At 67.9% G+C, this 52,028-nt stretch carries 44 protein-coding genes; 24 read left to right on the top strand and 20 right to left on the bottom strand.

The window, feature by feature from the left end:
* Both AB5T46_RS18665 and AB5T46_RS18660 read left to right on the top strand, forming a co-directional pair.
* Window positions 1-1,082: hypothetical protein (locus tag AB5T46_RS18665; RefSeq protein WP_370565597.1), on the top strand; the 1,082-nt coding region annotated here is incomplete at its 5' end.
* 2 nt (window positions 1,083-1,084) lie between these two features.
* On the top strand, window positions 1,085-2,047 hold the full coding sequence (locus AB5T46_RS18660) for a hypothetical protein (RefSeq protein ID WP_370565596.1): 963 nt from the start codon (window positions 1,085-1,087) through the stop codon (window positions 2,045-2,047).
* 70 nt (window positions 2,048-2,117) lie between these two features.
* Here the strand turns inward: AB5T46_RS18660 and AB5T46_RS18655 are convergent, their stop codons facing one another.
* From AB5T46_RS18655 to AB5T46_RS18645, 3 genes are all read right to left on the bottom strand, one after another.
* Window positions 2,118-2,657, bottom strand: coding sequence for an SMI1/KNR4 family protein (locus AB5T46_RS18655; protein WP_370565594.1), 540 nt, complete (start codon window positions 2,655-2,657; stop codon window positions 2,118-2,120).
* An 82-nt stretch (window positions 2,658-2,739) separates the two neighbouring features.
* Entirely contained in the window at window positions 2,740-3,015 is a 276-nt protein-coding gene (locus AB5T46_RS18650) for a hypothetical protein (RefSeq protein ID WP_370565593.1), read from the bottom strand.
* A gap of 38 nt (window positions 3,016-3,053) precedes the next feature.
* On the bottom strand, window positions 3,054-8,657 hold the full coding sequence (locus tag AB5T46_RS18645) for a DUF3320 domain-containing protein (protein WP_370565591.1): 5,604 nt from the start codon (window positions 8,655-8,657) through the stop codon (window positions 3,054-3,056).
* Window positions 8,658-8,784: 127 nt separating this feature from the next.
* Here AB5T46_RS18645 and AB5T46_RS18640 point away from each other — a divergent pair, with 127 nt between their 5' ends.
* Window positions 8,785-9,558, top strand: a complete 774-nt coding sequence (locus AB5T46_RS18640; protein ID WP_370565589.1) for an abortive infection family protein — start codon at window positions 8,785-8,787, stop codon at window positions 9,556-9,558.
* Window positions 9,559-9,714: 156 nt separating this feature from the next.
* Here the strand turns inward: AB5T46_RS18640 and AB5T46_RS18635 are convergent, their stop codons facing one another.
* Entirely contained in the window at window positions 9,715-9,957 is a 243-nt protein-coding gene (locus AB5T46_RS18635) for a hypothetical protein (RefSeq protein WP_370565588.1), read from the bottom strand.
* A 269-nt stretch (window positions 9,958-10,226) separates the two neighbouring features.
* On the opposite strand from AB5T46_RS18635, the gene AB5T46_RS18630 reads away from it, so the two are divergent.
* Complete coding sequence (locus AB5T46_RS18630; protein ID WP_370565599.1) at window positions 10,227-10,778, top strand: SH3 domain-containing protein; 552 nt, start codon at window positions 10,227-10,229, stop codon at window positions 10,776-10,778.
* Window positions 10,779-10,965: 187 nt separating this feature from the next.
* On the opposite strand, the gene AB5T46_RS18625 is transcribed toward AB5T46_RS18630, so the two are convergent.
* From AB5T46_RS18625 to AB5T46_RS18600, 6 genes are all read right to left on the bottom strand, one after another.
* Window positions 10,966-11,688 carry a hypothetical protein gene (locus tag AB5T46_RS18625; RefSeq protein WP_370565587.1) on the bottom strand — a complete coding sequence of 241 codons (723 nt, stop codon included), beginning with the start codon at window positions 11,686-11,688 and terminating at the stop codon, window positions 10,966-10,968.
* Window positions 11,689-11,703: 15 nt separating this feature from the next.
* Window positions 11,704-12,195, bottom strand: a complete 492-nt coding sequence (locus tag AB5T46_RS18620) for a Panacea domain-containing protein (RefSeq protein WP_370565586.1) — start codon at window positions 12,193-12,195, stop codon at window positions 11,704-11,706.
* A 139-nt stretch (window positions 12,196-12,334) separates the two neighbouring features.
* Window positions 12,335-13,357, bottom strand: a complete 1,023-nt coding sequence (locus AB5T46_RS18615) for a ParA family protein (protein ID WP_370565585.1) — start codon at window positions 13,355-13,357, stop codon at window positions 12,335-12,337.
* 231 nt (window positions 13,358-13,588) lie between these two features.
* Window positions 13,589-14,431 carry a TSCPD domain-containing protein gene (locus AB5T46_RS18610; protein ID WP_370565584.1) on the bottom strand — a complete coding sequence of 281 codons (843 nt, stop codon included), beginning with the start codon at window positions 14,429-14,431 and terminating at the stop codon, window positions 13,589-13,591.
* Window positions 14,432-14,552: 121 nt separating this feature from the next.
* Entirely contained in the window at window positions 14,553-15,107 is a 555-nt protein-coding gene (locus tag AB5T46_RS18605) for a hypothetical protein (protein WP_370565583.1), read from the bottom strand.
* A 251-nt stretch (window positions 15,108-15,358) separates the two neighbouring features.
* The gene (locus tag AB5T46_RS18600) at window positions 15,359-18,829 is read right to left on the bottom strand and encodes an adenosylcobalamin-dependent ribonucleoside-diphosphate reductase (RefSeq protein WP_370565582.1); all 3,471 of its coding nucleotides are present in this window, start codon (window positions 18,827-18,829) and stop codon (window positions 15,359-15,361) included.
* Between the two features lie 453 nt (window positions 18,830-19,282).
* Here AB5T46_RS18600 and AB5T46_RS18595 point away from each other — a divergent pair, with 453 nt between their 5' ends.
* The 5 genes from AB5T46_RS18595 to AB5T46_RS18575 all read left to right on the top strand — a co-directional run bounded on the left by AB5T46_RS18595 (window position 19,283) and on the right by AB5T46_RS18575 (window position 23,416).
* On the top strand, window positions 19,283-20,758 hold the full coding sequence (locus AB5T46_RS18595; RefSeq protein ID WP_370565581.1) for a Do family serine endopeptidase: 1,476 nt from the start codon (window positions 19,283-19,285) through the stop codon (window positions 20,756-20,758).
* A gap of 49 nt (window positions 20,759-20,807) precedes the next feature.
* A complete protein-coding gene (locus tag AB5T46_RS18590; protein WP_370565580.1) occupies window positions 20,808-21,170 on the top strand; it encodes an ElaB/YgaM/YqjD family protein in 363 nt (120 codons plus the stop codon).
* Between the two features lie 30 nt (window positions 21,171-21,200).
* Window positions 21,201-21,695 (top strand): phage holin family protein, encoded by a 495-nt coding sequence (locus AB5T46_RS18585; RefSeq protein ID WP_370565579.1) that lies wholly within the window; start codon window positions 21,201-21,203, stop codon window positions 21,693-21,695.
* The gene (locus AB5T46_RS18580; protein WP_370565578.1) at window positions 21,692-22,246 is read left to right on the top strand and encodes a protein sip-5; all 555 of its coding nucleotides are present in this window, start codon (window positions 21,692-21,694) and stop codon (window positions 22,244-22,246) included. The genes AB5T46_RS18585 and AB5T46_RS18580 overlap by 4 nt, the downstream gene beginning before the upstream one ends.
* Window positions 22,247-22,324: 78 nt before the next feature.
* Complete coding sequence (locus AB5T46_RS18575) at window positions 22,325-23,416, top strand: AI-2E family transporter (RefSeq protein ID WP_370565577.1); 1,092 nt, start codon at window positions 22,325-22,327, stop codon at window positions 23,414-23,416.
* A gap of 10 nt (window positions 23,417-23,426) precedes the next feature.
* Here AB5T46_RS18575 and AB5T46_RS18570 read toward each other — a convergent pair whose 3' ends face one another.
* Window positions 23,427-24,635: a hypothetical protein gene (locus AB5T46_RS18570; RefSeq protein ID WP_370565576.1), complete on the bottom strand. Its 1,209-nt coding sequence runs from the start codon at window positions 24,633-24,635 to the stop codon at window positions 23,427-23,429.
* 180 nt (window positions 24,636-24,815) lie between these two features.
* Between AB5T46_RS18570 and AB5T46_RS18565 the strand changes: the two genes are divergently transcribed.
* Both AB5T46_RS18565 and AB5T46_RS18560 read left to right on the top strand, forming a co-directional pair.
* On the top strand, window positions 24,816-25,541 hold the full coding sequence (locus AB5T46_RS18565; protein ID WP_370565575.1) for an HAD family hydrolase: 726 nt from the start codon (window positions 24,816-24,818) through the stop codon (window positions 25,539-25,541).
* On the top strand, window positions 25,538-26,914 hold the full coding sequence (locus tag AB5T46_RS18560) for a leucyl aminopeptidase family protein (protein ID WP_370565574.1): 1,377 nt from the start codon (window positions 25,538-25,540) through the stop codon (window positions 26,912-26,914). The genes AB5T46_RS18565 and AB5T46_RS18560 overlap by 4 nt, the downstream gene beginning before the upstream one ends.
* 308 nt (window positions 26,915-27,222) lie before the next feature.
* Here AB5T46_RS18560 and AB5T46_RS18555 read toward each other — a convergent pair whose 3' ends face one another.
* The 3 genes from AB5T46_RS18555 to AB5T46_RS18545 all read right to left on the bottom strand — a co-directional run bounded on the left by AB5T46_RS18555 (window position 27,223) and on the right by AB5T46_RS18545 (window position 29,450).
* Window positions 27,223-27,936 carry a pirin family protein gene (locus AB5T46_RS18555; protein ID WP_370565573.1) on the bottom strand — a complete coding sequence of 238 codons (714 nt, stop codon included), beginning with the start codon at window positions 27,934-27,936 and terminating at the stop codon, window positions 27,223-27,225.
* A 233-nt stretch (window positions 27,937-28,169) separates the two neighbouring features.
* A complete protein-coding gene (locus AB5T46_RS18550) occupies window positions 28,170-28,772 on the bottom strand; it encodes a YceI family protein (RefSeq protein ID WP_370565572.1) in 603 nt (200 codons plus the stop codon).
* 90 nt (window positions 28,773-28,862) lie between these two features.
* Window positions 28,863-29,450, bottom strand: coding sequence for a malonic semialdehyde reductase (locus AB5T46_RS18545; RefSeq protein ID WP_370565571.1), 588 nt, complete (start codon window positions 29,448-29,450; stop codon window positions 28,863-28,865).
* Window positions 29,451-29,599: 149 nt separating this feature from the next.
* Here AB5T46_RS18545 and AB5T46_RS18540 point away from each other — a divergent pair, with 149 nt between their 5' ends.
* Window positions 29,600-30,544, top strand: a complete 945-nt coding sequence (locus AB5T46_RS18540; protein ID WP_370565598.1) for a mitochondrial fission ELM1 family protein — start codon at window positions 29,600-29,602, stop codon at window positions 30,542-30,544.
* Between the two features lie 418 nt (window positions 30,545-30,962).
* On the opposite strand, the gene AB5T46_RS18535 is transcribed toward AB5T46_RS18540, so the two are convergent.
* A complete protein-coding gene (locus AB5T46_RS18535) occupies window positions 30,963-32,426 on the bottom strand; it encodes an amidohydrolase family protein (protein WP_370565569.1) in 1,464 nt (487 codons plus the stop codon).
* A gap of 233 nt (window positions 32,427-32,659) precedes the next feature.
* Here AB5T46_RS18535 and AB5T46_RS18530 point away from each other — a divergent pair, with 233 nt between their 5' ends.
* Window positions 32,660-33,037, top strand: coding sequence for a hypothetical protein (locus AB5T46_RS18530; RefSeq protein ID WP_370565568.1), 378 nt, complete (start codon window positions 32,660-32,662; stop codon window positions 33,035-33,037).
* 122 nt (window positions 33,038-33,159) lie between these two features.
* Here the strand turns inward: AB5T46_RS18530 and glnE are convergent, their stop codons facing one another.
* The 5 genes from glnE to AB5T46_RS18505 all read right to left on the bottom strand — a co-directional run bounded on the left by glnE (window position 33,160) and on the right by AB5T46_RS18505 (window position 41,749).
* A complete protein-coding gene (gene glnE, locus AB5T46_RS18525) occupies window positions 33,160-35,979 on the bottom strand; it encodes a bifunctional [glutamate--ammonia ligase]-adenylyl-L-tyrosine phosphorylase/[glutamate--ammonia-ligase] adenylyltransferase (RefSeq protein WP_370565567.1) in 2,820 nt (939 codons plus the stop codon).
* A 421-nt stretch (window positions 35,980-36,400) separates the two neighbouring features.
* Window positions 36,401-38,032: a phytoene desaturase family protein gene (locus AB5T46_RS18520; protein ID WP_370565566.1), complete on the bottom strand. Its 1,632-nt coding sequence runs from the start codon at window positions 38,030-38,032 to the stop codon at window positions 36,401-36,403.
* A 347-nt stretch (window positions 38,033-38,379) separates the two neighbouring features.
* Window positions 38,380-39,486, bottom strand: a complete 1,107-nt coding sequence (locus AB5T46_RS18515; RefSeq protein ID WP_370565565.1) for a UDP-N-acetylglucosamine--N-acetylmuramyl-(pentapeptide) pyrophosphoryl-undecaprenol N-acetylglucosamine transferase — start codon at window positions 39,484-39,486, stop codon at window positions 38,380-38,382.
* 89 nt (window positions 39,487-39,575) lie between these two features.
* Window positions 39,576-41,033, bottom strand: a complete 1,458-nt coding sequence (locus AB5T46_RS18510; RefSeq protein WP_370565564.1) for an ATP-binding protein — start codon at window positions 41,031-41,033, stop codon at window positions 39,576-39,578.
* The gene (locus tag AB5T46_RS18505; protein ID WP_370565563.1) at window positions 41,030-41,749 is read right to left on the bottom strand and encodes a response regulator; all 720 of its coding nucleotides are present in this window, start codon (window positions 41,747-41,749) and stop codon (window positions 41,030-41,032) included. Before AB5T46_RS18505 ends, AB5T46_RS18510 begins: the two co-directional genes overlap by 4 nt.
* A gap of 289 nt (window positions 41,750-42,038) precedes the next feature.
* On the opposite strand from AB5T46_RS18505, the gene AB5T46_RS18500 reads away from it, so the two are divergent.
* From AB5T46_RS18500 to AB5T46_RS18450, 11 genes are all read left to right on the top strand, one after another.
* Window positions 42,039-42,422 carry a c-type cytochrome gene (locus AB5T46_RS18500; protein WP_370565562.1) on the top strand — a complete coding sequence of 128 codons (384 nt, stop codon included), beginning with the start codon at window positions 42,039-42,041 and terminating at the stop codon, window positions 42,420-42,422.
* Between the two features lie 193 nt (window positions 42,423-42,615).
* Window positions 42,616-43,086, top strand: coding sequence for a (2Fe-2S)-binding protein (locus tag AB5T46_RS18495; RefSeq protein ID WP_370565561.1), 471 nt, complete (start codon window positions 42,616-42,618; stop codon window positions 43,084-43,086).
* A gap of 10 nt (window positions 43,087-43,096) precedes the next feature.
* Window positions 43,097-45,322, top strand: a complete 2,226-nt coding sequence (locus AB5T46_RS18490) for a xanthine dehydrogenase family protein molybdopterin-binding subunit (RefSeq protein WP_370565560.1) — start codon at window positions 43,097-43,099, stop codon at window positions 45,320-45,322.
* 192 nt (window positions 45,323-45,514) lie between these two features.
* Window positions 45,515-45,856, top strand: coding sequence for a c-type cytochrome (locus AB5T46_RS18485; RefSeq protein WP_370565559.1), 342 nt, complete (start codon window positions 45,515-45,517; stop codon window positions 45,854-45,856).
* Window positions 45,843-47,114 carry an FAD-dependent oxidoreductase gene (locus AB5T46_RS18480; protein WP_370565558.1) on the top strand — a complete coding sequence of 424 codons (1,272 nt, stop codon included), beginning with the start codon at window positions 45,843-45,845 and terminating at the stop codon, window positions 47,112-47,114. Before AB5T46_RS18485 ends, AB5T46_RS18480 begins: the two co-directional genes overlap by 14 nt.
* Window positions 47,111-47,722 (top strand): sulfur oxidation c-type cytochrome SoxX, encoded by a 612-nt coding sequence (soxX, locus tag AB5T46_RS18475; RefSeq protein WP_370565557.1) that lies wholly within the window; start codon window positions 47,111-47,113, stop codon window positions 47,720-47,722. Before AB5T46_RS18480 ends, soxX begins: the two co-directional genes overlap by 4 nt.
* Window positions 47,723-47,724: 2 nt before the next feature.
* A complete protein-coding gene (locus tag AB5T46_RS18470) occupies window positions 47,725-48,357 on the top strand; it encodes a SoxY-related AACIE arm protein (protein WP_370565556.1) in 633 nt (210 codons plus the stop codon).
* Entirely contained in the window at window positions 48,354-48,674 is a 321-nt protein-coding gene (soxZ, locus tag AB5T46_RS18465; RefSeq protein WP_370565555.1) for a thiosulfate oxidation carrier complex protein SoxZ, read from the top strand. Before AB5T46_RS18470 ends, soxZ begins: the two co-directional genes overlap by 4 nt.
* Window positions 48,674-49,456, top strand: a complete 783-nt coding sequence (soxA, locus tag AB5T46_RS18460; RefSeq protein WP_370565554.1) for a sulfur oxidation c-type cytochrome SoxA — start codon at window positions 48,674-48,676, stop codon at window positions 49,454-49,456. Before soxZ ends, soxA begins: the two co-directional genes overlap by 1 nt.
* A gap of 375 nt (window positions 49,457-49,831) precedes the next feature.
* On the top strand, window positions 49,832-50,827 hold the full coding sequence (locus tag AB5T46_RS18455; RefSeq protein ID WP_370565553.1) for a M15 family metallopeptidase: 996 nt from the start codon (window positions 49,832-49,834) through the stop codon (window positions 50,825-50,827).
* Between the two features lie 172 nt (window positions 50,828-50,999).
* Complete coding sequence (locus tag AB5T46_RS18450) at window positions 51,000-51,797, top strand: hypothetical protein (protein WP_370565552.1); 798 nt, start codon at window positions 51,000-51,002, stop codon at window positions 51,795-51,797.
* Window positions 51,798-52,028: the final 231 nt, after the last annotated feature.

Raw genomic sequence — 52,028 nt, 5'->3', positions numbered from 1 at the left:
AACCTGACCCCGTTCCTTGCTTCTGCTCATCGCGTCAGAGATTCCCGCCCTGCCCTTTTGCCCGACGTACGCCCCTGCGGACTCTTAGAAAAATCGTCCTGACATCCCTGACACCATTTCCCGGTCCTGAACGTTATATTCTCGACGGGTCGACCCATCTGGAGACCGGCACCGGTGACACCATGCGCATGAAGCGCTTGCTGGCGGCCATTGCAGGCATCGCGATCATCGGCGGGATCTGGCTGCTCACCCGCGACACGGAGCTGCCGGGCCGGCGCGCGGAGAGCAACGCCAAGCCGAACGAGGCGGCCGGGACTGCGCCCGGCCAGGACGGGCACCGACGACCGCGTGCGCCGCTTCCTGAGGGCCCGTTCCATGCCGTGCGCGCCGAGCTCGACTCCCGCGCCCGCGCGGGCGATGCCGAAGCCGCCTATCGGCTGGGAAACGTGATCGGGCAGTGCCTGACGTACGAACGCATGCCGATGGGCGCATTCATTGCGATCATCGCGCAGGCCGCCGCCTACTTCGGAGACACCTTCCAGCTCGCCGGGCGCCCGATCGACAGCGACATCAATGTCGATGCGCTGCTCGAACGCAAGCAGGAACTGGACGAGCTCTGCAAAGGCACCGAAGACCTGACGGAGACGGCAGACGCGGCGGACGCGCACGCCTGGATACTGCGTGCCGTCGCCCTGGGCCACACCACTGCGATGGCCCGCTACCCGGACCATGCATTCGCCGAGTTCAAGACCCATGCCGACCTGCTCGACAACGCCGACGAGGTCGCGCGCCGACGCGACCGCGCCAGGGTGCTGATCGAACGCGCGTTCAGGGCCGGCGACCCCGAAGCGCTGTACGCCTACGCGACAGCGCACGGTCCCGACGGGATGCTGGAGGAAGATCCGGTGCGCGTACTCGCCTACTGGAACGCCTACCGGCAGGTCACCACCACCTCCGACGCCATGGGCAGACTCGGCGACGCGGCGATACGCGAGCGGTTGAGCCCCACGCAAATTCAGGAGGCCGAACGCATGTCACCGCGCATCCTCGGTACGTTCCACCGCTCGGGCGAAGGACGATGAGAATGGCGTCGTGGACAAGCCGGGTATCACCGGGTCTGGCGCTGGTCACCGTCCTGCTGGCGGCGATGGGCGGCGGCTGTTTCAGGGTATCGGCACCCCCACCGGAATTGCCGGAGGACGCCGGCGCGGATACGGACACGCCCGCCCCGCCCCCCGCGCCGCCAGCCCATGCCCCGGAGCAACCGACGCACGGCCGCCAACCAGCGCCCGCGGGCGAGGCGCCGTCGCAACGTCTGCGCTGGTGGCGGAACCCGCTCCCGGAAGTCTTCGACGCGCTGCAGGAAGCGGCCGCCGCAGGCGACATGGACGGCGCCTACATCCTCGGCGTGCGCTCGGCCCAGTGCAGGACGGTACTGCGCCGCGACAGCCCGGAGTCGTTGATCCATGAGTACCGGGATCGCAAGATCCTATACAGCGGTCCCGGCGATAGCCGGCCGCACCGCGAAAACCGGGAAAAGGAGCTGCAGGAGAAATTGAGCCAGTACGAGGACTGCGCCGTGCTCGGCCAGGAGCGGGCTTCAGCCGGAGCCGACTGGCTCGAACGGGCGGGCCGTTCCGGCGAGGCATCGGCGCGGCTGGCCTTTGTCACGCATGCACTGGAAGAGTACGCAACGCGTGGCGCGCTGATCGCCGACATCGAGGAAGCGGGCCGACGCCAGAAGCTCGCGCGCGAATGGCTGGAGCAGTTGGTCCAGGACGGCAACGAACAAGCGCTGCACTACTATGTGGACGCACTGGACGGCCGCTACGCGCTATACGCAAGGGACGAGCCGGCTTCCATGGCCCATGCCTACGCGCTCGATCTGGTGCGAAGCCGACGGGTCGGGGATTTCGACCAGTTATGGCGGCAAGGACCGGAAAGGTACGGCAACCGCACTCCCGCCGAATGGGACGAGATCACCTCCCACGGGCGCGAGATCTACCGCGAGCATTTCGAGCACACGCCGTTATGGCCTGGGCGCTGATCATCGAGAAAATGAACCTGACCCTGAGGTTCGTCAGGAGTTGCGCGACAGCTCGTCGAGAATTCCTAAGCTAAACATTGAGCCGGCGCTTCAAACTCTCTCGGCGGGGCGTGTGCCAATAATCATAGCCATTTTGCTCGTCGTCATCGAAAAGCGAGGCGACAAACGCACCGAAGGACGACGCCTGAGGGCAAAGATAGTTGTTTTCGTCGCTCCCCCACATCGACCAGCTTCGCACCCAGCTATAGATCGCCCCAAAGTCCTCTGTGCGTAACGAGAGAACGATTTCGAGCAGACCCGGATCAGCCCCGATTGCGAGACACCCGGTGGGCAGCCGGTTGCCCAGTTCATGGTTCCAGGCCACGACCCGATCCCAAGCATAGAAAGGGTCGACAAAATGCTCGGTCGGATTCTCGCACCATTCCTCGGGGGCCAGCGCGGTATGTCTGAACATGTTGGGATATGGTCGGCCACCGTTATAGCTGATCAAGAAGGCGCGATAGTCGCCCGGCAACGCATAGCCGGCCCTCTGTTCCCAACCAGAGATCGCCGAGGCCAAGGCTTCTCCTGTCTCCCATTTCTCGCCGACAGGGCTGATCAATCTATCCATGGAAATATCCCAAGTTCTGCATCAGCTTATACGCTGACTTATGCGACGTATCAAAATCAGCAATCTCGCGACGAAAGCGCAGCTAGCTAATTTCTTCAAGAATAAAGCCGCCTGTCTGACGTTTCCACAGGCGGGCAAACAAGGCATCCTGTTCGACCAGCTCGTCCGGCCTGCCTTCTTCCGTAGTAACGGGGTCAGATGCACTTTCCATGCTCAAGCGGTGAACTGCACGACCGCGCTTTCTCGTTCCCCACCAGCGCTTGGAGGAGGTGGCGCTCGCCTGGCGTTGCTCGACAATTTCGGAGTGGCAGAGGACAGACACTGCCCAATCTTGCCGCCCCCGGCTCAGCAACAGCATTGGGAAGTGAACCTGACCCCGTTCCTGCTCCGCACTGCCTATGCCCCGCTTCTTGCGCCGCTACCATCCGCCAAGGTGACGAAGTCTTTGCTGGCGGCCAGGGATCCGTCCTCCAGAAGCCCGCCCACTCGGTCCTCGATAAGCGCACGAAGCTGCCCGCTCGTGCTGCGGTAGCCAAGCTGTCGCGAGACGTGGAGCACTAACTCTTCAACCGTGGCGCCAAGGTTCTTCTGAACTATGGTTACGATTGCCCTGTCGATCTCCTGTGGCGGCAGATAGTCGGGGCGCCTGAGAGTGAGCGATGCCACCTCCGTACGATCGCGCACCTTGACCTCCTGATTGAGAAGGGACAAGAAGAACGAGTGCGACCGCTCGATGAGGCGCCGTCCAAGTGCCGTTGCGATGCCAGCATCGACTGCTGCCTGGATCCGGCCTCCAGCGCGTTGCAGGCCCCACAAGGTCCTAACGCGAGCCACCACCTCGTCGCGGTGGACTGGCCCTTCCACCTCGACAATGTCGCGGACGATGTCGGCCATGGCGTCGGCGGGCACCATATGAAGCTCATACCTGCTTCTGGGCACCTTGATCAATGCTTCTTCATAGAAGACGGCGTCAGGCTCATCACCGGCCTCCGTCAAGCCGACCTCGACAAACTCGCCGCGTTCAACCGCATAGATGTCGATAGGGACCGCGCGCCGCGCCGGAGAGGAGATGCCATCATCCTCCGAATGCTCGATCGCGTTCTCGATCGCTTCCAGCAGCTTCTCCAACTCGGCTTGAGGGCGCTGGAACCAATCGGCGCTCCAGATTCGATACATCGTCCAGCCCTTGTCGCGTAATGCAGCTTCACGCAGCCGGTCACGATCGCGCGCGCTACGGGCGTCTCGATACCACTCGCCATCGCACTCGACGCCAAGCACATAGCGCCCAGGCCGCTTTGAGTCTGCAATGGCGATGTCGACGAACAGACCTGCGATACCGACATCGGTATGCACATCTATTCCCCGGGACCGAAGAGCTGCTGCGACCTCTTCCTTGAATACTCCTTGACGCTGCGAGCTCGTCTCCCGCGCGATCATCAAGTTCCCTGTTCTTGCGTAGTGAAGAAACAGCTTGAACGCAGCTGTGCCGCGACCCTTGGCCCGCTCGACGTCGATGTCGTCGTCGGTGATTGATGAGAAGATCTCGCACCGGCTCTTGGCGCGGCTGATCAGCACGTTCAAACGCCGCTCGCCGCCATCCTTATTGAGCGGCCCGAAATTCATCGTCATATGGCGATGGATGTCGCGCCCGTATCCAACCGAGATGAAGATGACGTCGCGCTCGTCACCTTGGATGTTCTCCAAACTCTTGACGAAGAACGGTTCCTCGGCAGGCCCACTGAAGAACCCTTCCGTCTCCGGGTGTTGGCGCCTCAGAAGTTCCAGCTGATCGATGATCGCGCGCCGCTGCTGCGCTGAGAACGTCGCAACGCCAAGAGACAGTTTCGGGGTCTGGCTAGCGTGTTCGATGACCGCCAGAGCCACCACCCTCGCTTCCTCGGGATTTGTTCTAGTGTTGCCGCGGTCGTAGACCGCATTCGGAAGATGGTTGAAACGCAACCCAATCCCCGCTTCGCTCGTGTAGGGGCTGGGCACGATAACCAGCTTGTTCTCGTAGAACTGGCTGTTCGATACAGCGATTAGAGACTCGTGGCGACTGCGATAGTGCCAGCGCAGCATCCGTTCAGGCAGGCCACGGGCACGGCAAAGACCCAACACACTCTCGATGTCGGCAGCACTGGCACCATCTTCTTCCTTGCCCTCGTCGTCGCCTAGGACCTTCGCGAAGAAGCGGGTCGGGGGAAGCTGCTTCTCGTCACCGACAATGACAAGCTGCTTGGCCCGAGCAACCGAGCCCAGAGCATCAACGGGCTGCACCTGGCTCGCCTCATCGACCACGAGCATGTCGAAATCCAATGCCCCTGGTGGTAGGAACTGGGCGACTGAAAGCGGGCTCATCATGAACACCGGCTTGAGCGCTTGGATCACCGGGGCACACCGCCCCATCAGTTCGCGGATAGGCATGTGCTTGCGGCGCTTGACCATCTCGCCCATTAGAACCGCTGTTGGTCCGGTCGCGCCTCCACGCTGCGGGATCTTGGCATGATGAGCTGCCAGCACTTGGTGGCGCGCGAGCTGCATGCGCTTCCAATCAAACTGAGCGAAGCGCTCTACGGTCTGAGAGTGCTGGTCGCCATCGAACCTCGACAGCTCTGGATCGCGCTCTGTCATCGCCGCTAGCACGGCTTCATAGTAGGCAAGCTGGAACGTGCCGATGGCTTCTGCAGCAGGAACTTCCCCTGTGGCCAGCCGACTGACCAGGTCCGGCAGGCTCTTTTCTTCCGCTTGCTTGGCTCTGCCAACGTAGGCTACCCACTGTGGCAAGCCCTCCGGATTTGCCCTCCACCGCTCGAAGAGCGTGGCCAGTCCGGCCAGGCTCGCATCCGCCGGGCGCGCAGGGACTTCACGGTTACCCTCAAAATGCAAGCTATCGAAGACGCCAGCCAGGCTGCGCGCCAATTGCTTACCTGCCTCCTCAAGCCCCTTAGCTTCATCACGCCAGTTTTCCGGGTTCTCGACGGTGGCTGCCAAGACCCTGAGATCGTCGTTCTCACGCATCCAGGCTGCGGTGGCGTTGACCGTCTTGATATCCGTGTCGATGCCGCGCCACAGGGGTCCAAAAGCGCCTAAGCCCTGCGATTGGCTCAACTCAAACTGGCGCAACGCCTTTTGCGCCCGAGTGATACGAGAGACGTGGTCCAGGGCCCCCTGCACGTCCAGTTCAGCGCGACCCAGCAGGAGCGCACATTGACCAGATGCGGCACCCCAAGTTGCTGCCTTCGTCTGCACCTCGGTCAGGGGCACCCGCTTGGCAATAGTCTCCTCGCCCCAAGGCCGATGACCCGCCGTGATCAGGAGTTCGCTGAGAGGGAGCAGATCCGCCTTGAGCTCATCAATCAACGGACGAACTCGCTTTGCCAGCTCAGTGGCGAGGGATCGATCGGCAACATCCGCCAGGCGCTCCCGCACGCCAGTTCCCAACGGGCGGAGAGAACGCATCCAGGAGGCCACCGCCATGAGGAAGGTAGTCTCAGACCGTTCGCGCTGCCATCCGCTGCCAAAGGCCTCCGCACCTTCGCGGTCACGGAAAGCGATCTTGCGCTGGGCGGCCTGGGCGCTCGTGAGTTCGTCTAGCCGGGAGAGCACCTCATCAGCCGGCATCTTGGGAGAAACAAGCTGTGCGCGCACCTGTCGATTTGCTTGGCGCCACTTGCCATTGAAGAACCGCAGCCAACTTCCACTTAGCGCTGCTAGGTGCGCCCGCGCATCGTCGAGCTCCTGATCCCAAGCGGCATCACGGAAGACCCCAAAAAGGCTGGCTTTCGCTCGCTGGACCTGCTCGACAGACTCAATTAGCTCTTCGATTGTGTCGACGCCTCGGTCCCAGATGCTCGCGATCAACGCATCCCGCCCAATCTCCGGAACGGTTGACGCCCGCTCGCCGAGAGCAGTCAGGCGGATGACGCTATCGAGTGTGAGCTTCTCTCGTTCGCCCAGCAACTGGGCTAGACGCGTCGCGTCGGGCAACAGACGATCCAGGATGGGTTGTAGGGCCGCCAGCCTGGCGACCTCGTCCGCAAGCTTGAAGCTCGGGGCCAGCCCTTCTAGCGTGTCGCGGTTTTCCTTCCAGTCACCGTCAAGCGCCGATGGGTCTGCTACTTCGAGCGCTTGCGAGCGCTGATCCTGAGCAACGCCGAGGTGCTCAATCAGCTCATCTACTGCGCCTAGCTGACCCCAGATAGGGGCGACGAGCACTTCACGCCCGATTGGAGGAGTGCCCATCAGCGCTTCGGCGCGCGAGATGGCACGACCAATATCGTCGAAGTGCTCGGGCGCCGGAAGATCGAGCTCCGCCATCACGTGTTCTGCGCTATCCCGCCACGCGCCCAGTTCTTCGGACAGAGCGGCCACCGATTGCAGCACGCGAGTCCGATCATTGGGCGTCATCCCTCGAACGCCGACGCCAGTCCACGGATGCTGCGACGGGAGCCCCATTCCTTCGATGCGCGCCGTAAGATCACGAAGCAAATCTTCTCTGCTAGTGACCTCATGCGGCGCCCACTTGGTGGGGCGGTCCAATTTCACCTGGCGCGTCGTATGACCTTCTCGTCGCAATCGAACTAGATGCCCAAACACCTGGTAGGGGGTCAGTCCGGTATTGCCGAGCTCTCGATGCAGGCGCTCGGCATGTGCGTTGAGCTCGTCTCGAGCGTCGGTTAGCTGCTCAACGACTGGATGCCCATCCTGCACAGCAGGTCGACCCAGCTCCCAGGTCCTGCGCAGTTCCTCCAGGAGGATGCGCTTATTCGCCTTGTTGCTATGGAGCTCCAGACACGCGTCACCGATACCGATGTTGTCCAGCCGCCGCTTGACGACTTCCAGGGCAGCCATCTTCTCGGCGACGAACAGCACTCGCTTCTTGTCTGCAATCGCGGTTGCGATGATGTTGGCGATCGTCTGTGATTTACCTGTCCCCGGCGGACCTTGAACAAGGATGCTGTTGCCAGCCTGCACGTCATAGACAACGAGCGATTGAGAACTGTCGCAATCGACAACATGCATCATCTGCTTGGGAGAGATGATGCTGTCAATGTTCACTTCATCATTGGACAGTGAGGCTCCCGGGAAGCCGTCGGAAACCACCCCTCGCAGCGTGGGAATAGATTCGAACCCGCCGAATGCTTGCCACTGCTCGGGATCCAAGTCGCGATACATCATGAACTTTGCGAACGAGAACAACCCCAGCACCGCATGATCCGCCACGACACCCCAGTTGGGGCGCTCGCGGACAAGCTCGCCTACTTGCGCAAAGTAGCTGTCGACATCGAGTGCTTCGAAGTCACCAATTTCGGGGAGCTTCATCCCGAACTGACGATGTAGGTAGAGCTGAAGCGACAGGTTCGACTCGATATCGTCGCCCGACCATCGCAGGTGAAACTTCTCTCCAGCGTTGCTACGCTCCAAACGGACGGGCACGAGCACTAGCGGCGCGAAGCGATCATCGTTAGGGGTCGTCGGAGCTCGCCACTTCAGAAAGCCCACGGCCAAAAAGAGCACGTTGACACCCTGCTCTTCTTCCAAGGTCTTGGAGTCGATATACAAGTCGAGCAGGCGCTTCTGCAGGCCAGCCGAGGTCATGCGGGTTTGGAGGTGACCATCCCAGTGAGTGGCAACACGCCCCCTCTCATCTAGCTCGATTTCTGGCTGATCCACCAGCTCGGGATCAGGCGCTTCCCCTTGATCGCCTTCAAGTCCTGCAAGGGGCGCATCGGGAGGCGGCGCCGATTCCGCTGGGTCAGCCCGGCCTGGGGCGAAGGTGAATCGCTTTCCATCTATGACCAGCGTCTGGTAGATGGCCTTCGCGAGCTCGTCGGCCACCTCAACGATCTTGGCCCGGCCAGAGCGTGGCGTATGCAGGAGCCGATTTCGCGTGGAGAGATCCAGCAGCTCAAGCCTGGCCTGCTCGATCTTGTCCTGCAGTGAACCTGCAACGCGGAAAGGCGACGCTTCTGACGTCGCCGCGAATGTAGCCTCCGGCATTTCTCACCCCCTTGGGCGCTTCCTCGCAGCCCGGGCTTGGCTCGCGCGCCGCCCCGGGCAGTATAGTGCAGCCAACGGTCGTCGGATTCCAACCAGGCCAGGGGGCCGCCGCCAGGCGGGATACGGGATGAAGGGGCTCAAGACCAGCGAGATCCACTGGGTAGTCAACTCCTACATCGGCGTTTCCGAGGGCTACCTTGGAGACTTCAGCTACCGGACACACCGGGAGTTCTATCCCGCTCACTGCGACTTGGAGATCGACCCGGACAGCTTCCCTGGGAAGACCACTCGTGAGAAGTTCCTAGCGATCTTGGGCTCGGCTCAGCCCCGCGACCAAGCGGCGATCCTGCGAGGGGTCGCCCATAAGTATCCAGCTGGCAGCGATGAACACCGGACGCAGGACAGCTACAAAGCGCTCCTTAGGCTGGCCAAGCGCTGCACTGAGTCAGCCGCTGTTGACGCTCCAACACCGGCGCTAGCTAGCGAGCTCGTCCATCACGCCCTCCAAGATGCCGCCACCCTACTGGAGCAGCGCGGTCCGGTAAGCGCGCTCGACCGAGTGCATACCGCGCTACATGCCTACTTGAAGGCAGCATGCGCTCGATGTGGCATCGAGGCAGCTGATCAAGCCACGATGACGAACTTGCTCAAGCAGCTCCGGCAACAACATCCCTGCTTTCACGATGACGGACGACACAACGAAGCGGTTGCGCGCATCTTGCAATCCCTAAGCAATGTCGTGGACTCTCTGAACCCTTTGCGCAACCAAGGCAGCTTGGCGCATCCGAATAGCCGCCTCGCCACTCACGATGAAGCCGTTCTCGCAATCAATGCTACGCGGACAGTGATCCAGTATCTTGATGCCAAGTTCTCCAAGGAAGAACCCCAATCGGCGAGCTAGACTTCAACCGTGCCATGCTTGAGTAGCCCGCTAAATCTACTTTTCGATTGATTCGCTCGGATACCTCAGCCTCCGCCCCCCTTTTCCGTCTGGAAACAGCGCGTTATCGCTTAAGTAAGCGCCATTCACCCCTGACGCCTTTTTCAACTCTTCCAGCTACTTGTTACTGACATCATTCTTTTCCACCAGATGCTCAAGCTTCAAGAACGCTTTCATGGTTTCCGGAGAGAACTTATGCTTGGCTCGAAGCTCAGCGAATACAAATCCCAATCCCTTGCTCAAGTAGTCGACGGATGATTTGAAAAGTTCCGGTCGCCCCTTTGCGTACTCAACCAGCGCTGACCACGCCGAGAGTAACGGGGTCAGATGCACTTCCCGAGCCAAAGCGGAGAACTGCATGACGGCGTCTTCTCGTTCCTCTCCAAGACCTGGAGCAGATGGCGTTTCGTCTGGCGCTGCTCGGTCACTTCGGGTGGCGGAGGACAGACACTGCTTAATCTCGCCACCCCCGGCTCAGCAACAGCATTTGGGAAGTGAACCTGACTCCGTTCCTGCTCAAGTGCGCCTAACCCCATTCCTTGGCCGACTTCGTAGAGATTTCCCGTCTAGATGAGAAGGGAGCCGGCGGATCACAACTTCTCCGGCGGGGCCGTATCGGGGGCAAAGCTATGGCACGGGGAGCAAGCAAGTCTCGGGGGTCTTCCTGGGGCGCGGTCGTAATCTTGGTCTTTTTGGCCTGGATGCTTGGCCACTGCTCTGGGGGCGCTGACGATCCGCCTCGGAGTAGCTACGAATCACCATCGCACCAGCCTGCAGTTGAAAAATCGTCGGTCTCTGCGCTGCCGGAGCCAATTCGGGAAGATGAGTTGGATGCTAGAGAACTCCGCTACATCGACGCCTCCTCTCTCAACCTCCGGGGCTCTCCCAACGGTACGGTCATTGGGCGCCTTCCCCGGGGCCAGAAAGTCTCTGTAGAGGAACGCAAAGGAACTTGGCTACGGGTCTCGTTGGGAGGCGCTCCGACCGGCTGGATCGCAGAGCGGTACACCTGCGCGCCTCTCGGCTGCTGGCAGCGTAGTGTGCCCACATCGGTGCGACCGGCACGATCGGTGCCGCAGAGCTTTGGTTCCAGTTGCCCTTGTTCGGGTTCGACCAACTGCTATGGGCCTCGCGGCGGGCGATACTGCATCACGTCTGGTGGCAACAAGCGTTACCGATGATCTGGCACGACGCGTCTAAGTGAAACCGACCCCACTCTTTCATGTGCCAATGAACAATACGCTCGCAAGATGCGGGACTAGCAAAAGTAAACCTGACCCCGTTTTTTGGAGAAGGCGTAGTAGGCGCCATGGCTCCGGCAATTTGCGCCTGCCAGATAATCGTCCCTGACCATTTCCGACACCTAAGTCAAAGATCAAGCAAGAACTGACCGACGGACGAATCATCCTCATCGTCCTCCGCGACCTCATGGCGCGCCATGTTCGAGACAGCGTCTCTCGCCGCAATGAATCCGTCCGCAAAAACCGAAAGCATTTCAGCTTTTCGACTTTCTGAAACGCGAGGGATACTACTGGTGTCAACAACAGTCAATTCGCGCGGAAGCCGCGCAGCAGGAGCGCTAAAGTCCAAAATCGAGAATTTGGCATCTTCAAGGTCGGAGTCTTGGAGCAGAACCTCCTCCACGATACTAACGAAAAGAGATAGCCGTTCTCCCGAAAGCGGATTGCTACGCCAGAAACTGAACCATGGGAAATAGATCTGGTCATTTGCACCATAAATCAGCGGCGGATTGAACGGGATCATCAGGTCGCGACCTACCGAATAGAATCGAGGAGCAACATCGTGAACGAAATTCGCGGAAACACCATCGAAGTGGTCTTTAATTAGCGGCAGGAGCCCAAGAAAGTTATCCCTAACGTCCTGCCTCTTAACACCCCTCTTGACACCCTCAACGATCTGCAAGTACGGAATGCTGAAAACGAGCAGATCACGCACGGACTCAAAAAGTGGCTCGTAACTAAAAGTTGGCCCACCTTTCGCCAAGGCGACAAATTCACGCGTGATCCGTTTCGGATCTTCATGCCATGTTCGAGCCAAGTGCTGGAGGGAAGGAACTTTTAGCTTACGCATGACGACCTCTGTTCTTCAGAACGGCGGAGGGGTTCGAGAGTAATACTGGCGGATTAGCTCGTCGCTAATCCTCATTCCAGGATTTACCCTTCCTTCGTGGCGCCAAACATGATCCCAAGGGCTTCCCTCTGCATGACTCAACTCGACTAGTGTTCCAGCGCTAAGTCTTCCGTAAAAGCCGACCACCTTCTCTAAGAGACCCGCGGTTTCTTCGTCCAGGACATAACCAACCGTGTCGGTAAATCCGGTGCCGGGGTTAAGTTTCTGTGCCCTTGTAGTGATCGGCTTACGATCAAAAATTTTGAAATCTCGATAGAGATACTGAAGAACCGGCCCAAACTGCCATGCTTCAAACTGGTGCCTGATCAGCGGTCCGCCAAGAATAGTCAAGGACCATGCATGGCAAAAATAGACGAGCTTCTGAAGACCCAGATTGGTCACGGGCCGGCCAGCTGCCTCAGACGCATCAAGAACGTAGTTCGCTATTGCCCGACCATCAAAAGTCATGACCACCTCAGTCGTACAAAAAAACTGCTCCTGACGATATTTCCCCTATTTCCCGGAAATTGTCCCTGATACCTTTTCTCACTCTCATCCTTGCCAATTCCGGACCACCTTCTACTAGCGATGTGGCCAGCCCCACTTTCTATAAGGCGATCTTTGCCACCAAGTCATCTACGGCACTCATGCAATGGTCGATTTGCTCGCGATTGACTCTGACACGTTGTCCTCCCACATTCATGCGACCCGCACTAAGGTTGTAAAAAGGCATTCCCTTGGCAAAGGCGACTACACCTGTGGTTTGGAAATCTCTAATTTCAACGACGCCATCCTGTAGGTTTTCAAAACTAAAGATCTCGGAGTTATGCTCGATGAGCGAAGTCACATCCGTATCGATCGACTGCAGCACAGCTGAATAAGCGGATGCGGGCCCCATGTATTGGGTGAGTCTGTTCTTAGCTATGACGTGAACCTGTGGCAGCTCTCGTCCCGCTGCTGCGAGCCTTGTGGAAAACGCATACTCCGCATAGATCTCGGAAGGCAGCCTAAGGCCGTATGTAAGAGAGAATGCGTTCTGAATAGCTCGTCGCGATGAATCGTCAGCCATCACCGGCAAAATCAGTCTAGTAGTCGCTGCTAAACAAATCTGGGTATAGAAGGAGAAGCTGGGATTCGCGTCCATAAATACGACGTCGTAGTCGAATTCAAGAGGGTCAATGAAATCCTTCAGCCAGCTAACTACACCTAGCCACGCATTGGTTCCCGGTAAACTCTGGTTTGCAAGAGAGCTTATCGCCGTACCTTGCAGCTCGAGCAATGGGTCACCACATACAAGAAAGATGTTTGGAGGAATGGACGCATTGCTTTCATACGGCCGAACGATGAAGTCTGCCGCATTAAATGCTGGAGGTGAGAACGGAGCAGGGATTCGCCTTTGAAAGTAGCCTCCAATGCTCTGACGAAGCGTCTGTCCATAAAATTCCAGAAGCCGCTGATTACCGACGCCAAGACCACCAAGAAATAGTTCGGACAAGTTCGCCTGAGGACATACATCTATGACGAGTACTGATCGGTCCGGATTCTGTTGCGCGAAACGGCAAATGGTCTGAAAGGCGAGGCTTGTCTTGCCGGTTCCGCCTTTGTTGTTCCAGAACGTGTACGCGTGCATTCATCGTGCTCAGCTGGACTGAACGGACGTTATCACGTCCAGAACGGACGCGTCAATGGCCAAACGGTCGTCCTGGCTGATCGTATTAGCGCTGGTGTCCATGGCCTCTTCGGCCACAAAGAACAGGCGCGGCTCTGGCTAAGTCGTTGTTTTTGCTGCCATATAGAAAGGTGGGACTCGAATCTTTGCGGTGCCGCTACCACCGACGGATTTGAGTTCGCCGCACTCATCTCATCCACATTTGGAGTAGCCGCAGTTCAAACAAGTCGCACACCCATCCATCAGCACCACGGCCTTGGTGCTGCACTTGTGGCACATGGTGGCGGACGGCGGGAACGAGGCTCCCTCGCCGGTGATGGCGATGTCTTCGGGGTGGTCTTCGGAGGAGTCGTCTACGTCGGAACGGAGAGCGCCCTCATCCGCCCTTCGGGCACCTTCTCCCGCTTTGGCGGGAGAAGGAGAACCGGGGCTTATGTCAGAGTTTTTTTTTGAGCGCGCTTCGAACTGCTTGCGCTTCTCGGCGATGAGGGCGCGGGTGGTGTCGCTCATCTCGGGGTCGTGCATCATGCCGATCGACTTGAGGTGGTCCTCGACGATGTTGCCGAGTTCGGCGACCAGCGAGGGCATGTACACGCCGCCGGCCTTGAAGTAGCCGCCCTTGGGGTCGAACACGGCCTTCATCTCGTCGACGATGAAGGTGACGTCGCCGCCCTTGCGGAACACGGCGGAGAGGATGCGGGTGAGCGCGACGATCCACTGGAAGTGCTCCATCGACTTGGAGTTGATGAAGATCTCGAAGGGACGGCGCTGCTCGTGCTCGGTGCCGGCGTTGAGCACGATGTCGTTGATGGTCACGTACATGGCGTGTTCCACCAGCGGCGACTTGATCTTGTAGGTGCTGCCGATCAGCACTTCCGGGCGCTCGATGCGCTCGTGCATCTGGATGACGTCGGCCCTGGGCAGTTCGGCCTCGGCAGTCTCGCGCTCGACGGCGGCGGCGGGCACCTCGCGGGTCTTGTCCTCGGGGGTGACGACGGCGTAGCCCTTGATTTTCTTTTCGATCCTGACGGCCATTGCTGATCTCTTGCGTTGCGGTGGTGCGGTGGGTGGGTGTGGAGGGTTGGGGTTGGAGGTGTTGCGGGTTGCCCCTCACCCCAACCCCTCTCCCGCAAGCGGGAGAGGGGCTATGGCGGCGTTACCGTTTGGATGCCGGCTTGCGGGCGGTCTTGGCGGCCGACTTGCGCGGGGCGGCGGGTTTCGCTGCCTTGCGCGGGGCGGCTTTCTTTGCGGTCTTGCTTGGCGCGGTGGTCTTCTTGGTGGCCTTGCCCGCGGCGGTCTTGCCGGCCGGGGCCTTGCGTGCGGCCGGCTTGGCGGACTTGCTGGCGGCGGGCCTGGCGGTCGCCTTCTTCGCCGCGGCTTTCTTCGCCGGGGCCTTGCTGGCGACGACCTGCTTGCTGGTGCTCTTCTTGGCCGCCTTGGCGGTGGCCTGGCCCGCGCCCTTCTTCTTCAGCGCGGCCACTTCGGCCGTGGCGCTGGCCTTGGCGGCGGCGAGCGACTTCTTGGCCTTGCCGACGCGCTTGCTGACGGCCTTGCCGGCCTTGTCGGCACGCTTGCTCACCGTCTTGCGCGCCTTGGTGGCGGTCTTCTTCGCCTCGGCCATCGCCTTGCGGGCGCGTTGGGCGACCGTGTTGCCGACGGCCTGTGCCTTGCCGGCGACCGCCTCGGCCGCACCTGCGATCGTCGCCGCCACTCCATTACCGTTGCTCATCGGTGTTTCCTCGTCATGGTCCGGGCACCTTTGCCCGTGGAGCGGAATGTAGCGCGAACGTTGGGCGGTGTATGCAAGTGCGGCGGAGCAGGTCACCGGGGCGGGGCGGGGTGCCCTCACCCCAACCCCCGCTCCGCGCCCCGGCCCTCGCCTCCGGCGTTCGCGGATGCGCGAACCCGTGGTTCGCAAGCCGCATCCGCTCACCCCGCAGGCGGGAGAGGGGCCAAGAGCGACTAGAACTTGCCGTAGTAGCCTTCCTTCAGGGCGTCGAACAGGTTGGCGGCGCTGTGCACCTCGCCGTCGTATTCGATCTGCTCGTTGCCCTTCACTTCCACCACCTCGCCGTCCTCGAGCTCGAAGCGGTAGGTGGTGTTCTCCAGGTCCTTCTCCTTGACCAGCACGCCCTGGAAGGCGGCCGGGTTGAAGCGGAAGGTGGTGCAGCCCTTCAGGCCCTGGTGGTAGGCGTAGGTGTAGATGCTCTTGAAGTCCTCGTACGGGTAGTCCGTGGGCACGTTGGCGGTCTTGGAGATGGAGCTGTCCACCCACTTCTGCGCCGCGGCCTGCACGTCCACGTGTTCCTTGGGGCTGATGTCGTCGGCAGAGACGAAGTACTCGGGCAGCTGCGCGTCGGGCGCGTCGGAGAACGGCATCGCCTTGGCGTTGACCAGGTGGCGGTAGGCCAGCAGCTCGAAGGAGAACACGTCCACCTTCTCCTTGGACTTCTTGCCCTCGCGGATCACGTTGCGGCTGTAGTGGTGGGCGAACGACGGCTCGATGCCGTTGCTGGCGTTGTTGGCCAGCGACAGGCTGATGGTGCCGGTGGGGGCGATCGAGCTGTGGTGGGTGAAGCGCGCGCCGGTGTCGGCCAGCGCGTCCACCAGTTCGGGGGCCACGGTGGCCACCTGCTGCATGTAGCGCGAGTACTTGGCGTGCAGCACCTTGCCGGGGATCTCCTGGCCGATCTTCCAGCCGTCGGCGGCCATCTCCGGGCGCTTGCGCAGCATCTCGGCGGTGACGGCGAAGCGCTCCTCCATGATCGGCGCCGGGCCCTTCTCCTGCGCCAGCGACAGGCCCATCTCCCAGCCGGCCACGGCCATCTCGCGGGCCACGCGCTCGGTGAACTCGCAGCTCTCCTTCGAGCCGTACCGCATCCTCAGCATGGTGCCGGTGGAGCCCAGCCCCAGGAAGCCCATGCCGTGGCGGCGCTTGCGCATGATCTCGTCGCGCTGCTGCTGCAGGGGCAGCCCGTTGATCTCGACCACGTTGTCGAGCATGCGGGTGAACACGCGCACGACTTCCTTGTATTCCTCCCAGTCGAACGCGGCCCGGTCGGTGAACGGGTTGCGCACGAAATTGGTGAGGTTGATCGAGCCGAGCAGGCAGGCGCCGTACGGCGGGAGTGGTTGCTCACCGCACGGGTTGGTCGCACGGATGTTCTCGCACCACCAGTTGTTGTTCATCTCGTTGACACGGTCGATCAGGATGAAGCCCGGCTCGGCGTAGTCGTACGTCGAGACCATGATCATGTCCCACAGGTGGTGGGCGCGGATCTTGCCGTAGACGCGGCAGGCGACCAGGCCGTCGTCGCGGGTCACGTAGCCGGCGTGCTGCGGCCACTCGCGCCAGACCACCTGCTCGGGATCGGCCAGGTCGACGTCGCCGGCCTCCGTCTCGTTGATCGGGAACACCAGCGGCCAGTCGGTGTCGTTCTCCACCGCCTCCATGAAGCCGTCGGTGATCAGCAGCGACAGGTTGAACTGGCGCAGGCGGCCGTCCTCGCGCTTGGCGCGGATGAAGTCCTTGGCGTCGGGGTGGCTGATGTCGAAGGTGCCCATCTGCGCGCCGCGGCGGCCGCCGGCCGAGGACACGGTGAAGCACATCTTGTCGTAGATATCCATGAACGACATCGGCCCGGAGGTGTACGCGCCGGCGCCGGCCACGAACGCGCCCTTGGGCCGCAGCGTGCTGAACTCGTAGCCGATGCCGCAGTTGTGGATCACCAGCAGGCCGGCATTGCCGGCGAGATAGTTGTTGTGCTTCTCGACGGTGAAGTCGAAGAACGTCTCCGGCAGGTCCAGCGCGCGCTCGATCGCCTCGACCGGGCGCAGGGTGCGGGCGAACGCGATCGGCGCCGCCAGCTGCGGGAAGCGCTGCGCCCAGCGGTCGAGCCAGATGCGGCTGACCGCGGGCTTGCGGTGATAGCCGTGATAGAAGCCCAGCTGCTGGCGCTCTTGGTGGCCCAGCCCGGACGCTAGCGCGTCCAGCGCATCGCGCAGCTCGGCCGGCACCGTGTAATGGTCGTACTGCCCCGCCTTGCTGGCGTGCGCGGCGATGCGGCCGCGCTTGCCGCTGTCGGCCATGTAGCGCGCCACTTCGGCCAGGAACGCCGAGTCGGAGATCTTCAGCATCGCGCCGCCGGCATCGCGCACTTCGTGGCCGCGATAGTCGTGATTGCGAGGCTTGCGCACGGTCAGTGCGCCGTGGACGCCGAACAGGCCCAGCAGCGCCTTGAGCTGTCCGGCGAAGGCGTGGCTGGCGGTGGCGATGATGACGCTGCCGTGCTCGCGCGAGACGGTGCCGTCGGTGTCGATCAGGCCCGCCAGGAACGGCAGGAAATGCCGCTCGGGGTGCTGCGCGATCCAGGCCGGCACATGCAGGTGCGCGGTCTTGGCGCCGATCTGGTCGTCGATCAGCTCGGCGGCCCGCGAGGCGGCGAAGCTGGACACGTTGAAGTCCCAGACCGGGGTGCCGTTCGGCGTGGTCGCACCGACCACCTGCGCGCGCGAACCGCAGAAGGCTGCAAAGAAGGCGGCATAGCGCTCGACCACCTCGCGCTCAGCGGCGCGGATCTTGAACACCAGGCGCTGGCCCAGCGCCTGTGCGCGCTGCTGCCATGCCTGGCGGGTGGGACGGTACTGGTGCTGCTTCGGGTAGGCGCTGCCGTCGCCCAGGTGCGCGCCGGCGAACCATGCGTCGCGCTTGCCGTCCTCGTCGGCGGTCCACGGGAAGCTGTGCTGCACCAGGGCGTCGTCGCTGCGCACCTCGTCGGCGCGCACGTAGCGCAGGCCGCCGTCGCGGTACACCAGCACCGGGTGGCGCACCGAGGTGGTCAGCTCGACGCCGTTGGCGCGGATGCGCAGGTTGTCCTCGCGTGCGACGTGGGTGGTCAGATGCTGCTGGATGGCGCGCATCTCGAAGCGGCGCGCGTCGCGGTCATAGCACAGGATCTGCGCGTGGCGGCCGGCGACGGCTTCGTCGGCGGTCACCAGGCCCCGGTCGGTGTAGACCCAGGTGCCCGGCGCCACGCAGCCGGCCTTCAGCGTCAGCCCGGCCTCGTGCACCTTCTCCAGGATGCCGTCCATCGAGTCGCCGATGGTGCCGGACACGGTGCAGTTGATGGTGCTGGTGGCCGGCTTGTGCTCGAGCGCCCCGGCGTTGGAGGTGATGCGGCCGGCGGGGATCGCGCCGCGGCGCAGCGCCCACAGGAAGCGCTCGTACCAGTACTGGCGCTTCTCGGCGTTGGGCTCGGCGTCGGCCAGGGCGTGGGCGACGCGCTGGTAGGTGCCGTCGATGTCGGCATCGACCGGGTCGCCCTGCTTGGTCTTGAGGCGGTACTTCTTGTCCCAGATGTCCATCGATGCCGGCTGCATCGGGATCTCGAGCGCCTTGTCGTGTTTCACCGCCTCCAGGCGTACCGTGCTCATGACTGCTGCTTTCTCCTTGGTTCCGGTGCGGGTCGTGCCCGCCTATTATTGTTGTCGGTGCCGTCACGCGGGGTGAGCGCCGACGGCGAAGCCGCGACGGTGTGGCTCACGCGCCGCGGCGTTCCTGGCTTTTCGTGCTGCCGTTCACATCCTTGCCATCAGGGACGCGCCCTGCGGCGATTGGAGTTTTCCGAGCGAATCCCCATAACTTGGGCTATATCCACTTCGGCAACCCCAAGATGTAGTGGCGAGCGGCATTCAAGCTACGCCCGGTGTCGATGGAAGTCAACACTCGGCGGGGCCGGATCGCACGTCGGCGATTCGGCTCCGGTTGCGCCCTGCGCAGGCACGATGCAGGGGTCCGGGGACGCTTCGCGCGGCCGCCTTGATCGGGTCCGGCGACGGCCGCATTTCACGTTTCTGCCACCGCCTCTACGGGATAAACAGACTTTCATGCGTCCACTGCCCACACTCCTCGCCCTCGTCGCCGCTGCCGCGTTCGGCGGCCTGGCCGCGGTCGCGATCCAGGACGGCCTGCAGCGCCCGGCATTGGCGCAGCCGGTGCCTGCCGCGGCCTCCGCCGACGCGCCGGCCCCGGTGTCTTCCAGCGAGATCCCGACCGGGATCGCCGGCAGCGCGGCGCTGCCGGTGGCGGTCGAGGGCCAGCCGGTGCCGTCGCTGGCGCCGATGCTGCAGCGGGTCACGCCGGCGGTGGTCAGCGTGCAGACCAAGCAGCGGGTGCGGGTGAGCCCGTTCGGCAACGATCCGTTCTTCCGCCGCATGTTCCCGGAGCTGAGCCAGGAGCGGATCGCGCAGTCGCTGGGCTCGGGGGTGATCGTGGACGCGCGCAACGGCTACGTGCTGACCAACCATCACGTGATCGAGGGCGCCGACGAGGTCGCCGTCACCCTGGCCGACGGCCGCACCCTGGAGGCCGAGTTCATGGGGTCCGACGCCGAGACCGACGTGGCGCTGATGCGGGTGCCGGCCGAGGACCTGACCGAGGTGCCGCTGGCCGACAGCGGCACGTTGAACGTCGGCGATTTCGTGGTCGCGGTGGGCAATCCGTTCGGCGTCGGCCAGACCGTGACCTCGGGCATCGTCTCGGCGGTGGGGCGCAGCAACATCCCCGGCGTCGGCTTCCAGAACTTCATCCAGACCGACGCCAGCATCAACCCGGGCAACTCCGGTGGCGCCCTGGTCAACCTGCGCGGCGAACTGGTCGGCATCAACACCGCCAGCTTCAACCCGCGCGGCAGCGAGGCCGGCAACATCGGCCTGGGCTTCGCCATTCCCTCCAACCTGGCCGGCAGCGTGATGCGCCAGCTGGTGACCACCGGCGAGGTGCGCCGCGGCACCCTGGGCGTGGACACGCAGACGGTCGATGCGCGCATCGCCGAAGGCCTGGGCCTGCCGGCGCCGCGCGGCGCGGTGGTGACCCGGGTGCACGCCGGCTCGGCCGGCGCCGAGGCCGGCATCCGCACCGGCGACGTGATCGTGGCCGCCAACGGCCAGCGGGTGGACAACAGCGAGACCCTGCGCAACATCCAGGGCCTGCAGGCGATCGACACGCCGATCGCCCTGGAACTGCTGCGCGACGGCGAGCGGCTGCAGGTGAGCGCGCGGCTGCGCGAGATCCCGCGCGAGGGCGCCAGCTACGACCCGCGCCTGGCCGGCGCCACCCTGGCCGACCTGCCCGAGGCGCTGCGCCGCCAGAGCGACCGCATCAGCGGCGTGCTGGTGGAGGACGTGGAGCCGGGCAGCCGCGCCGCGCGCAACGGCCTGCGCGCCGGCGATGCGATCCTCGCCACCACCGGCGGCCAGTTCCATGACCTGGCGGGGTTCCGCGCGGCGCTGGCCGGTGCCCCGGACGACCTGGTGCTGCTGGTCCAGCGCGGCCGCGGCCGCTACCAGGTCCCGCTCGAATGACGCAGCATGCCCCTTCCGTTCCTCCCACCCACCCACAGGAGACACCACGATGAGCCCGACCTCCAGCGACAACGTCAAGCAGAACCTCGGCGACGCCGGCAGCCGCCTCAAGCAGGCCGCGCACGACGCCGGCGATGCCATCAAGGGCGCCGCGCACGTGGCCGGCGACGAACTCAAGCTCGGCCGGGCGAACGTGAAGGCCGACCTGGCCGACAGCGCCCTGTCCGGCCTGTCCGCACTGGAAGGCATGGGCGATGCCGGCCGCGAGCAGATGGACCAGGTGCTCGACAAGGGCCGCGACCTGGTGGACAGCGCCGCCGACCTGATCCGCGAGCGGCCGCTGGCCTCGTTCGGCGTCGCCTTCGCCGCCGGCTGGATCATCGCCAAGCTCGCCCGCAGCGGCGGCAAGTAAGCTGGCGGTCCGCACGGCACGGGACAGGCAGTGAACGAGGACCTCCGCAACGGATCCGGCGACGGCACCGGCACAGGCGACGACGGCGCCGGGAAAGCGCCGCACCTGGACGAGAGCGTCCGCCGCATCGGCAAGGCGGGACGCGCCACGCTCGCCTCGGGCATCGACACCGGGCGCGCCCTGCGCAAGCTGGTGCTGGCCGATCTGGCACTGGCGCGCAGCGCCCTGCCGCAGGCGCTGGTGTGGTGCGCGGTGGCGATCATCTTCGGCGCCTCGGCATGGCTGCTGCTGATGGGGGCGGCGATCGCCCTGCTGCAGGCACTGGGGCTGTCGTGGCTGGCGGCGACCTCGATCACCGCGGTGCTCAGCCTGGCGTGCACCGCACTGGCCGGTTGGCGGATGTGGGTGTACTTCCACCTCGGCGCCCTGCACGCCACGCGCCGGCAGCTGACCCGCCTGGGCGTGATCGACGAGGACGAAGACGACGACGGGGACGACGCGTCCGCCCGCAAGGAGGCGGCATGAAATTGGCGGTGCTCAAGCGCCGCGTCGAGCGCGGCGAGCAGCTGGTCGAGGGACGGCTGCAGCAGACGCGCGACGAATACGGCGCGCTGCGCTCGCAGTGGCGCGAGGCGTGGACGCCCACGCGCATCCTGGTGGCCGGCGTGGTCAGCGGCTTCGTCGCCGGCAGCTCGCAGCCGAAGCAGGCACTGCGGCGGCTCGGCAAGCTCGGGAAGGTCGTGGGCGATCCGCGCTGGCTGCGGCTGATCAGCTCGGTGGCCGGATTGCTGGGCTCGATCCAGGCGATGGTCGCCACGGCGACCGCCAGGAAGGCCGCGGAAACTGCGGACACCGCCGCCGAAGAGGCCGCGGAGACGGCCGAAGACGCCGGCGCGGGCGGCACCGCGCCGCCGCCCGGCGGCAGTGGCAGTGGCGGCGCGCCGGCAGGTGCGGACGCCCCGGCCGCCAGCGCCGAACCCGAGGCGGTACCGCCTTCCGACCGCCGCAAGCCGGACCAGCGCTGGGACACGCAACCCTCGCCCGCCGAAGCGGCGACCGAGATGTCCGAGCGCTGAGCGTGGCGGCCGGACCAGGCACTCGAACAGACCGATTCGAGCATGCCGGATTGAACGGGTCGACTTGAGCACACCGATGTGAGCAGTCCGCTGGCGCCACCCGCCCGGGACGACGAACCGCCGGCACCGCCGCGGCCGCGCGCGCCGGCGTCGGTGGTGGTGCTGGCGATGCTCGCCACCGTCTACACGTTGTGGGCGGCGCAGGCGGTGGTGGTCCCGGTCTTGCTGGCGATGTTCTTCGCCCTGGTCGGCAACCCGATCCTGCGCGCGCTGCGGCGGGTGTGGATCCCGCGCTTCGTCGGCGCGCTGCTGGTGCTCGCGATCGGCATCACCGCCACCTTCCTGCTCGGCCGCCAGCTGGTGGTCCCGGCCAGCGAGTGGATGCAGCAGGTGCCGAAGGAGTTGCAGGTGCTCACGCCCAAGCTGCAGCAGATGGCGCGGCCGATGCAGCGCGCCAACGAGGCGGCGCGCTCCTTCGCCCAGGCCACCGACGGCGGCGAGGCGCACCGCGTGCAGGTGGTGACCGTGCGCGAGAACGACCCGTGGGAGCGGCTGTCGGCCACGCCCCGGCTGCTGGGCGCGGTGCTGGCGGTGGTGCTGCTGACGTTCTTCTTCATGGTCTACGGCGAGAACCTGCAGCGGCACGCGATCGCGCTGCTGCCGCACCGGCACCAGAAGCGGCTGACGGTGGGCATCCTGCAGTCGATCGAGGCGGAGATCTCGCGCTACGTGCTGACCATCGTCCTGATCAACACCCTGCTCGGCGCCGCCGTGGCCGGGGTGCTGATGTGGCTGGGCATCGGCCTGCAGGAAGCGCTGCTGTGGGGCACGATCACCGCGCTGCTCAACTTCGCGCCGTACGTGGGGCCGGCGATCGGTGCCGTGCTGATGCTGCTGATGGGCTTCGTGACCTGGGACGAGGTGGGGCCGTCGTTGTTGCCGGTGATCGCATACGTCGCGCTGCAGACGCTGGAAGGCCAGCTGATCACGCCGATCGTGCTCGGCCGGCGCATGGCGCTGTCGCCCTTGGTGTTGATCCTGACGCTGATGCTGTTCGGCTTCCTGTGGGGCATCGTCGGGCTGCTGCTGGCGGTGCCGCTGCTGGTCTGCGTCAAGCTGGTGCTGGCGCGGATCGGGGGCTTCGAGGGCTGGGCGCGGCTGCTGGAGTGACTGGCGCCTGTTAGCCCGGCGCCGCTTCGCGCTGCCAGTAGGCCTCCAGCTGGCGCGCCTTGCGCGGCGTCAGTTCCCGGCGCAGCGCCGCCAGCAGGCCTGCGACCTCTTCCGTTTCGCCGAGTCGCCGGAGCTCCCGCGCCAGTTCCACCCGGGCGCGCTGGTCGATGCGCAGATTGCCGAACGGGTCGAAGTAGGAATCCACGCGGCCGCGATCGAGCACGCCGTCCCAGGTCGCGCCGCGCCGCGCCGCGGGGTCGGCGGCGATCCGCCGGTAGCGCGCGATCGCGGCCGCGGCGTCGATGCGCCCGGTCAGCACGTCATGGCGCGTCCGCAGCAGGTCCGTCTCCGCGTCGCGCCGTTCGGCCTCGAGCGCATCGAGCACGTTGCCCACCCAGTCCCAGTCGACGTTGCCGGTGGAGGCTTGGCGTCCGAGGATGTTGAAGCTGGCGATCGCGATACGGTGCGCGCGGGTGGTCAAGCGCGCGACCGCTTCCGCGGCCGGCGCCCCGTAGCGCGAGGGCTGCATGATCTCGACTGCGGGCTCGTCGGCGAGGATCGCCTCGATGTCGTGCTTGTGGAGCTCGCCGACCACCACCAGCACCGTGCGGCCCGGGCGGGCCTTGGCTGCCGCCGCAATGCGGCGCGCCTGCATGAACGTGCGATAGAGAAACATGCGCCGTGGCAGGTCCCGTGACATCCGCTCCGGCCATCCGCGGACCCACGCGTGCGCGTCGCCGAGCGTCGCGGGATCGTCCGCGGCGAACAGGGTGCGGCGCAGCCTGTGCGGCTCCGGGAACGAGAGGAAGCCCTGGAACCCGTCCGGCGCCCGCACCTCGGGCGGGACCGACAGGTCCAGGCTCCAGCCGAGCATCTGGTCCTCTTGCGACGGGATCCAATCGAACGGGCAGACCTCGATGCCGTGTTCGCGCGCGTACGGCAGCGCAACGTCCTGGATCTCGTAGGTGAACTCGTAATGGTCGTCGCGCGCGTACTGTTCCGGCGGCCGCTCGATGCAGATCGCATCCGGCGCCACGCGCTCGATGAACGCCGCCAGCATTCCGGGCTGGTCCTCCTTCGACACGAGCTGCACGGCGTGATCGACGCCCAGGATCACCACCCGCGCTGGGGAGTCGGGCCCGGGCGTCGCCGCCCATGCCACGGCGCACAGCATGGGAGCCAGGATCAGGAACAGTGCGAACAGGCGTGACTGGCGCATCGAGGACCTCGAGTCGGAAAAGGCGGGAGCTGAGACGGCACATGGCGCCGGTGGACGGCATGCCCGGCCCTGACTGACAAGGATGCCCGGCGGCGGCGAATGGTCGCAGCGTCCGACAGGACGGCTGCCGCTGCTGCCACGCCGACGTTCTCCGCGCGCCGGCAGCGGTAGAATTGGCGGGTGAGTTTTCCCGTCCGCGCCATCACCCTCGATCTCGACGACACCCTCTGGCCGTTCGCGCCGATCGCCGCGCGCATCGAGCAGGTGCTCGACGACTGGCTGCACGCGCATGCGCCGCGCACCGCCGCGCGTTTTCCGGCCGAGGCGATGCGGACGTTGCGCGAGCGCGTGTTCGACGAGAACGCGCACCTGCTGCACGACCTGACCGCGCTGCGGCGCATGACCCTGGAGCGGGCGCTGCGCGAGAGCGGCGACGACGCGGCGCTGGCCGAACCGGCGTGGGAGGTGTTCTACGCCGCGCGCAACGAGGTGGAGTGCTACCCCGACAGCATCGACGCGCTGCGGCGCATCGCCGCGCGGGTGCCGGTGGCGGCGCTGACCAACGGCAACGCCGACCTGGAACGCATCGGGCTGTCGGAGCATTTCGCGTTCCGGCTGACCTCGCGCGACCACGGCAAGGCCAAGCCGTCGCCGTGCATCTTCCATGCCGCCTGCGCACGCCTGGACTGCGACCACGGCGACGTGCTGCACGTCGGCGACCACATCGAGATGGACGTCGCCGGCGCCGCGCGCGCCGGGCTGCGCAGCTGCTGGATCAATCGCGAAGGCCGCACCTGGGCGCATCCCGAGGTCACCCCCGACCTGCAGTTCGACACCCTCGCCGCGCTGGCCGACTGGCTCGACGCGCAGGCCGCCCACGACCACGACAGGACCGATGCCGCATGAGCTTGCCGACCGGATTCGTTTCGCCCGACGCCGCCGCGCAGCCGCGCGCGCTGCACCTGCTCGATCGCGACGCCCTGCCCGCCTGGTGCGAGCGCCAGGGCGCGGCGACCGCGCGCTGGCTGCAGGCGCAGGGCTGGGACGCGTCGCCGGGCAGCGTGCTGCTGCTGCCGGGCGCGGACGGTGCGCTCGCCGGCGCCGCGCTCGGCATCGGCGACCGGCTCGATCCGTTCACCTACGCGCACGCGCCGATGGCGCTGCCGGCGGGCGACTGGCAGCTCGCGGACACCTTGGACGCCGACGCGCACGCGGCGCTGCTGCTCGGCTGGGGCCTGGGCAGCTACCGCTTCGACCGCTACAAGCAGGCGCCGCGGGAACCGGCACGGCTGGTGGTGGCCGAGCCGGACGCCGAACGCTTCGACATCCTCGCCGCCTGCCGCCGCGTGCGCGACCTGGTCAACACCCCGACCGAGCACATGGGCCCGGAGGAGCTGGAGGCCGCCACGCGCGAGATCGCGCAGGCGCACGGCGCGCAGTTCGAGAGCATCAAGGGCGATGCGCTGCTGGAGCGGAACTTCCCGGCGATCCACGCCGTCGGCCGCGCCTCGCACCGCGCGCCGCGGCTGCTGCAGCTGCAGTGGGGCGACGCCGCGGCCCCGCACCTGGCGCTGGTCGGCAAGGGCGTGTGCTTCGACACCGGCGGCCTGGACGTGAAGCCGGCCGACGGCATGCGCAACATGAAGAAGGACATGGGCGGCGCCGCGCACGCGCTGGCGCTGGCCGGACTGGTGATGGCGCGCAAGCTGCCGGTGCGGCTGACGCTGCTGATCCCGGCGGTGGAGAACGCGCTCGGCCCCGACGCCTACCGCCCCGGCGAGGTGATCGCCACGCGCAAGGGCATCAGCGTGGAGATCGACAACACCGACGCCGAGGGACGGGTGGTGCTGGGCGATGCGCTGGCCTATGCCGGCGAGCAGGATCCGGACCTGCTGATCGACTTCGCCACCCTGACCGGCGCGGCGCGCATCGCGCTCGGCCCGGACCTGCCGGCGCTGTACAGCAACGACGACGCGCTGGCCGACGCCTGGCTCGAGGCCGGCCTGCAGCAGCACGACCCGCTGTGGCGAATGCCGCTGTGGCGCCCGTACCTGCGCTACCTGACCAGCCGCATCGCCGACATGGCCAACGCCGGGTCGCGCATGGCCGGCTCGATCACCGCGGCGCTGTATCTCGAGCGCTTCGTGCCCGCGGGCCGGACCTGGGCGCACGTCGACGTGTTCGCGTGGAACGACAACGACCGCCCCGGCCGCCCCGCCGGCGGCGAGGCGCAGGGCCTGCGCGCGGCCTGGGCGATGTTGAAGCAGCGCTACGGCTGAGCGGCGGTTCTGGCCTGGCTGCAGGCACGCTGCCTTGCTGTTCGTAGGAGCGCCTCATAGGCGCGATGCCGGCGTGGCGACAGATCACTGCACGTCCAACCGCGCGGGTATCGCGCGCATGGCACGCTCCTACGCGTAGGAGCGCCTCATAGGCGCGATGCCGGCGTGGCGACAGATCACTGCACGTCCAACCGCGCGGGTATCGCGCGCATGGCGCGCTCCTACGGGTGGCAGGAGCGCCTGGCACGATGCCGGATGGCGGCGATTCGCGGCGCACTGCGCCATCCCAGCGCAGCACGCTTGACGTATTAGGCCGGCAGGTCGAACAGCAGCACGTCGGCGAGGGTGTCGCCAGCGGTTCCGGCGATGCGCAGTTCGCCGGACGTGCCGACGATGCCGAGCGCGTCGCCGGCCTCGAGGCCCTGGCCGTCGACCTCGGCCCTGCCCTGCGCCAGGTGCAGCCAGTAACGGCGCGAGGGATCGAGCGTCCAGGTCGCCGGCTCGCCGGCGCCCAGCTGCACGCCACGCAGCCAGGCCTGCTGGCGGATGGCGAGGCTGCCATCGGCGCCGTCGGGTGAGGCGAGCAGCGCCCAGCGCCCGCGGCGTGCGGCGGGGTCGAAGGCGCGTTGCGCGTAGTCCGGCGGCACGTTGAGCCGGTCGGGCTGGATCCAGATCTGCAGGAAATGCACCGGCTCGCTGTCGGACGCGTTGAACTCGCTGTGCTCGATGCCGGTGCCGGCGCTCATCCACTGCAGCTCGCCCGGGCGCAGCACGCCCTCGCCGCCGCCGTCGTCGCGGTGCGCGAGCGCACCCGACAGCACGTAGCTGAGGATCTCCATGTTGGCGTGGCCGTGCGACGGGAACCCGGAGCGAGGCGCCACCCGGTCCTCGTTGATGACCCGCAACGGTCCCCAGCCCATCCACTCCGGATCGTGGTAGTGGCCGAAGGAAAACGTGTGATGGCTGTCGAGCCATCCGGCCTCGACGTGGCCGCGTGCGCTGGCCGGGCGAAAGATCTGCATGGGAATCTCCCTGGTGGAAGACGATGGGGCGAAGTGAGGCCTGCACGACCGATCCCGCCTTGCCCGTTGCGCTGCTCCGGCGAACAGCGGAGCAAATGCGACTCTATGGATCCGGCGCGTCGGCCGGCGGCGCGGGTTCGGTGCGCGGGACCGCCCGCAACGGCAGCGGCCGCGGACCCGCGGTGGATGACGGCACGCCGCCGCACGATGGCGGCGCACCGCTGCGCCGCCGGCTACTCGGATGCCTCGGCCGCCGGCACAATAGCCTCGGTGGTGATGCGCAGCTGCACCTCGTCGCTGACGTTGGGCGCGTACATGCCCAGGTCGAAATCGCTGCGCTTGATGGTGGTGGTGGCGTCGAAGCCGATCGCCTCGCGCTTGGTCATCGGGTGCGGGCCCGCCTCGTTGAGGGTCGCGTCGAGCACCACCGGCTTGCTGATGCCCTTGATGGTGAGATCGCCGGTGACCTTGAGCTTGCCCTCGCCCGCCGACTCGACCGCGGTGCTGCGGAAGGTGGCCTCCGGATGGTTGGCGGCGTCGAAGAAGTCGTCGCTGCGCAGGTGCTGGTCGAACTTCTCCACGTGCGAGTCCAGCCCGGACAGCGGCAAGGTCACCTCGACGCTGGAGGCGGACACGTCGTCGGCGTCGTAGACGATCGCGCCGTCGGCATCGCCGAAATGCGCGATCGGGTTGGAGTAGCCGAAGTGGCTCCACTGCGCCACCACGTCGGTGTGGTTGGGATCGATCTCGTAGGTCACCGGCGCGGCGACGGCCGAGGCGGCGGCCAGCGACAGGGCGGCGGCGAGGAGGGCGTGCTTGAAGGGGACGATCTTCATGGCTGGATGGCTCCGTTGGGGAGGTACGACCGGTGGAAGGAGGCGGCTGCCGCGGCAGCCGCCGGGAGACTCTGGATCGCCCGACGGAGATCACGCGATGCGGCAGGCCTCGTCGAACGACAGCCGCGGCGAGCGCCCGAAGATGCTGGCCGGGTCGCCCTTGCCGAGGTTGACGAGGAAGTTGGAACGGATCGCGGTGCCCTTGAAGAAGGCCTCGTCGACCTTGGCGGCGTCGAAGCCGGTCATCGGCCCGGTGTCGAGGCCGAGCGCGCGCGCGGCGAGGATCAGGTAGGCGCCCTGCAGCGAGCCGTTGCGGAAGGCGTGGTCGCGGCGGTTCTCGCGCGGGCCCTCGAACCAGCTCTTGGCATCGGTGTGCGGGAACAGGAACGGCAGCTTCTCGTGGAAGTCGAGGTCGTAGCCGACGATCGCCACTACCGGCGCCTCCATGGTCTTCTTGCGGTTGCCCTCGTCCAACGCCGGCTCCAGCTTCGCCTTGGCTTCGGCGGAACGCACGAAGACGAAGCGCGCCGGCGACTGGTTGGCGCTGGTCGGCCCCCATTTCAGCAGTTCGTACAGCTGGTGGAGGGTGTCGTCGCTCACCTCGCCCGAGAACCGGTTGTAGGTCCGCGCACTGCGGAAGAGGCGGTCGAGGGCTTTGGCGTCGAGGACGTCGGACATCGGGGAACTCTCTCCTGGCGCGGCTTGGCCGCTCGTGAAATCGAACCGCAGTGTAGAGTTCCGCCGGTGAAGCCGCACCCTGGATCCCGGAACGGATGGTCACATTCGTGGAACGAACCGCCGACGCATCCGCGCCATCGTTGCCGTCGATGCAATGCTGGACCTTGAGCGACGGCCGTGCCGGGAACCTGCGCCAGGCCGAGGCGCTGGCGCATGCGCTGGCGCCGGCCGCCGTGCGCGACTGGCGGCTGGCGCCGCGCGTGCCCTGGTGCTGGGCCGCGCCGCGACGGCTGCCGGGCAGCGCGCGCGCGTTCGGTCCTGACTTCGCCGCGGCGCTCCAGGCGCCGCCCGCGCTCGCCATCGGCTGCGGGCGCCAGGCGGCCCTGGCCACGCGCCTGTTGCGCGCGCACGGGGCGAAGGCGGTGCAGATCCTCGATCCGCGGCTCGATCCGGCGCACTGGGACCTGCTGGTCGTGCCCGAGCACGACGGTGTGTGCGGCGACAACGTCGTCCCCGTGCTGGGCAGCCTGCACCCGGTCGATGACGCCTGGCTGGCGCGCGCGCGCGCCGACTTCGCGACCTTCGCCGAACTGCCGGGCCCGCGCACCGCGCTGCTGCTCGGCGGCAGCAGCCGGCATGCGCGCTTCGACCGCACCGGCTTCGAGGCGCTGGCCTCGCAACTGGACGCCGCGCTGGCGCGCGACGGCGGCAGCGTGCTGCTGACCGCTTCGCGGCGAACGCCGCCGGAGCTGCGCCAGGCGCTGCGCGTCCACTTTGCGAAGACGCCCGGCATCGCCTGGCTCGATGCCGACAACGGGCCGAACCCGTACCCCGGGCTGCTGGCCTGGGCCGACCGCATCGTCTGCTCGCCGGATTCGGTCAACATGATTTCCGAAGCCTGCGCCACGCGCGCGCCGGTGTTCGTGTTCGATCCCGCGCGCGTCACCGGACGGCCGCGGCGGTTCCTCGACGCGCTGCTGGCGCGCGGCAGGATCCGCGCGATGGACGCCTCGCTCACCCCGTTCGAAGCGGAACCGCTGCGCGAAACCGCACGCGTCGCCACCGAAGTGCGGGCGAGGCTGGCACTCCCGTAGGAGCGCCCCATGGGCGCGATGCCGCGGGCACATCGCCGCCGGCGACCCCGATAACCGGTGTGTTTGCCCGGCCAGAATCGCGGCATCCGCCGGATCCTGCCGACACCCGCGGTATCGCGCCCGTGGGGCGCTCCTACGGTGGGGCAACCCCGGCGGCGATCTGGTCGTAGGAGCGCGCCATGCGCGCGATGCCGCGGGCGCATCGCCGCCGACGACTCCGATGACCGGCGTGGTTGCCGGTCCGGAATCGCGGCATCCACCGGATCCTGCCGACACCCGCGGCATCGCGCGCACGGCGCGCTCCTACGGGGGACGTGGTTCCGCCGGCATTCGTTGCATCCGTGCGACCACCAGGCAGCCGTCGCGCCGCTGCGCAGTGGGAAAACCCCAGGGGCAGCCATAGACAGGAAGGGCGGTGCTACGGCCCTGTGACATCCGCAACGATCTCCGCGGCGATCTCCTCCAGTCGCGCCTGGATCATCTCCTCCGACAGCCATTGCCCGCGCACCATCACGCCGACGCGGCGCTGCACGTTGGCCACGTCCTCCAACGGATTGGCCTCGAGTAGGATCAAGTCGGCGCGACGGCCGGGCTCGACCGCACCGAACGCGTCGGGCGTGCCGAAGTAGGCTGCGGGATTGCGCGTGCCGGTGACCAGCACCTCGTACGGCGTGAGGCCCGCGGCCACCATCATCGCCATCTCGTGGTGGATCGAGAAGCCGGGCACGTTGAAGAACTGCGGCGCGTCCGAGCCGAGCGCGATCGGCGCGCCGCCGTCGTGCAGGGCCTTGAGCAGCTGCTGCCGCACCTCGACGAGCCGCCGCGTCGCCTCGGGCTGGAAATCCTCGCGCGCCGCGTACTCGTGCTTCGAGCGCACCCAGCCGTCGCGCACCGCCTGCGGCATGTAGCGCATCTCCGGCCAGGCGATCATCTCCTCTGCCGGTTCCGGCGACGCCATGTGCTCGACCAGGCTCAGCGTCGGCACGTTCCAGGTGCCGGCCTCCAGCGTGCGCCGCACGGCCTCGGGAATGCGGCCGGTGTCGACCAGGTCGGCCCATCCGCTGCCGAAGAAGCCGGGATCGCGGTCGCCGGTGTCGGTGTCGTCCGGCACCAGGAACTCGGCGTAGCGGTCGAGATGGTCGATCGAGGCCTGCCGCGCCTCCAGCGCGCGGACCAGCCCGACGCCCTCCGGGATGTGCCCGCCGAACGGCATGCCGATCGCGTGCGCGGTCTCGGCCATCGGCCCGTAGGCCTCCGGCGGAATGCTCCCGAGCTTGACCAGGTCGAACCCCGCCGCCTCGTATTCCCGCACCGCCTGCTCCGCCGCTTCCGGCGTGCCCGCCTTGTCCGGGCCGAGCCAGGGACTGGCGGTGAACAGCGTCGGCCCGAGCAGGTCGCCGTCGGCGATGCGCTCGCGCAACTCCAGGTGATACGCATGCCCGGCCATGTTGCGCACCGTGGTCACGCCGTTGGAGACGTACAGGAACAGCACGTCCTCCGCATAGGCCGGATCGTCCGGCCCCGGCACATGGCCGTGCATCTCGGCCAGCCCGGGCATCAGATACCGGCCGGCGCCGTCGACGCGCTGCGCGCCTTCGGGAATCTCCACCTCGTCCGCCGGCGCAACCGCGGTGATGCGACCGTCTTCGACGACCACGGTGTGGTCCTCCAGCACCGTCTCGCGGTCCATCGGGATCACGTTGACGCCGACGAAGGCGACCACGTCGGTTTCCGGGGACGGGCCGGGATCGGCGGCCGGCGCCGGTTCATCCTGCGGCGCTCGTCCGCAGGCGGCCATGACCAGGCACACCAGGACGGCGGCGAGCGCCGGAAGCATCCGGCGCGAGGGGACGGAAAATGGAAGCGGAAACCAGATCGTCACGATTCCTCCGGTTCAGCCGATTGCGCGGCATGTCGATCGATGCCCGTCCGAACCTATCCGGCACGCGCACCCGATGCAAGCCCCGCCCGTGCGACCGGCGCGATGGGAATGACCGCCATTCCACGGTAAGCAGGGTGTGGGCCCACCGTTTCCTCTGGACAGCCCACCGGACCGGCCCCCTTCGCCACCCGGCGACGCCGGCCTCGCCAATTCGATCGCACAGGAGACATCGCATGAACCCCTCGCCCGCCATCTGGGCCGCCACTCCGGTCCTGCTCATCGCGCTGCAGCTGACGGCCCCTGCCCACGCACAGCAGCAACCGGCGCCTTCGCAGGCCGTAGCCGATCCGACCACGACCGGCATCCGCCCGCCCCCGCCCAAGCTGCCCCCGGACCCGCCCTCTTCGGTTGCGGTCGAACCCACCTCCACGCGCGCGCTCAAGGGCAAACCGCAGCATCTGGTCAATCTCGGCGGCGGCGCCCAGTGCACGGGCGAGGAATGCGACAACGATCCGAACGCATTGCTTCCGGCCGTGCAAAGACCGCATTCCGGAGGAATCATTCACGCGCCGCCGCCCCCGCCCCCGCCGCCGCCGCCGCCGAAGCCGTGACCTGAACGTCGGCCTGCGAACGGCGGAGGATGGTACGGAGATCGCGCGGGATCAGGCCACTGCCCGACCCGACAACGCTCCGCGCATATCGCCCCTGCTTTCGCAGGGGGAGGGATTGGCCGCTATCGCCGACCGAACTCGAGCCCGCAGGCATTCGCGGCAGTATTCACTGTTGCGCGCGCCGAGGTCACGGTGTCGTCCTCCGCCACCAGCCGCGGACGACGGTCCAAGGTGCATGCCAGGCTCCTCGCCAGGAAAGTTGCATGCGACTGCGTCAGCGCAGTGGTGGTATCGGCATCCATCAATCCGGCGTCGTGCACGGCCTCCAGCAGTGCCGGCGTGGCGCGCGGCCGCAGCAGCGCCGGATGCGCATGCGCCTCGCGCAGCACCAGGTACTGCAGCAGGAACTCGAGATCCACCAGGCCGCCCTCGCCCTGCTTGAGGTCGAAGCCGGCCTTGCCGGTGCGGTCGAGTTCGGCGCGCATCTTCGCGCGCATGCCGACGATGTCGTTGCGCAGCTTGCCGGCGTCGCGCGGGCGCGCCAGCGCGCGCGCGCGCACGCGCTCGAAATCGGCGCACAGGCCGGCGTCGCCGGCGACGCAGCGCGCACGCACCAGGGCCTGGTGCTCCCAGGTCCAGGCGCGCGTGCGCTGGTACTCGCCGTAGCTGGCCAGCGACGACACCAGCAGGCCGCTGGCGCCGTCCGGGCGCAGGCGGATGTCGACCTCGTACAGCTGCCCGGCGCCGGTGACGGTGCCGAGCAGGGCGACGACCTTCTGCGCCAGCCGCGCGAACCAGCGGGTGGCGTCGAGCGCACGCGCGCCGTCGGACTGCGCATCGGCCGGGGCGTCGTAGAGGAACACCAGATCGAGATCGGAGCCGATGCCGAGTTCCTCGCCGCCGAGGCTGCCGTAGCCGAGCACGGCGAAGCGCGCACCGTCGATCGCGCCATGCGCGGCACGCATCTCGCGCTGCGCCAGTTCCAGCACCACCGCGACCGCGGCGTCGGCCAGCCAGGCCAGCTGGCGGGTGCTGTCCTGCGCCTGCTGGCGGTCGTCGAGCGTGGCCAGGGCAATGCGGAAGCTCAGCGTCTGCCGGGTCTCGTTGAGCGCGAACAGGACCGCTTCCAGGTCACGGCGCTCGAGCGCCGCGCGGCAGGCGGCGGCGAGCTGCTCGCGCGAGGGCAGCGGCCCTTCGGCGCGGGCATCGAGCAGTTCGTCCAGCAGCAGCGGATGCGCGGCCACGCGTTCGGCCAGGAAGGCGCTGCGGGTGACCAGGTCGATCAGCCGCGCCAGCGCCGGCGGCTGCTCGTCGAGCAGGGCGAGATAGCTGGTCCTGCGCAGGATGTTCTGCACCAGTGCCAGCAGCCGGCGCACCGCCAACAGCGGCCGGTCGGCGGGCGCGCTGGCCTGCAGCAGCACCGGCATCACCCGGTCCAGCCGCGCACGCGCGCCGTCCGCCAGCTCGCGCACGTTCGGCGAGCGCACGAAATCGCGCAGCGTGGCGTCGATGGCGTCGGCCTCCATCCCCGCGAATCCGGCGGCGACCAGCACCGCCGCATCGCCGTCGTCGGGCAGCGCGCGCCAGTAGCCGGCGATGTCGCTGTCGACGGTCGGCTGCTGCCGGCGTTGGGCGAGCAGCGCTTCGAACTCCTGCGCCACGCGGGCGCGATGGCCGTCGAGCACTTCCAGCAGCGCCTCCCAATCGGCGTAGTCGAAGCCGGCGGCGATGCGCGCGCGCTCGAGCAGGTCGGTCGGCAACACATGGGTCTGCGCGTCGCGCAGCATCTGCAGCCGGTTCTCCAGCCGGCGCAGGAAACGGTAGGCCGCGACCAGCGCCTCGGCGCTCCCGGGCGGGATCTGGCGCGCGTCGCGCAACGCGCGCAATGCCGGCTGCAGGCGCCGTTCGCGCAGCGCCGGCTCGCGGCCGCCGCGGATCAGCTGCAGCACCTGGGCCAGGAACTCGATCTCGCGGATGCCGCCGGCGCCGCGCTTGATGTCGTCGTCGAGCTCCTTGCGCGCGACCTCGGCGGCGATCGCCGCCTTCATGCCGCGCAGCCCGTCGAGCGCGCCGTAGTCGAGATAGCGGCGGTAGACGAACGGCCGCAGCGTCTCGATCAGCCGCGCCCCGGCCCCGGAATCGCCGGCGACCACCCGCGCCTTCTGCCAGGCGTAGCGCTCCCAGTCGCGGCCTTCGCGTTGGAAGTACTGTTCCATCGCCGCGAAGCTCAGGGCGACGCGGCCGGCGCCGCCGAACGGACGCAGGCGCAGGTCGACGCGGTGGCAGAACCCGTCGGCGGTGACCTCATCGAGCAGCTTCGCCAGTGCCTGGCCGAGGCGCGCGAAGTACTGCTCGGCCGCCAGCGGCCTTGCGCCGTCGCTTTGGCCGTCGCGCGCATAGCCGTAGACGAGATCGACGTCGGAGCTGAAGTTGAGCTCCTCGCCGCCGAGCTTGCCGAGCCCGAACACCACCAGCCGCACCGCGTCGCCGTCGGCGTCGGCGTCGGCGTCGCGCACGCTGCCGTGGCGCTGGACGAACTCGGCCTCGAGCGCGGCCAGCGCCGTCTGCAGGCAGGCATCGGCCAGGCGGGTGGTGCCGGCGAGGGTGTCGTCGACATCGTCGAGCCCGAGCACGTCGCGCCAGACCAGCCGGGTGGATTCGGCGGCGCGATGGCGACGCAGCAGCCGCGGCCATTCGGCGCGGTTGTCCTGGTGCAGGACGGGTGGCGGCAACGGCTCGGCGCCGTCGTCGCCGAGCAGGCGCGGGAGCAGGTCGGGCTGCCGCGCCAGCGTGTCGATGGCGAAGTCGCTGGCGATCGCGATCCGCCGCAGCCTGCCGGCCGAGGCATCCGCGTCGAGCACGCCAGCATCGTCGCCGAGCGCGGCGCGCAGCCGCGACAGTGCGCGTTGCACGATCGGCTCCAGGCATTCGGGGGGGTCCATGCGGCAATTGTGGCATCCCATGCGGGACGCCCGACCCGTCGGATTCCGGCAGGTCCGGACGTGCGTAATCCCTTGAAGAACGTTCTTCGTGGGTTCCGAGGCCCGCGCGCCTCCCACCGTCTGCCTCGTAGGAGCGCGCCATGCGCGCATAAAAAAGCCCGCAACCGGAGAACCGGTCGCGGGCTTTGCTCCCTCCCCCACGTCGGGTGCGAGCCAATCGTGAATGAAGTGTTATCCAACTTGCACGCTGCAGTGCAAAACGATACTTCGAAGTACAAAAACCTTCGCCATGCGCGAACCCGCCTCAAAGCGCTTCCAGCGCATTCAGACGGGTTCGCGGCCGATTGGGCGCTCCGGAAGTCGCCGTGCGTCGCCGACATGATGACAGCGCAGGACATCGCGCTGGATGCGCCGGCGACGGTCAGTCCGGGCGCGGACCGCGGCGCAGGTCGCGCAGGATCTCGCGCGCGGCGTTGCGGCCGGGCAGGCCGGTGACGCCGCCGCCGGGATGGGTACCGGAACCGCACAGGTACAGCCCGTCGAGGGCGCCGCGATAGTCGCCCTGCCCCAGCAGCGGCCGCGCCGAGAACAGCTGGTCGAGCCCGAGCGCGCCGTGGAAGATATCGCCGCCGACCAGGCCGAACTCGCGTTCCAGGTCCAGCGGCGACAGCGCCCGGTAGCCGAGCACGCTGCGCCTGAAGTTGGGCGCGACGGCGTCGACGGTGTCGATCATCAGTTCGGCGACGGTGTCGCGGTGCGCATCCCAGCCGCCGTCGACGTCCGGGTGCACATGCTGGCAGAACAGGCTGGCGACATGCTGCCCGGGCGGGGCGAGGCTGTCGTCCAGCGTGGAGGAGATCACCAGCTCCACCACCGGCGCGCGCGACCAGCCGGCGTTGTGGGCCTTCGACTTGGCGTCGAAGTACGCCTGCTCGAAATAGCCGAGCGACGGGCCGACCAGGATGCCGCTCTGGTGATGCGGCTGCAGCTGCGTTCCCGGCGCGGCGCTGAAGTCCGGCAGTTCGGCCAGCGCCACGTTCATGCGGAACGTGCCCGAGCCGCAGCGGTAGCCGGCGATGCGTTGCGCGGTGTCGTCGTCGAGTTGCGCGCGGGGCACCAGGCGCTGGTACAGCAGCTTCGGGTTGAGGTTGGAGACCACCGTCTTGGCACGCAGTTCGCGGCCGTCGGCGAGCGCGACCCCGATCGCGCGGCCGCGGCCGGTGGCTGCAGGTTCGACCAGCACCTGCGCGACCTCGGCGCCGGTTTCGATGCGGACGCCGCGCGCCTCGCACTCGGCCGCCATCGCCTGCGTGATCGCGCCCATGCCGCCGACGGCATGGCCCCATGCCCCGGACTTGCCGTTGACCTCGCCGAACACGTGGTGCAGCAGCACGTAGGCCGAGCCGGGCGTGTACGGACTGGCGAAGTTGCCGACGATCGAGTCCCAGCCCAGCGCCGCCTTCAGCGGTTCGGACTCGAACCAGCCGTCGAGCAGGTCGCCGGCGGACTTGGTGAACAGGTCGAGCAGGTCGCGCCGGCCGCGCATGTCCAGCCGCCGCAGCTGCCTGGCGGTCGCGTACGACGCCAGCCAGTCGGCGAGCACGAAGCGGTCGGAGACGTTCGGCGGCGTGCGCAGCATCAGTTCGCGCAGCACCGCGACCACGCGCCCGAGCATCGCGGTGTAGTCCGGCAGGCGCTCGGCGTCGCGTCGCGACCAGCGCGCCACCTCGGCCTGCGTGTGTTCGCCGCCGAGCCGGAACGCGCGCCCGTCCGGCAGCGGCAGGAAGTTGGCGTACGGGCGTTCGACCACGCGCAGGCCGTGCCCGGCCAGGCGCAGGTCGCGGATCACCGCCGGATTGAGCAGGCTGACGGTGTAGCTGGCGGTGGAATTGCGGAAGCCGGGATGGAACTCCTCGGTCACCGCCGCACCGCCGACTACCCCGCGCCGCTCCAGCATCGTCACCTTCAATCCGGCGCCGGCGAGATAAGCCGCGCAGACCAGGCCGTTGTGGCCCCCGCCGATGACCAGGATATCGCTGTCGTTGCCTGCCATGCCGCTCCTGAATGATGGCGTCCGCCGCCGCATGTCGAGTCGCCATTGCGCCCGAAAGCCCGTCACCCGGCAAGTGCGACCACAACCCGACCCGTCCGTAGGAGCGCGCCATGCGCGCGATGCCGGCGTGGCCGGACGCACCGCGAACCAACACCACGCGGGCATCGCGCCTATGAGGCGCTCCTACGAAAGCACGGAGCGCCCCGTTTGTAGGAGCGCGTCATGCGCGCGATGCCGCGGATGCCGGCCGGATCCGGTGGATGCCGCGATTCTGTACCGGCAGGCGCGCCGGTCAGCGGAGTTTGCAGGCGGCGAAATGCCCGCGGCATCGCGCGCATGGCGCGCTCCTACGGCAGCAGCCGTTCGACCGCATCGGCCAGGTTCGCCGCCGCCTGCGGCCGGCCCAGCGCCGCCGCCGCGGCCGCCGCCTGCGGCAACGCCGTCGGCGAGGCGAACAGCTCTGCCAGCAGCGCCGACAGCGACTCCGGCGTCAGCTCCGGCTCCGGCACGCACCAGCCGACGCCGGCCTGCGCCAGCGTCTCGGCGTTGCGGCGCTGCTCCTCGCGCGAGCCGCCGTACGGGATCGGCACGAAGATCGCCGGGCGCCCGACCACGAGCAGGTCGGCCGCGGTGGTCGCGCCAGCGCGCGCGATCACCAGGTGCGCATCGCGCAGGCGCGTGCCCATGTCGTCGAAGAACGGACGGACCTCGGCGTCGACGCCGACCCCGCGCAGCCGCGCGGCGATGGCGTCCGCATCCTCGCCCTTGTACTGCAGCGCGAGACTGACGTGCCGGCGCACCGCTTCCGGGAGCCGCAGCAGCGCCGGCGGTACCACCTCGCCGAACACCCGCGCACTCTGGCTGCCGCCGACCACCAGCAGCCGCAGTGGCGCGTCGGGCGCGATGACGGGATACGACGCGCGCGCATCGAGGATCGCGCGCCGCACCGGATTGCCGGTCTCGACGATGCGCGCCGGATCGAAGCCGCCGGCGCCGGCGATCGCCGGGAACGAGGTCGCCAGGCCATCGGCGAAGCGCAGCAGCTGGCGATTGGCCACGCTCAGGCGCGTGGCCTGCTCGTGCAACAGCAGCGGCAGGCCGAGGCTCTTGGCCGCCAGCGCCGGCGCGAAACTGGGATAGCCACCGAAGCCGACCATCAGCGCGGCGCCGCGTTGCTTCAGGTCGCCGCGCGCCTGCCAGGCGGCGCGGGCGATCGTCGCCATCGCCGCCAGCTTGCCGCCGATCCCGCCGGCCAGGCTGCGCGCCGGCAGCACCACGTGCGGCAGGCCTTGCAGCGCCTGCGTGTAGGCGGCGCCGCGGCGCTCGGTGTAGATCACCGCAGCGTGTCCGCGTGCCATCAGTTCGCGCGCCAGCGCCTCGGCCGGGAACAGGTGACCGCCGGTGCCCCCGGCGGCGAGCGCGATGGTGGCGGCAGGCCTCGCCGGGTGCTGCATCGTCGTGTTCCGTAAAAACGAGACGCGACTATAAGCGAGGAACGAGTGGGGAGAAACGAGAAACGAGTGGGAGAAACGAGCCGACGCCCTCACTCGTTCCTCGTTCCTCGTTTCTCGTTCCTCGCTTCAAGCGGCAGGATGATCGACGCCCGCATGCCCCGGTCCAAGTTGCGCAGCACCACGTCGCCGCCGTGGTGGCGCGCGATCGTGCGCGCGATGGACAGGCCCAGGCCCACGCCGCCGGTCTCCCGGTTGCGGGAATGCTCCAGGCGGAAGAAAGGCGCGAACACCTGCTCCCTGTCCCCGTCCGGAACGCCGGGGCCGTCGTCCTCGATGACGATGTCGATGCTCTCCGCGGTCCTGGCCAGGCGGACCCGGGCGCGCTCGCCGTAGCGCACGGCGTTTTCGACCAGATTGCGGATCGCCCGCCGCAGGGCATCCGGCCGGCAGCGGTAGTTGAGCCTGGGCCCGTCCAGGAAGACCACCTGCTGGCCCAGTTCCGCCAGGTCGTCGCACAGGCTTTCGACCAGTGCGGAAAGGTCCACCGTGCGGGTGTCTTCGACGGTGGCCTCCTCGCGCGCGAAAGCCAGCGCCGCCTCGGTCATGGTCTGGATCTCCTCGATGGTCGCCAGCATCTTCTCCTGCACTTCCGGATCGGACACGAACTCGGCCCGCAAGCGCAGCGAGGTCAGCGGCGTGCGCAGGTCGTGGCCGATCGCCGCGAGCATGCGGGTGCGATCGTCGACGAAGCGCTGCAGGCGCGCCTGCATGCGGTTGAAGGCCTCGGCGGTCTGGCGGATGTCGTCGGGGCCGGACTCGGGCAGCGGCTGCACCGACTCGCCGCGGCCGAGCAGTTCCGCGGCCGCGGCCAGGCGCCGCATCGGCCGGGTGATGCCGCGCGCCACCATCACCGCGATCGCCGAGAGCGCGATCGCGGTGATGAGCAGCGACAGGATCGACTGCCTGGTCCAGGCGGCATTGACGGTGGATTTGGCGTAGGCGGCGTTGAGCCAGGCGCCGTTGTCCAGGCGCACCGCCAGTCCCATGCCGTTCGACGCGCCGAGATACATGAACTTGGCCGGCCGCGACAGCGGCCATGCATGCGAGGACAGTTCCGCCCATTGCGGCCGATGCACGGTGGCGGAGACGACGCCCGGGACACCGGCGCTGGCCGATGCGGCGGGCGCCGCGATCGCCGGATCGCGCGCCTCCGACGGCTTGAGGCTCGGCAACGGCGTCGCCAGGTGCACCCAGGCGTCATCCCGCCAGCACGCGGCGTCGACCGGCTCTTCGGGCGTGATCCAGAACCGCGTGTAGGCGGTGCCGCTCACCTGCAGGATCTCGCTCTGGAACGCCTGCGGGGTGGTCTCCAGCAGCATCGCCAGCGATGCCGTGCGGCTGAAGAACTCGCTCTTGGCGGCCAGGCGCAGCGCATGCCCGCGTTCGTCCCAGGAAACCAGGAACCCGATCGCCTGCGACAGCGCGAGCGCCAGCAGCAGGAACGCGATGAAGCGCGCCGCCAGGCTGCGTCGCCAGATGCGCATCATGCCCGCTCGACCTCGGCGGTGAAGCTGTAGCCGCCGCCCCAGTGGGTCTTGATCAGCATGGGATTGCGCGGATCGGCTTCGATCTTCTTCCGCAACCGGCTCACCTGGTTGTCGATGCTGCGGTCGAAGCAGTCGGCGGCGCGACCGACGGTCAGATCGAGCAGCTGATCGCGGCTCAGGACCAGCCCGGCGTGATCGAGGAAGGCGCTGAGCAGGCGGAACTCCGCCGTGCTCAACGCCACGGCGACGCCGTCGGCGTCGAGCAGCTCGCGGCGGCCGACGTTGAGCACCCACCGGTCGAACCGCAGCGCCTTCGCCTTCACGCCGCCGCGCTGCGGCGGCAGGCTGTTGACCCGTCGCAGCACCGCCTTGATCCGCGCCAGCAGCTCCCTGGGATTGAACGGCTTGGTCAGGTAATCGTCCGCGCCCAGCTCCAGGCCGATGATCCGGTCGAGCTCCTCGGCCATGGCGGTCAGGAAGATGATCGGAATATCGATGGTGCCGCGCAGTTGCCGGCAGAGGCTGAGTCCGTCCTCGCCGGGCATCATCACGTCGAGGATGATCAGGTCCGGCGCGTTGCGTTCGAGCAGCCTGCGCAGGGCGGTGCCGTTCTCCGCGACGCTGATGCGGTAACCGTGCCGGTCCAGGTATTTGCCGACCAGGTTGCGGATGTCGCGGTGGTCGTCGACGATGGCGATGTGCGGTGCGGGCTCCATGGGCGCTCCATCACGCGGTGGCATGCTTCGATACGGGCTGGCCGCGGCGCGGCGCGATGCGGGTCACATCGTGGACGATGTCCGCAGCCGATCTGTATCAAAGTATGTCACCGGGCCGTGGCGCGACATCTTGCGATGATCGAAGCGTCCGACCGGGCGATGTTGTCGGGGACGGCGATCGGGCGGCGGCGGTTCAAGAGCGCGACCGGCAAGACGAGACAGGTTGCCCGGCACTGCCCGGCCGCTACGCGTAGGATCGGCCATCAGGTGACCCCAGACAGGAGACCCCATGCACCGCGCCCTCTCCCCCGTACTCGCCCTGCTGCCGCTGCTGGCGCTGGCAGGCACTGCCCGCGCGCAGGACACCGCCGCCGACGGCGAACAGATCTACCGCACGCGCTGCGCCGCCTGCCATGCCCTCGATCCAGGGCAGAACCGCATCGGCCCGCCCCTGGCCGGCGTGGTCGGACGCGCCGCGGGCAGCGTCGAGGGCGGACGCTACACGGATGCGATGCGCGAGTCCGGCATCGTCTGGGATGCCGAAACGCTGGATGTCTACCTGGCCAATCCGCGCCAGCGGGTGCCGGGCACCAGCATGATGTTCGTGCTGCCCGATGCCGCGCAGAGGAAGGCCATCATCGCCTTCCTGCGGGATCGATCTGCGGCGGAATGATGCTCTTCCCCTCTTTGAAAAAGGGGAGCCGGGGGGGGTTGCTCGGCGCCCGGCGAAGCCAAAGCCAAAAGCAAATCGCTGCGCGATTCCCGGCCCTCGCGCAGCGCGCGAGGGCGCTCAAGCCCCCTTTTTCAAAGGGGGAGGAACAGCCGCAAGACGGTCGCCTTCCGAATCACACACCAAGGAGCCCAGCATGGCCCGACTTAACGTCAATGGCACGACCCACGACGTCGACGCCGATCCCGGCACCCCGCTGCTCTGGGTGCTCCGGGAACAGCTCGGCCTGACCGGCGCCAAGTACGGCTGCGGCATCGCCCAGTGCGGTTCCTGCACCGTCCACATCGACGACATGCCGGTACGCGCCTGCGCGCTGCCGGTGGACGCCGTCGACCCGGAACAGCGGATCGTCACCATCGAGGGCCTGTCGCCCGACGGCTCGCACCCGGTGCAGCAGGCCTGGCTGGCGCTCGACGTGCCGCAGTGCGGCTACTGCCAGACCGGCATGATCATGGCCGCGGCGAGTCTGCTGGCGCAGAACCCGAACCCGAGCGATGCCGACATCGACGCGGAGATGACCAATATCTGCCGCTGCGGCACGTACAACCGGGTCCGCGCCGCGATCAAGCGCGCCGCCGGCGGCGGCGGCCAGCCGGCACAGGGTTGAGGAGGCGGACATGACGATCACCGACACCAAACCCCGTGGCGCCGCCCGCGACCGCGGCGGGCTTGCCGACGTCGGCCTCTCGCGCCGCCGCTTCCTGATCGGTTCGGCCACGGCGCTCGGCGGCCTGTCGCTCGGGTTCCACCTTCCCCTGATCGGCAGCGCGGCGGCGGCGGAGTCCGGCGCGACGGCGCGCGAGGTCAACGCCTGGGTCGTGATCCAGCCGGACGAGACCGTGGTGGTCCGCATCGCCCGCTCCGAGATGGGCCAGGGCACGCTCACGGGCCTCGCGCAGCTGGTCGCCGAGGAACTCGAATGCGACTGGGCGAACGTGACCACCGAATACCCGACGCCCGGCCAGAGCGTGGCGCGCGACCGTGTCTGGGGCAACTTCTCCACCGGCGGCAGCCGCGGCGTGCGCGAATCGCACGACTACATGCGCCAGGGCGGCGCCGCTGCGCGCGAGATGCTGATCGCCGCCGCCGCGAACGCATGGGGCGTGCCTGCCGGCGAATGCGCGGTGGCCAAGGGCGTGATCACCCACGGCCGCAGCGGCCGCAGCACGACCTACGGCAAGGTGGCGACCGCCGCCGCGCAGCTAACCCCGCCGACCGATATCCCGCTCAAGGATCCGCAGGACTGGACCATCGCCGGCCAGCCGCTGCCGCGGCTGGACACGGCCGACAAGCTCACCGGCAAGCAGGTCTACGGCACCGACGTACAGCTGCCGGGCATGCTCAACGCCGCCATCCGCGCCTGCCCGTACTTCGGCGGCAAACTTGAAAGCTTCGACGCCGCGGCGGTCGCGAAAATGCCTGGCGTCCGCCACGTGGTGCGGGTGGACGACACCGCGGTCGCGGTGGTGGCCGATACCTGGTGGCGCGCCAAGACCGCGCTCGACGCGCTTCCCGTGGTCTGGGACGAAGGCCCGAACCGGGCGCTGACCAGCGCGGCGATCGCCGACATGCTGGCCGAGGGCCTGGATGCAGGCGAGGCCTTCGTCGGCACCCAGGCGGGCGATGCGCGCAACACGTTGGCCGCGCACACCGGCAGGACCGTCTCCGCGGTCTACGCCGTCCCCTACCAGCACCACGCGACCATGGAGCCGATGAACGCGACGGCGCTGTACACGCCGGAGAAGTGCGAGGTATGGGTGCCGACGCAGAACGGCGAGGCCAGCCTGGCGGCGGCGGCCGAAGCCGCCGAACTGCCGGTGGAACGCTGCGAGGTCTACAAGCTGCACCTGGGCGGCGGCTTCGGCCGGCGCGGCTTCCAGGACTACGTGCAGCAGGCGGTGCGCATCGCCAGGCAGGTCCCCGGCACGCCGGTGAAGCTGATCTGGTCGCGCGAGGAGGACATGCTGCACGGCGTCTATCACCCGACCACGCAGTGCAAGCTGACCGGCGCGCTCGACGACGACGGCAACCTCGCCGCGCTGCACATGCGCATCTCGGGCCAGTCGATCCTGGCCTCGGTGCGCCCCGAGGGCATGCAGGGCGGCATGGACCCGGTGGTGTTCCAGGGACTGGTCCTCGACAACCCGGAAGGCAGCTTCGCCTACGACGTCGAACACCTGCTGATCGACCACGCGATGCGCAACCCGGCGGTGCCGCCCGGCTTCTGGCGCGGGGTCAACCTCAACCAGAACGCGATCTACGTCGAATGCTTCATGGACGAGCTGGCGCACGCGGCCGGCGTCGATCCGCTGGCATTCCGCCGCAGGCTGATGGCGAACCATCCCAAGCACCTGGCGGTGCTGGACGCGGTCGCCGAACGGGTCGGCTGGGACAGCGCGCCGCCGCCGGGCGTGCACCGCGGCCTGGCGCAGATCATGGGCTTCGCCAGCTACGTGGCCGCGGCGGCGGAGGTCTCCGTCACCGACGGCCGGCTCAGGATCCACCGCATCGTCGCCGCCACCGATCCCGGACACGTGGTCAACCCGGCCCAGGTCGAGCGACAAGTGGAGGGTTCGTTCGTCTATGGTCTTTCCGCAGGCCTGTACGGCGAATGCGTCGTCGACGGCGGCCGCATGGTGCAGGAGAACTTCGACACCTACCAGGTGATGCTGATGGCGGACATGCCGGCGGTGGAAACGGTGATCGTGCCGTCCGGCGGCTTCTGGGGCGGCGTCGGCGAGCCGACCATCGCGGTGGCCATGCCGGCCGTGCTCAACGCGATCTTCGCGGCGACCGGCAAGCGGATCCGGACGTTGCCGCTGAAGCAACACGATTTGAGTTGAAGCAGAGGAACGAGTGGAGAGGAATGAGAAACGAGCATGGGACCATAGGCCGGAACCGCTGTGGGCGGTTCCGGCGACTTTGCTCTTGTGGGAGTGGCGGCGGCATGCCGTCGCCGGGAAGTCGCGACTTCCGTCGCTCCCACAGCGGTTCCATCCTATGGTCTCGTACCCGCTCCTCGTTCCTGACTGACAATGGCCGCGGCGAAACGCCACATCGTCCTGTTGCTCGCTGTCCTGACCGTTTTCCCGGTGCAGGCCGCGCAGCCTGCGCCGCCGGGAGCTAGCAGCTGCTCGGGCTGCCATGCACCGACCGGCGCGGGCGATGGGATTCCGGGGCTGGAAGGCCTCGATGCCGATCGCATCGTCGCCGACATGCGCGCGTTCCGCACCGGCGCGCGCGAGGCGACGGTGATGGACCGCATCGCCCGGGGCTTCACCGAGGACGAGACCCGCGCCATCGCCGAATGGCTCGCCTCCGGCGAACGACACGATGCCGGGAAAGACGATGCAGGAGCGCAGGATGCCGAGCCGTAGACATGTCCTGCAGGGCCTCGCCGCCGGCGCCGCCGTGGCGGCGCTGGGTACGTCGCCGAGGCTTCGTGCCGGCGCGCCACCGCGCGTGGTGGTGGTGGGCGGCGGCTTCGCCGGCGCCAGCTGCGCGCGTGCGTTGAAGCGGCTGGATCCCGGCCTCGACGTGGTCCTGGTCGAGCCGGCGGCGCGCTACACCGCCTGCCCCTTCAGCAACGCGGTGATCGCCGGCCTGCGCGACCCCGATGCCCAGGTCTTCGGCTACGACGGCGTCGAACGCGCCGGCGTGCGCCTGGCCCGCAGCAGCGCCAGCGCGGTCGATGCCGACCGGCGCCGCGTGCGCCTCGACGACGGCACCGCGCTGGACTATGCGCGCCTGGTACTGGCGCCCGGCATCGAACTGCGCTTCGACGCCCTGCCCGGCTACGACCGCGCCGCCGCCGACGTGATGCCGCACGCCTGGAAGGCCGGCGAGCAGACACTGCGGCTGCGCCGCCAGCTCGAGGCGATGGAGGACGGCGGGCTGGTGGTGCTCTCGGTCCCGGCCAATCCGTACCGCTGCCCGCCCGGTCCCTACGAACGCGCGAGCCTGATCGCGCACTACCTGAAGACGCACAAGCCGCGCTCCAAGCTCATCGTGCTGGACGCCAAGGACCAGTTCTCCAAGCAGTCGCTGTTCGAGGCCGCCTGGCGCGAGCTGTACCCGGACCTGCTCGAATGGGTGCCGCTGTCGATGGGCGGACAGGTCATCGAGGTCGATCCCGGCGCCATGACCCTGGTCACCGATTTCGATCGCCATCGCGCCGACGTCGCCAACGTCATCCCGCCACAGCGCGCCGGCGCGATCGCGGCAGTGGCGGGCGTGGCCGACCGCACCGGCTGGTGCCCGGTCGATCCGGTCACGTTCGAATCCCGGCTGCAGCCGGGCATCCACGTGATCGGCGATGCCATCATCGCCGGCGCCATGCCCAAGTCCGCCTTCGCCGCCAACGCGCAGGCCAAGGTCTGCGCGGCGGCGGTGGTCGACCTGGTCCGCGAGCGCACGCCAGCCGAGCCCCGGCTCATCAACACCTGCTACAGCCTGGTCGCGCCCGACTACGGCATCTCGATCGCCGGCGTCTACCGCCCCGGCGACGAGCTGCTGACCGAGATCGAGGGCGCGGGCGGCGTCAGCGCGCCCGATGCGCCGCGGGCGACGCGCGCGCTGGAGGCGATGTACGCGGAAAGCTGGTTCCGGACGATCACCCGCGAAGTGTTCGGATGAACAGCCACGCGGTATCGGAACGCGTAGAGCCGAGCTTGCTCGGCTGCTTTCGGGCTCCGGAGCCGGGAGCAGCGGAGCAAGCTCCGCTCTACGGTGCCGGCGGCGTACCGGTGCGGAAGGGAATGAAAGGCGCGCGGCGACTGGCACTGTGCCTTGGCCTTGCGAGTGCGGCCGCATGCGCGGCCGGGGCCCAGGGCGCGCCGGTGCACGCTGCCGTCGAAGACGATGCGCTTCCCCGGCCGCCGGGCGTACGTGCCGGCGATGCGGCGCGCGGCGCGGCGCTGATGGGCGACCGCCACCGGAGCCTGTGCCTGCTGTGCCACGCCGGGCCCTTCCCCGAGCCGCACCTGCACGGCACGCTCGCGCCGAACCTGGCCGGGATCGGAAGCCGGTTCTCGGAAGGCCAGCTGCGCCTGCGCATCGCCGACATGAAGGCGCTCAATCCGGCCAGCATCATGCCGACCTATCGCCGCACCGAGGACGATGCGGAGCACGACGCCGATGACGGCGATGGCAGGCGCATCGCCGCCGCCTGGCGTGGCAAGCCGGTGCTGGAGGACGACGAGATCGAGGATCTCGTCGCCTATCTGGCCACGCTGGAGGAATGAGCATGCGCCGCAACAAGCCGGAGGAAACCGCTGCTTCCCGCCGTTCCGGCGAATGCCGGAATCCATCGGCTTCGGCTTCATTCACCCGTGGCGGGCGGATCCCGGCATTCGCCGGGATGACGGCGGCGCTTCGAGGCCGCCTGCTCCCGGCGGTTGCGCCGGCAACGGTTCCCACGAAACCGGGTGCCTACGGGCGGCGCGACTTCCTCGTCGCCGCCGCGGCGGGACTGGTCGTCCTGGCGCTGCCCGCGCGCGCGGCGGCACGGCCGTCCCTGGACGAGGCGATCCGCGGCTTCACCGGCGGCGCCGAGGCGCCCGGCGGCGGGATGCGGCTGGAGATTCCGCCGCTGGTCGAGAACGGCAACGCCGTCGGCGTCACGGTGACCGTGGACAGCGCGATGAACGCGGACGACCACGTGCGCCGCATCGCGCTGTTCAACGAGAAGAATCCGCAGGCGGACATCGCCGTGTTCCACCTGGGGCCACGCGCCGGGCGGGCGCGGATCGCGACCCGGATCCGCCTGGCGACCGCGCAGACGGTCGTCGCCGTGGCGGAGATGAGCGACGGCAGCTTCCGCTCCAGCGAAACGAACGTGATCGTGACCCTGGCCGCCTGCATCGAGGACCTGTCATGACCCGCGCCCTGATCAACGTCCCGAAGACGGCGCGTCGCGGCGAGATCATCGAGATCAAGGCGATGATCTCGCATCCGATGGAAACCGGCCACCGGATGGGACCGAACGGCGTCGCCATCCCGCGCGACATCCTCCATCGTTTCAGCTGCCGCTACGACGACGAGGAGATCTTCGCGGCGGAGCTGTTTCCCGCGATCTCCGCCAACCCGTTCCTGTCGTTCAGCACCGTCGCCACCGCCAGCGGCACGCTGACCTTCACCTGGACCGACGATGCCGGACAGGCATACACCGAGTCGGCCGAGATCGCGGTGAGCTGATGGCGCGGCGCACGCGGCGCGTGATCGGCATCTGTGCCGCGCTGGCGGTCGCCGCGGCGATGGCGGCGGACATCCCGCGCGACCAACGCCGGTCCGGCGCCGACTTCATGTCGCCCGAGACGCGGGCGATGCAGGACGACGACAGCGGCAACCCGGGCATGCTCTGGGTGCTCGAGGGCGAGCAGGCCTGGGACACGCCGCAGGGTGCGACGGGTGTCGCCTGCAGCGGCTGCCACGGCGAGGCAGCCGACAGCATGCGCGGCGTGGCCGCACGCCATCCCGCCTTCGACGAGGCGCTGGAACGGCCGGTGGACCTCGCTACCCGGGTCAACCGATGCCGGAGCACGCACCAGCAGGCCCGGCCGCTGGAGCACGAGAGCCGCGAACTGCTCGCCCTCACCGCCTACGTCGCGCACCAGTCGCGCGGCATGCCGGCCGCGCCGCCGCCGGACCCGCGCCTGGCGCCGTTCCGAGAGCACGGCCGGCAGTTGTTCGAACGCCGCATCGGGCAGCTCGATCTCGCCTGCTCCGCCTGCCACGACGACAACTGGGGCGAGCGCCTGGGCGGCAATCCGATCCCGCAGGCGCACCCCACCGGCTATCCGCTGTACCGGCTGGAGTGGCAGTCGCTCGGCTCGCTGCAGCGGCGCCTGCGCAACTGCATGGTCGGCGTGCGCGCCGAGCCCTACCCGTTCGGCGCGCCGGAGATGATCGACCTGGAGCTCTACCTGATGCAACGCGCCGAAGGCCTGCCGATCGAGACGCCCGCCGTGCGGCCGTGAGCGAGAAACGAGTGGAGAGGAGTGAGAGACGAGCGGGTAGAGCCGGCCCGTTTCCCTTCCGGGCCCCACGGCTTGCGGCGTAGAGCGGAGCTTGCTCCGCTGCTCTCGGCTCCGCAGTCCGGGAGCAGCCGGGCAAGCTCGGCTCTACGGCCATATCCCGCAGCTTGCCCGCTTGTTGTTCTTTTTTCTGTCGTGAAACCTTCCGAGGGGAGAAGGCAAGAATTATGACGGTCATCACGAAAATTCCGTTGCACCGGGGTGCGCAGGCGCGCCGACCTAGGGACGTTCCCGGGTAGGCAGCCCCGTCGCGTTGCGATGCAATGGGAGCCTGCCGCGCACGCGGCTGTCTCCGTATTCCGACAAAGGGAAGCAGTCATGAGTCTGGATGGCATCTCCGGCACCTCCGATCTCCAGGCGGCCACGCTCGACACGCCGCAGACGCCCACCGCCGACCAAGTCCGCGAACAGGAGATCCGCACGACGCTGACCAACAACCCGCCCGCACTCGAAGCGCTCGACGGCCTGGTCGGCGACGACAACTACGCGCAGCTGGACGAGGCGCAGAAGCTGCAGGCGCTGGAGGCGTTCGCCGCCACGCCGAACGCGGCCACGGCTGCCCACCAGCGGGGCCAGGCGGCGGTCGCCCTCAACCCCGGCACCGACAGCTCGCTGCTCGCGCCCGACGCCGGCATGCTGACCATCGGTGGCCAGACCTACGCCATCGAGCATGGCCAGCTGCTGGACGCACAGGGCCAGCCGGCCGGCACCATCGGCAACGACGGCAGCTTCCAGCTCACCGGCCAGGAGGCGCAGAGCGTCTACGACGACATCAACGCACGCGTGCAGCTGCGCGAACAGGTCGGCAACGAGACCGTCGACCTGCTCAGCCTGCATCCCGCCGACCCCAACGGCCGGCTCGACAACGCCAACCTCAACCCGCAGATCGTCGAACGCGCCGAGGCGGTGCTGGGACAGGCGCGCCGCGAGGGCCTGGACATGCGCGTGGTCAGCGACTTCCGCAGCGTGGAGGAGCAGGACCGGCTCTACGCGCAGGGACGCACCACGCCGGGCGAGATCGTGACCAACGCGCGCGGCGGCAGCTCCTGGCACAACTACGGCCTGGCGGTCGACATCGCCTTCAACGATGTCCGCGGCCAGCCGGCCTGGCCGGAGGACGGGAACTGGACCCGCTACGGCGAGATCGCCGTCGACCAGGGGCTCGAGTGGGGCGGCAACTGGCAGCGCTTCCCCGACCGTCCGCACATCGAATTCCACCCGGGCTTCGGCGCCGGCGAGGCACGCAACCTGCTCAACACCTACCGCGAAGGCGGGCTCGATGCGGTCTGGCAACGCATGGGCATCGGGCAGTAGCGGGCGTCGCCCGGATGGAGGCGCGAAGCGCCGCAATGCGGGACCAGGCGGATCCTGGATGACCGGCCTTCGGCGGTCGTGGAGCATCTCTCTGCGCGGCATCCGGGCCACCACTTTCGATCGCGCCTCGATGACGTAGACTCGGCCGGGATCGACCTCCGGAGTGTTCGGCATGCGGATTCCCCTGCTCCTGACCGCGATCACGGCGGCGCTGTGCATCATGGGATGCCGCGCCGAACCCGCGCCGGCGCCGCAACCGGCGGACGCCGCGGTGCCGACGACGGACAATGCGTGGCCTTTCCCACCCACCACCTTGCCGCATGCCGACGGCCGGCTCGCGCTGGCCGAACCGCAGCCGCTGCCCGGCGCCGTGGCCGTCGCCTTCCATCCTGCGCGTCCGCTGCTGGCCTGGGCCGACGGCGAAACGCTGCGCACGCTCGACCTCGACAACGGCACCTCCGAGGCGACGCCGGTCGGCCACTGGATCGCCGATCTCGCGTTCTCGCCGCAGGGCGACCTGTGGCTGGCTGCGGACAGCGCGCAGCGCTGGCGCGACGGCACCGCAGCCTGCCGCAGCGAACCGTACGCGCTGGACCGCCTGCTCGGCGTCGACGCCGCGGGCGTCACCGCGGCAAGCTACACGCACGGCGACGGCATCGGCCCGCTCCGGCGCCAGGTCTGGATCGACAACGATTGCCGGCTCGAACACGAAACCACCGCACCGCTGCCCGCCGGCGTGCGCAACGCCGGGGACGATCCCGGCGCCGCGCCGTGGCGCGAGACCCTGCGTCCCGTGCACGCGCTGCCGGAAGCATTGCCCGGACGCATCGACGGCGACCGGATCCGTCTCGACGACGCAACCGCGATCGCACTGCCCGGCCGCCCGATGGCCGTCTCGCCCGACGGCCGCTGGTGGGTGCTCGAGCACGACGGCGAGCCTGCGCTGTGGCGGCTGGACGAACCGGACTGAAGCCGGGCTCGATACTTCAATGTTGAAGCCCGCTGCCTGACAGGCAAAGAAAAACCCCGCCTCGCGGCGGGGTTTTTCGTGTTGCGGTGACGCGACGGGAGCTTGGATCAGAAATCCATGCCGCCCATGCCGCCCATGCCGCCCATGCCACCGCCGCCGCCGGCCGGCTCTTCCTTCTTCGGCAGCTCGGCCACCATGGCCTCGGTGGTGATCATCAGGCCGGCGATCGAG

The organism is Luteimonas salinilitoris (genome assembly GCF_041300785.1).
Lineage (GTDB): Bacteria > Pseudomonadota > Gammaproteobacteria > Xanthomonadales > Xanthomonadaceae > Luteimonas > Luteimonas salinilitoris.
Note: the sequence above shows the minus strand (reverse complement) of the source record. Positions and strands in the feature narration are given on the sequence as shown.

What these genes read in the sequence shown, in the direction of transcription:
- soxX (WP_370565557.1), top strand. Translation starts at nt 47,111, where the DNA reads ATGAACAGCCACGCGGTATCGGAACGCGTAGAGCCGAGCTTGCTCGGC.
- AB5T46_RS18590 (WP_370565580.1), top strand. Translation starts at nt 20,808, where the DNA reads ATGAGCCCGACCTCCAGCGACAACGTCAAGCAGAACCTCGGCGACGCC.
- AB5T46_RS18610 (WP_370565584.1), bottom strand. Translation starts at nt 14,431, where the DNA reads ATGGCCGTCAGGATCGAAAAGAAAATCAAGGGCTACGCCGTCGTCACC.
- AB5T46_RS18500 (WP_370565562.1), top strand. Translation starts at nt 42,039, where the DNA reads ATGCACCGCGCCCTCTCCCCCGTACTCGCCCTGCTGCCGCTGCTGGCG.
- AB5T46_RS18495 (WP_370565561.1), top strand. Translation starts at nt 42,616, where the DNA reads ATGGCCCGACTTAACGTCAATGGCACGACCCACGACGTCGACGCCGAT.
- glnE (WP_370565567.1), bottom strand. Translation starts at nt 35,979, where the DNA reads ATGGACCCCCCCGAATGCCTGGAGCCGATCGTGCAACGCGCACTGTCG.
- AB5T46_RS18630 (WP_370565599.1), top strand. Translation starts at nt 10,227, where the DNA reads ATGGCACGGGGAGCAAGCAAGTCTCGGGGGTCTTCCTGGGGCGCGGTC.
- AB5T46_RS18615 (WP_370565585.1), bottom strand. Translation starts at nt 13,357, where the DNA reads ATGCACGCGTACACGTTCTGGAACAACAAAGGCGGAACCGGCAAGACA.
- AB5T46_RS18640 (WP_370565589.1), top strand. Translation starts at nt 8,785, where the DNA reads ATGAAGGGGCTCAAGACCAGCGAGATCCACTGGGTAGTCAACTCCTAC.
- AB5T46_RS18555 (WP_370565573.1), bottom strand. Translation starts at nt 27,936, where the DNA reads ATGCAGATCTTTCGCCCGGCCAGCGCACGCGGCCACGTCGAGGCCGGA.
- AB5T46_RS18595 (WP_370565581.1), top strand. Translation starts at nt 19,283, where the DNA reads ATGCGTCCACTGCCCACACTCCTCGCCCTCGTCGCCGCTGCCGCGTTC.
- AB5T46_RS18450 (WP_370565552.1), top strand. Translation starts at nt 51,000, where the DNA reads ATGCGGATTCCCCTGCTCCTGACCGCGATCACGGCGGCGCTGTGCATC.
- AB5T46_RS18515 (WP_370565565.1), bottom strand. Translation starts at nt 39,486, where the DNA reads ATGCAGCACCCGGCGAGGCCTGCCGCCACCATCGCGCTCGCCGCCGGG.
- AB5T46_RS18620 (WP_370565586.1), bottom strand. Translation starts at nt 12,195, where the DNA reads ATGACTTTTGATGGTCGGGCAATAGCGAACTACGTTCTTGATGCGTCT.
- AB5T46_RS18600 (WP_370565582.1), bottom strand. Translation starts at nt 18,829, where the DNA reads ATGAGCACGGTACGCCTGGAGGCGGTGAAACACGACAAGGCGCTCGAG.
- AB5T46_RS18645 (WP_370565591.1), bottom strand. Translation starts at nt 8,657, where the DNA reads ATGCCGGAGGCTACATTCGCGGCGACGTCAGAAGCGTCGCCTTTCCGC.
- AB5T46_RS18455 (WP_370565553.1), top strand. Translation starts at nt 49,832, where the DNA reads ATGAGTCTGGATGGCATCTCCGGCACCTCCGATCTCCAGGCGGCCACG.
- AB5T46_RS18490 (WP_370565560.1), top strand. Translation starts at nt 43,097, where the DNA reads ATGACGATCACCGACACCAAACCCCGTGGCGCCGCCCGCGACCGCGGC.
- AB5T46_RS18545 (WP_370565571.1), bottom strand. Translation starts at nt 29,450, where the DNA reads ATGTCCGACGTCCTCGACGCCAAAGCCCTCGACCGCCTCTTCCGCAGT.
- AB5T46_RS18510 (WP_370565564.1), bottom strand. Translation starts at nt 41,033, where the DNA reads ATGATGCGCATCTGGCGACGCAGCCTGGCGGCGCGCTTCATCGCGTTC.
- AB5T46_RS18625 (WP_370565587.1), bottom strand. Translation starts at nt 11,688, where the DNA reads ATGCGTAAGCTAAAAGTTCCTTCCCTCCAGCACTTGGCTCGAACATGG.
- AB5T46_RS18570 (WP_370565576.1), bottom strand. Translation starts at nt 24,635, where the DNA reads ATGCGCCAGTCACGCCTGTTCGCACTGTTCCTGATCCTGGCTCCCATG.
- AB5T46_RS18635 (WP_370565588.1), bottom strand. Translation starts at nt 9,957, where the DNA reads ATGCAGTTCTCCGCTTTGGCTCGGGAAGTGCATCTGACCCCGTTACTC.
- AB5T46_RS18655 (WP_370565594.1), bottom strand. Translation starts at nt 2,657, where the DNA reads ATGGATAGATTGATCAGCCCTGTCGGCGAGAAATGGGAGACAGGAGAA.
- AB5T46_RS18560 (WP_370565574.1), top strand. Translation starts at nt 25,538, where the DNA reads ATGAGCTTGCCGACCGGATTCGTTTCGCCCGACGCCGCCGCGCAGCCG.
- AB5T46_RS18580 (WP_370565578.1), top strand. Translation starts at nt 21,692, where the DNA reads ATGAAATTGGCGGTGCTCAAGCGCCGCGTCGAGCGCGGCGAGCAGCTG.
- AB5T46_RS18470 (WP_370565556.1), top strand. Translation starts at nt 47,725, where the DNA reads ATGCGCCGCAACAAGCCGGAGGAAACCGCTGCTTCCCGCCGTTCCGGC.
- AB5T46_RS18505 (WP_370565563.1), bottom strand. Translation starts at nt 41,749, where the DNA reads ATGGAGCCCGCACCGCACATCGCCATCGTCGACGACCACCGCGACATC.
- soxZ (WP_370565555.1), top strand. Translation starts at nt 48,354, where the DNA reads ATGACCCGCGCCCTGATCAACGTCCCGAAGACGGCGCGTCGCGGCGAG.
- AB5T46_RS18520 (WP_370565566.1), bottom strand. Translation starts at nt 38,032, where the DNA reads ATGGCAGGCAACGACAGCGATATCCTGGTCATCGGCGGGGGCCACAAC.
- AB5T46_RS18650 (WP_370565593.1), bottom strand. Translation starts at nt 3,015, where the DNA reads ATGCTGTTGCTGAGCCGGGGGCGGCAAGATTGGGCAGTGTCTGTCCTC.
- AB5T46_RS18485 (WP_370565559.1), top strand. Translation starts at nt 45,515, where the DNA reads ATGGCCGCGGCGAAACGCCACATCGTCCTGTTGCTCGCTGTCCTGACC.
- AB5T46_RS18480 (WP_370565558.1), top strand. Translation starts at nt 45,843, where the DNA reads ATGCCGAGCCGTAGACATGTCCTGCAGGGCCTCGCCGCCGGCGCCGCC.
- AB5T46_RS18550 (WP_370565572.1), bottom strand. Translation starts at nt 28,772, where the DNA reads ATGAAGATCGTCCCCTTCAAGCACGCCCTCCTCGCCGCCGCCCTGTCG.
- soxA (WP_370565554.1), top strand. Translation starts at nt 48,674, where the DNA reads ATGGCGCGGCGCACGCGGCGCGTGATCGGCATCTGTGCCGCGCTGGCG.
- AB5T46_RS18530 (WP_370565568.1), top strand. Translation starts at nt 32,660, where the DNA reads ATGAACCCCTCGCCCGCCATCTGGGCCGCCACTCCGGTCCTGCTCATC.
- AB5T46_RS18540 (WP_370565598.1), top strand. Translation starts at nt 29,600, where the DNA reads ATGCAATGCTGGACCTTGAGCGACGGCCGTGCCGGGAACCTGCGCCAG.
- AB5T46_RS18660 (WP_370565596.1), top strand. Translation starts at nt 1,085, where the DNA reads ATGGCGTCGTGGACAAGCCGGGTATCACCGGGTCTGGCGCTGGTCACC.